Origin of the sequence: Buchnera aphidicola (Therioaphis trifolii) (genome assembly GCF_005080705.1) — a bacterium.
Classification (GTDB): domain Bacteria; phylum Pseudomonadota; class Gammaproteobacteria; order Enterobacterales; family Enterobacteriaceae; genus Buchnera_L; species Buchnera_L aphidicola_X.
In genome coordinates this window covers 288,357-346,027 of record NZ_CP032996.1, presented here as the reverse complement: position 1 = coordinate 346,027, position 57,671 = coordinate 288,357, and the positions used below count along the sequence as shown (strand labels likewise).

The following is a 57,671-nucleotide window of genomic DNA, read 5'->3' as shown; positions in this document are numbered from 1 at the left end:
ATATTTTTTTTAAATATTATATTGATATTTTTCTTGATATGCTTCTAATGTATTTTTTAATAAAGTAGCAACAGTCATAGGTCCTACTCCTCCTGGAACTGGAGTAATATAAGATACTTTTGGTAATACTTTTTTAAAGTTTACATCTCCTATTATTTTATTTTTATATGGTAATCTGTTTATTCCTACATCTATAATAATAGGTTTTGATTTAATATATTTATCATCTAAAAAATTAGGTTTTCCAACTGCAACAATAATTAAATTAGATTTTTTAATATGTTCTTTTATATTAATAGTAAATCTATGAGTAATAGTTGTTGTGCAACCCGATAATAATAATTCTAATCCCATAGGTCTTCCAACAATATTAGATGCTCCTATTATTGTAGCATTTATTCCATATAAATTAATATTATATTGTTTTAATAATGTAATAATTCCCCGAGGTGTACAAGGTCTTAGTTTTGGTTTTTTTTGACATAAGCATCCTATATTATATGGATGAAATCCATCTACATCTTTTTTAGGATTAATTGATTCAATAATTTTCATGGTATTAATATTTTTTGGTAATGGAAGTTGTACTAAAATTCCATCAATTTTATGATTTAAATTTAATTTTTTAATTAAATTAATAATTTCTATTTCTGTAATATTATTTTTTAAATTCCATTCTTCAGAAAAAAATCCTACTTGATTACAAGCAATTTTTTTTTTTTGTACATATAGTTTTGAAGATAAATTATTTGAAGTCCAAATTACTGCTAATCCTGGTGGTCTTTTTCTAAATCTTGTTTCATGTTGAACTGTTTTTTTAATTTTTTGAATTATTGTCTCTGCAATTTCTTTTCCATTAATAATTTTATTTGATATATTCATATTTTTTTATTATTTAAAATATAGATTTTAATATATTATTATAGTATAATAATATTAATTATATGTTTTAAATATTTTTATTTTTAAGCGCTCTTAGCTCAGTTGGATAGAGCAACGGCCTTCTAAGCCGTAGGTCATAGGTTCGAATCCTATAGAGCGTAATATTTAAAATATAATATTTTAAGTTTTGAAATATTTATTTATTTAATATTTTTTTTATTTTTATAAAAATATCTTTAATATTATTTTGAGAATTAATTTTAATATATTTTATATATTTATTTTTTATTTTTTTTTGATAAAATTGTAAAATTTTATTTTTTATTTTTTTATATTCTAATAATCTTTTATTTATAGTATTTATATTATCATCTTTTCTAATAATTAATTTTTCTTGCGTTAAATCATCTTTTTCTGGAATTTTTGGAGGATTATATTTAATATGATAAATTCTTCCAGAATTAAGATGAATTCTTCTTCCTAAAATACGATCATAAATAATTTCTTTTGAAGCTTTTAATTCAATAATATAATTAATAAAAATATTATTTTTTTCCATTTCTTTAGCTTGTAAAATAGTTCTTGGGAATCCATCTAATATAAAACCATTTATACAATTTTTATTTTTAATTTCTTTTTTTATTAAGTTAATAATAATATGATCGTCAATTAATATTCCATTGTCTATTTTTTTTTTAATTATATTACTAAATTTATTTTTTTTTGAAATAATATTTCTTAATATGTCTCCAACAGATATTTTAGGTATATGGTATGTATTCATAATTAAATTAGCTTGAGTTCCTTTTCCTGATCCTGGAGGTCCAAATAATATAATTTTCATATTAATATTTTATTAATAATTTATTGATTATTTTTATAAAATCATTTGGATTTTCTAATGTTCCATGTTCAGAAAGTAATGCTTGATTAAATAACATGTGAATCCAATCATTAATTGTATTATCTTGAATATTCATTATTTTAATAATTAACGGATGATTAATATTAATTTCAAAAGTATATTTTGTTGGAGGAATTTTTTGTCCTGCTGCTATAAATAATTTTGACATTTGTGGACTAATATTATTTTTATCTGCAATTAATATTGTTGGACTTTTAATTAATCTTGTACTTAATTGTACTGATTGAACTTTTTCTTTTAAAATTGTTTTAATTTTATTTAAAAATTTTTCAATTTCTGGAGTAATTATAATATTTTTATTAGAATTATTAAATAAATTTTCAGAATTTTGATCTATTTTATTTATAGATTGAAATTTTTTTCCTTTAAATTCAATTAAATAATTCATCATCCAATCATCAATTTTATCTGATAATAGTAAAACATCTATATTATTTTTATAAAATATCTCTAAATGAGGACTAGTAATTGCTGTATTATAATTATCTGCAATAAGAAAATATATTTTATTTTGTTTTTCATGCATATTATTAATATATTGATCTAAAGATAATGTTTGCTCTTTAGAATTATTTTTAATAGAAGTAAATCTCAATAAACTAGCAATTCTTTCTTGATTTTTTATATCTTCTACGATTCCCTCTTTAAAAATTAATCCAAATTCCTTCCAAAAAATTTTATATTTTTCATTTTTTTCTAAAGATAATAAATGAATTAATTTTAATACTTTTTTTGTTAATGATGTTTTTAAAACTGTAGTAATATGGTTTTCTTGTAAAATTTCTCTAGAAATATTTAATGGTAAATTATCTGTATCTAAAATACCTTTTATAAATCTTAAATAATTAGGTAAAAATTGATTAGCATCATCCATAATATAAATTTTTTTAACATACAATTTTAATCCATTTTTTTTATTTTCCTGATCAAGAATATTCCATGTTAATTTACTTGGAATATATAATAAACTAATATACTCATGTATTCCTTCAACTTTATTATGTATCCAAGTTAATGGTTCATTTATATCTTTTGTAATATTTTGATAAAATTCTTTATATTCATGTTCTTTAATTTCAGATTTATTTAATGTCCATAATGCTTTTGCTTTATTAATTTGTTTCCAAGATTGATTTTTTTTAATTTTATCATATTCTTGAATTTCAATTGGAATAGAAATATGATCCGAATATTTATTAATAATTTCACGTAATTTCCATTCTTCTAAAAATTGATTTTCTTCTTTTTTTAAATATAATTCAACATCTGTTCCATTTTTAATTTTATTAATTTTTTTAATAAAATAATTACCTTTACCTGAAGATTCCCACATAATTCCATTATTTTCATTAATTTCATCAATATGCTTTGTTTTTACAATTACTTTATCAGATACAATGAATGCAGAATAAAATCCAACACCAAATTTTCCAATTAATTGATTATTATTAATGTTATTATTAGGTAATGATTCTAAAAAACGTCTTGTTCCAGAACTTGCAATAACTCCTAAATTATTAATTATTTCATTTTTTTTCATTCCAATACCATTATCAGAAATAATAATTTTTCTTTCCTCTTTATTTATAATTATTCTAATTCTCATTTTATAGTTTTTGTTATTTATTTTTTGTGATAATAGTTTAAATCTCATTTTATCAATTGCATCAGAAGCATTAGAAATTAATTCTCTAATAAATATTTCTTTATTAGAATATAAAGAATGTATCATTAAATTTAATAATTGTTTTGTTTCAGATTGAAATTCGTATTTTTCTTTTTTATTTATATTCATATATAATTTCCATTATAAAATATTTTATTATTTAAATTATAGTTTCTTTTTTATTAATAAAATTAAATTTATACTAATGAGTTAATATTATTAGAAAAAGGCATTCCAGGAGTAATATTAGATATTTTATTTTTTTTTTCTTCATCAATTTTTCTATTTGCATCATTAAATGCTGCTACTATTAAATCTTCAAGTATTTCTTTTTCTTTTTTTTTTATTAAACTTGTATCAATATGTATTTTAATACAATTATGTTTTCCATTCATTATAATTTTTACTAATCCTGCTCCTGATTCTCCTTGAACTTGTAAATTATCTAATGATTTTTGTATTTTATTAATTTTTTCTTGCATTTTTTGTGCATGTTGCATTAAATTTCCAATATTATTTTTATCAAACATAATTAATAATCCTTTTAAAAAATTATTTTAATATAAATATAAATAATGATATTAATTTTATTAAAAATTTTTTAATTATTTTATTATATTTTAATTATAAAATAAATTTATTTTTTATAGAATGTAACATATCTAATAAAATAAGATCAATTCCTATTCTTGTATTAGGAAAAAAATATAAATTTTTTTTTCCATTTAATATAATTTTATAAAATATTTGTAATTCTTGATAATGTATTAATTTTGATAATTTTAATATTTTTTTTTGATATTTTGATAATTTTTTAATATTATTATAAGGTATTTTTTTAAATATAATAATATTATGAAATATTTTTAACATTTCAATTAATATTTGTTCTAATTCTATATTAGAATTATAAATTAATTTTAAATGATCAATTAATTCAATAGTGTTTTTTTTTAAAATTAATATTATTATTTTTAATATATGATTTTTATTAATCATTCCAAACATTTTTAATACATATTTTTTTTTTATATTTGAATTACTTAATAATATTGCCTGTTCAGTTAAATTTAATGCATCTCTTATACTACCATTAGCATATTCAGCAATAATCTGTAATGCTTTTTCTTCAAAATTAATTTTTTCTAATTTTAAGATATTTTTTAAATAATTTTGAATTTTTGAATAATTTATGGATTGTAAATTAAAAAATATACATCTTGAAATAATACTATCAGGTAATTTGTTAATTTCTGTAGTAATTAAAATAAATTTTACATATTGTGGTGGTTCTTCTAAAATTTTTAATAATGCATTAAAACTATGTTTAGATAACATGTGTACTTCATCAATAAGATATATTTTATATTTTCCTCTTATTGGAGCGTATTTTATTGTATCTAGTAAATCTTTAATTTCTTCTACTTTTGTTTTTGATGCAGCATCTATTTCTAATAAATCTGGAAAACATAATTTTTCAATATCTTTACAATTATTGCAATTATTACATGATAATCCTAAATTTTGATTTTTACAATTTAACGATTTTGCTAATAATCTAGCAATTGTTGTTTTTCCTATTCCTCTAGTTCCAGAAAAAATCCAAGCTTGATGAATTTTATTTAATTTAAAGCTATTTATTATTGCCTTTACTATATATTTTTGACCAATAATATCTAAAAAAGATTTTGGTCTCCATTTTCTTGCTAAAATTTTATAATTCATAAATATTATTTTTTTATATTTATATATAATATTAAATTAATATTTGTAATTTTTATTATTTTTGTGTATTATTATATTGTTATATGAATTTATATTTATTTTTTCTAGCTCCAATACTGTAATAACTTAAATAACTAGTCAGGTCTGGAAAGAAGCAGCTAAATTAAGTGAATACAGGTATTGCGAGCTAGAATATAATTTTATTTTTTATTTCATATTATACATTTTATAATATGTTTTTTTATTTTTAATAAGTGTTTTATGATTTCCAATTTCAACAATATTTCCGTTTTTTAATACAACGATTTTATCAGATTTAATAATTGTTGATAATCGATGAGCTATTATAATTAAAGTTGATTTTTTTCTAATTGAAATTAATGTTTTTTGAATTAATTGTTCTGTTTCTGAATCAATACTTGCTGTAGCTTCATCTAATATTAATATTTTTGGTTTTAGTATTAAAATTCTTGCTATAGATAATAATTGTTTTTGTCCAATTGATAAGTTATTTCCCTTTTCTTTTAATATAAAATCCATTTGATTTGGTAATGATTTAACAAAAGAATATAATTGAACAGTTTTTAAAACTTTCCATATTTCTTTTTTAGAAATATTTTTTCCTAAAGTAATATTAGATTTAATTGTTCCAGTGAAAATAATTGGTTCTTGTTGTACCATACATATTCCATGACGTAATACTTTATAACTTAATGATGATATTGGTCGATTATCAAGATAAATTATGCCATTTGTTACAGGATAATATCCCATTAATAAATTAATTAATGTACTTTTCCCACTTCCTGTTTTTCCAACAATAGAAATAAAATTTTTAGAATTAATTTTTAAATTAATATTATTTAATATCATAGGTGATTTTTTATTATATTGAAAATTAACATTTGAAATATTAATTGATCCTGTATTTAATTGAATTGAATCATTACCATATTCTTGTTTTTTAGAATCAATAATATTAAATATTCTTTCTCCAGCAACTATAGCTTGTTGTAATATTGATTGTTGTGTTGTTATAGTAATTAAAGGTTCATTTAAACGATTTAAATAACTAATAAATGCATATAATGTACCAATACCTAATTTTCCATTAGGTGATAAAATAAATAATACCATTAATCCACATAATATTAATGAAGAAAAAAAACTAATTAATGGTCTTAATAAAAAACCTTCTAATTTTAAAACTTTTATTTTTGACTCATAATGTAACTTACTAGTATACTTAATAGATTTTTCAAATTTTTTTTCTTGAGAAAATTCTTGAATAAGAAACATTCCATTAATAACTTCATTAAATTCATGATTAATTTTACCTAAATATATTCTTATTTTTCGTAATATTGGTGCACTATAATATTGATATATAAATATAATAATTACAACTAATGGAAATAATATTGTTGAAATTATTGCCATTTTCCAATTTAAAATATACATTGTAAATAATGTTACTGATATTAAAGATATATTTTTAAATATATTAGTTAATACAGTATCATATAATTCTTTAATTACTTCTGTATCGTTTGTAATAATAGAAACGATTTTTCCAATAGGTTGTTCATTAAAAAAAAATAATGGTTGATATAATGTTGATGATATAATTTCTATTCTTAATTTTTGTATAATTTTAATTGCTATTTTATTAAAAAATACAGTTTGAAAATAATTCAAAATCATAGAAGTTATTTGTGTAATTAGATATAAAAAAAAGAATATTAAAATTATTTTTTTTTTTAATATTTTTTTGGTAAGAATATTATTAATAAAATAACTAATTAATACTGGTCCTAATATTTCAGAACAAGATGCAATAAATAATATTGAAAATGCTATAATAATTATTTTTTTATGATCTTTTCCATATCTTAATAATCTTTTTAATGTTGGCCAACCTCTAATTAAATTAGCCATATTTATCCTCTTTTAAAAATATATTATTATATAATTTTATTTAACTTTTGTATTTTATACATTTTACTATACCAATTTTCATATTTCATTAGTTCATAATGTGTACCCTGATTTTTAATAGTTCCATTTTGTATAATAAATATATTATCTAATTCTTTTAATATGCCTAATTCATGTGTTGAAATAATAATTGTATGATTATTTTTTTTCCATTTTTTTATATTTTTTAAAATACTATATTGTGTTGGTCGATCTATTGCAGAAAGCGCATTATCTAATATTAAAATTTCTGAATTTAATAATAATGATCTTGCAATTGCAATTCTTTTTTTTTGTCCTCCAGATAACATAATACCTTGTTCACCAATTTTAGTTTTATAATTATCAGGAAATTTCATAATATCATTATGAATTTTTGTTAATTTTGAAATATATTTTATTTTTTTATTTGCATTTTTAATATTTCCTAAATTAATATTATTTTTTATAGTATCAGAAAATAAAAATGTAAATTGATGAACAAATGATATTTTTTTTCTCCATTGTAATGTATTATATTTATTTATTGGAGTATTATCATAAAAAATATTTCCTTTATTAATATGAAAATTTTTTTGAATTAAATTTAAAAGTGTACTTTTTCCACTTCCAGTTGGTCCACAAATTCCAATAATTTGATTAAAATTCATTTTTATAAAAATATCTTTTAAAACATAACTATTAGTTTGAGGATATTTAAATTTTTTAATTTTAATTATGATATTTTTTTGATCATTAATTATATTTTTTGATCCAGATTGAATAAATAAATCTTTCTGAAGAATTATTTGTATTCGATTCCATGCTGCACTTCCTCTTTCAACTATATTAAACATCCATGCTAATGCTAACATTGGCCAAACCATTAATCCTAAATACATCATAAAACTAGTTAATTGTCCAATAGTAATATAATTATTCCAAATAAAATAACTTCCTGAAGATATAGTTAATACATTAGAAAATGCAATAGAAGAATAAATAATTGGATCAAATTTAGCATCAATTTTAGAAACAATAATATTTTTTTTATTAACATCATCAGTTATTTTTTTAAATTTATTAATTTCATAGTTTTCTAATCCAAATCCTTTAATTGTATAAATATTTGTTAAACTTTCTTGAGTTTGATTATTTAAATTAGAAAATGTTTTTTGTGATTTTTGAAAAGCAAAAAATAATTTTTTTCCGTATTTAGTAATAATGAACGTCATAATTGGCATTGGAAGTAATGATAAAAAAGTTAATTTCCAATTAATTTGTGTAATCATGATTGTTAATACTAACATTCCTGTTATCATTGAATCAATTAATGTTAATACACCTTCACCTGCAGCAAATACTACTTTATCGATATCATTTGTTGCTCGTGCCATTAAATCTCCTGTTCTATATTGGAGATAAAATGTTTTATTTTTTTTACTAAGATATTGATATATTTTTATTCTTAATATCATAGCTAATTTATATGCTGCACCAAATAATAATATCCTCCATATATATCGTAAAAAATATATTATTAAAGAAATTAAAAATATTAATCCAATCCAATAAAATAATAAATTTTCATATTTTTTTTTTATTATTATATTATCTATTAATATACCCACTATTTTGGGAGGTATGAGTTGTAAAATTGCTATTATAATTAATAAAATAATAGATCCTAAATATTGTTTCCATTCTTTTAAAAAATACCAAGAAATTTTATTAAATAATTGCACAAAATATCCTATTATTTTTTTTAAATATTTATATTTAAATTTTAAAATTAAAAATATATATATTTTTTAAATATATTAATAATTATATTTTTTTAATATTATATTTATATATTTTTATATGGGCTGGATTTAAAAATTAATATTTCCAGCCAAGTATTATGTAAATTTTATATGATATATGGTTTATTATTTAAAGACAGTAATAATACTTCTTTAATTTTTTTTACTGGATGTATAATTAAATTAGATAAAATATTTTTAGGTATTTCTTCTAAATTATATCTATTTTGATATGGAATAATAATATTTTTTATTTTTCCTCTATGAGCTGCTAATAATTTTTCTTTTAATCCTCCAATAATTAATACATTACCATTTAATGTAATTTCTCCAGTCATAGCAATATTATATTTTACGGGATTATTTGTTAATGCAGATACAATAGCAGTACAAATAGCAATTCCTGCACTTGGTCCATCTTTAGGTGTCGCTCCTTCAGGAATATGTACATGTATGTCATATTTTTCATAAAAATCAGTTTGAATTTTTAATTTTTTTGCTTGTGATCTTACAACTGTTAGTGCTGTTTGTATAGATTCTTTCATAACATCACCTAAAGATCCTGTATAAATTAATTTTCCTTTTCCAGGAACACAAGCAGTTTCAATAGTTAATAAATCTCCTCCTACTTCCGTCCAAGCTAATCCATTTACTTGTCCAATTTGATTTTTATGATTTATTTTTCCATATTGAAATTTTTTAATTCCTAAATATTTTTTTAAATTTTTTTCATCTATAGTAATACTTGTAATATTTATATTTGTAAGTAAATTTTTTACTACTTTTCTACATATTTTAGCAATTGATTTTTCTAATCCTCTAACTCCTGCTTCTCGTGTATAATAATAAATAATATTTCTTATAGCATTATCTGAAATTTTTATTTCATTTTGTTTTAATGCGTGTCTTATAATTTGTTTTGGTTTTAAATAATTTTTTGCAATATTAAATTTTTCTTCTTCAGTATAACTGGAAACATGAATTATTTCCATTCTATCAAGTAAAGGAGCTGGAATATTTGTTGAATTTGCAGTAGCAATAAACATTACATTTGATAAATCATAATCTAATTCTAAATAATGATCATTAAAATTAGAATTTTGTTCTGGATCTAATACTTCTAATAATGCTGAAATAGGATCAAATCTTATATCATTTGATATTTTATCAATTTCATCTAATAAAAATAATGGATTTTTTACACCAACTTTAACTATATTTTGTATAATTTTTCCTGGAAGTGATCCAATATAAGTTCTTCTATGACCTCTAATTTCTGCTTCATCTCGTATACCTCCTAAAGCCATACGAACATATTTTCTACCTGTAGCTTTTGCAATAGATTTTCCTAAAGATGTTTTTCCAACTCCTGGAGGTCCAACTAAACATAAAATAGGTCCTTTTATTTTATTAGTTCGAGATTGTACTGCTAAATATTCTAAAATTCTATTTTTTACTTTTTTTAATCCAAAATGATCTTTATCTAATATTTTTTTTGCTGTATTTATGTTTCTTTTAGTTTTACTTTTATAAGACCATGGTACTTTTATAATCCAATCAATATAACCTCTTATAACAGATGCTTCAGCTGATATTGAAGACATCATTTTTAATCTTTTTAATTCTAATAATGCTTTATTTTTTACTATTTTAGGTATTTTTAATTTATTAATTTTATTTTTTAATATATCACATTCATTAGTAATACCTTCTATTTCACCTAATTCTTTTTGAATAGCTTTTATTTGTTCATTTAAATAATATTCTTTTTGATTTTTTTCTATATTATTTTGTATACGATTTTTTATTTTTTTTTCTATTTTAAATAATTCAATTTCTGATTCCATTGTTGATATTAAATATTCTAACCTTTTATTAATATTAAGCATTTCTAAAATTTTTTGTTGATCTTCTAATTTTAATGATATATGTGATGATATTATATTAGATAGTTTTGATGCATTTTGAATTTTATATAATGATTGTAATATTTCAATTGGAATATTTTTATTAAATTGTAAATATTTTTCAAATTTTTCAATTACAATTTTCATAAATATTGTAATTTTTTTTTTATCAGTTTCATAAGAATTAATTTTTTCAATTTCTGCAGTAAAAAAATGCTCATTTTCATATATTTTTTTTAATTTTCCACGTTTTATACCTTTTATTAAAATTTTTATTGTTCCATCAGGTAATGTAAATATTTGTAATATTTTTGATATTGTTCCAATACTAAATAATTCATTAATTTTAGGATCATCTACTTTTGATTTTTTTTGTGTTACTAACATAATTTTTTTATTATCTTTTAATGCAAATTTAATACACTCAATTGATTTTTTACGTCCTACAAATAATGGTATTATTACATTAGGATATATTACTATATCTCTCAGTGGTAATATTGGAATTACAATATTTTTCGAACATTCAGAATTCATATAATTCTCTTAATTTAATGATAATATTTGTATAATTTTAATAAATAATAATTATTTCAGTTATTTTTATTTATTTTGTAATAAATATTTTTATAATTTAATATATAGTTAATTTAAAAAAAATATTTTTATTTTTAATTATTTTTGATGAAAAATAATTATTGGGTTTATTTTTTTTTGTACTACGAATTTATTAATGAGTATTTTTTTAACATTATTCATAGAAGGTAAATTATACATTGTATCTAATAATAAATCTTCTATAATTGATCTTAATCCTCGTGCTCCAATTTTATTTTTTAATGTTTGTTTTGCAATTTCTATAATTGCATTTTCTTCAAATTCTAATATAGTATTGTCCATTAAAAATAATTTTTTATATTGTTTAATTATTGAATTTTTAGGTTTACATAAAATTTGACATAACATATTTTGATTCATATGATTTAAAGTAACAATAATTGGTAAACGTCCAATAAATTCTGGAATTAATCCAAATCGAATTAAATCTTTTGATGTAATATCATTTAAATTAGTATTTTTTTTTTTATTAATATTATTATTAATAAAATTATTAAATCCAATTTTTATATTTTTTTTATAATGTTTATTTATATTTTTTTTTAATCCATCAAATGTTCCTCCGCAAATAAAAAGTATATTTGATGTATTAAGTTGTAAGCATGGTTGATTAGGATGTTTTCTACCTCCTTGAGGTGGAACAGATGCTATTGTACCTTCCATAATTTTTAATAAAGCTTGTTGTACTCCTTCACCAGAAACATCTCTTGTAATAGATACATTTTCAGATTTTTTACATATTTTATCAATTTCGTCTATATATATAATTCCTTTTTCAGCTTTAGATATATTATATTGACAATTTTGTAATAATTTTTGTAAAATACTTTCAACATCATCTCCTACATATCCTGCTTCTGTTAAAGAAGTAGCATCAGCAATAACAAATGGAATTTGTAATATTTTTGCCATAGTTTCTGCTAATAATGTTTTTCCACAACCCGTAGGACCAATAAGTAATATATTACTTTTTTTTATTTCAATATTATTATCTTGATTATTATTTAAATATATAATTCTTTTATAATGATTATATACTGATACTGATAATATTTTTTTTGCTTTTTCTTGTCCAATTATATACTCATCTAATTTTTTTTTTATTTTTTTTGGAGTTAATAAAATATTAAAATTTTCATTTAAATTCATATTGAATGTATTTTTCCGATTATTATTTATATAATGAAAAGATTTTTATATTATTTATTTTTATTTAAAATAATAATTAATATTTTATAATATTTTAAATAAATATACTTAAAAATTATATATTTTTATTTTTTCTAGATTTTAATATTGAATCTACTAATCCATATTTAATTGATTCTTTTGCATTAAAAAAATGATCTCGTTCTGTATCTTGTTCTATTTTAGAAATATTTTGTCCAGTATGAAATGCAAGAATTTTATTAATAACATTTTTTGTTTTTATAATTTCTTGTGTATGTATCATAATATCAGATGCCTGTCCTTTACAACCTCCAATAGGTTGATGTATCATAATTCTTGAATTTTTTAAACAGAATCTTTTTCCAGGAGTACCAGAACATAATAGTATTGCAGCCATTGAACAGGCCTGTCCTATACAAATAGTATTAATATCTGGTTTAATAAATTGCATAGTATCATAAATAGACATTCCAGAAGTAACTACTCCTCCTGGAGAATTTATATATAAAAAAATATCTTTTTTAGGATTTTTTGATTCTAAAAATAACATTTGTGCAATAATTGTATTACACATATTATCTTCAATTGTTCCTGAAATAAAAATAATTCTTTCTTTTAATAATCGAGAATAAATATCATATGATCGTTCTCCATTCTTAGTTTTTTCAATTACCATTGGTATTAATTGAGATTGTAATATATTTTTTTTTATATATTTTAACATGCATTATCCTATTTAAATATTTATTATTTTAATGTATTAAAATGAATATTTTTATTGATTGAAATTTTTTATAACCTTTTTTAAATTATATGTTTTATTTTGAATAAAAAATAAATTTAATAAATAATTAATAATTTTTTTTTCTAAAATAATATTATATAAATTATTATAAATATGATTTTTATTTTTTTGAATTTGAATTTCTTTTATAAAATTTTCATTTATTTGTGATGTATTTTTTATATAATTTTTTATTTCTTCTTTTGTTACATTAATTTTATTTTTTTTGATTATTAATTGCATAAATAGATCAATTTGAATTTCTTTTAATATATTTTTTTTTAAATTATTATAATATTTTAATTCAATAATATTTCCTTTATTTTGAATATATTCTTTATTAATTTTTTTTTCTATTTTTTTTAATTTTTTATATAAAAATTCTTTTGGAATTTTAATAATTTTAGATTTTATTATTTTTTTTATAATTTGATTTTTTAAATATTTATATTCTAAATTATCAATTTCTTTTTTTAATTGATTTTTAATAATTATTTTTAAATCTGAAAAATGATTTATATTAAATATATTTTGTAAATGTTTTATAATTTTTTTTTTTGAATATATTTTTTTAGGAGATAATACTTTATTAATATGAATTTTTAATATTATTTTTTTTCCTTGATATTTTATATCTGGATGTTTAATTGGAACATTTATTTCTACTAGAAAAGTATCTCCGGATTTTTTATTTAATAATTGTTGTTGTATTTGAGGAAGAATTTTATTTTGATTCATTAATAATGTTATTTTATTATTTTTTAATTGATGAAAAATATTTTTTTTTTTAATATTATAATTAATAATTACTTTATCATTTTTTTGAATTTGATTTATATTTTTTTTCCAAGATATTTCATGATTAATTACATGATGAATATAATATTCAATATCTAAATCATTAATAATAATTTTTATTTTTTTAATGTTAATTTTTTTTAATATATTAAGATCAATATCTGGAATAGATTGAATAAATATTGAATAAATAAAATCAGAATTATTATTATATTGATGAATAATAATTTTTGGTTCATTAATAATATTTAATTTCTCTATTTTAATAATTTTTTTTAAATTATCATAAATAATATTTTTTATTATATTTTTTTTAATTTTTTCATGATATTTATTTTCAATAATATGAATTGGAATTTTATTTTTTCTAAATCCATTAATATTTGTCGTTTTTCTTATTTTAATTATTTCTTTTTTTTTTAATTCTTGTATATTTTTTAATGGAATAGTAATATTAATTTCTTTTTCAAAATTATTTTTATTTTTTAAAATAAATTTCATTATACATCCTATATTTATATTATAATATTTATTATATTATAATTTTTAATATTATAATTTATTTTATGTAAATTTTATTTGTTTTTTTAAATATTTGAAAATTTACAATTAATATTATATTTTTTTTGAATTTTATTATTTTTCCATTCATTAATAGTGTATGTATATATAGAGATTGCATGAATTTTATTTTTCATTTCTGAATATAATAATTTATAAACTTTTTGATGTCTATGTAACATTTTTATTTTTAAGAAATAATCACTAATAATAATTAATGTGAAATGTTTTTTATTATTATTATTTTTGTGTTTTTTAGTATTGTCATATATCATTACAAGATTAGTATTAAAATATTTTTGTATTTTTTTTAACATAAATATTAAATTTATTTTTTTTAATTATATAATTATTTTATATTGAATAATATTTAATAATAAAATTTTAAATTTTTTATTAATATTAAATATTTTATTATTAATAAAAAATATTAATAATACAATATGTAATATTAATAATAAAAAATATTTTTTTTGAGGTTAAATAATTATATGAATAAGAAAAATATTTTTGAAAAAATAATATTATTTTGTGGAATATTTTTATTATTTGGTTTTCGTAATTCTATTTTTCATCCTACAGGAGAAATAGCAATAAAACAATATAGATTAATTTTTATGTCTTTTATTGCAATGTTAACATTAGTAATACCAGTAATTTTAATGACATTATTTTTTGTTTATAAATATCGTGATTTTAAAATGAGTACTTATAAACCAAATTGGTCTCATTCTAGAAAAGTTGAATTAATGATATGGTTTTTTCCTGTTATGATTGTTTGTTTTCTTGGAACTTTAGCATGGACTTCATCGCATGAATTAGATCCTAGGAAAAAAATTATATCTATAAATAAACCTATTATAATAAATGTAGTAGCATTAGATTGGAATTGGTTATTTATATATCCATTACAACATATTGCTACTTTAAATGAAATTTTTATACCTAATAATACTCCTATTATTTTTAATATTACTTCAAATTCTGTAATGAGTGCTTTTTTTATTCCTAAATTAGGTAGTCAAATTTATGCTATGAATAAAATGAAAAGTGTATTAAATTTAATAGCAAAATTTCCAGGACAATATAAAGGAATTTCATCTAATTATAATGGTTCTGAATTTTCTAATATGAAATTTAATGTTATTGTTGTTCCAAATCAAAAAATTTTTTATAAGTGGGTAAAAAGAGTTCAACATGTTCCATATAAATTAGATACTCTCTATAAATTTAATTTAATATCTAAACCAAATTCATTACATCCTATAAGATATTTTTCTTCTGTTTGTCCTGATTTATTTAATAAAATTCTTTATTATTCATCACGATAATTTTTGTAAATAAATTATTTATATTTATAAAGGAAATATTATGTTTGGAAAATTAAAAATAACAGATATTCCATATAATGAACCAATTATTATGATTACGTGTATTATTATTTTTTTAATTTTATCTTTTATTTTTTTTAAAATTACATACTTAAAAAAATGGAAATATTTATGGTGTGAATGGTTTACTTCAGTTGATCATAAAAAAATATCAATTATGTATCTTATATTAGCTATTGTTATGTTATTTAGAGGTTTTATTGATGCTTTAATGATGAGATTGCAACAATTTTATGCTTCCATGGGATATAAAGGATTTTTACCTTCTCATCATTATGATCAAATTTTTACTGTTCATGGTGTAATTATGATTTTTTTTGTTGCTATGCCTTTAATTATATCATTAATGAATTTAATTATACCATTACAAATTGGTGCTAGAGATGTAGCATTTCCTTTTTTAAATAATTTAAGTTTTTGGTTAACTTTTAGCGGAGCTTTATTAATTAATTGTTCATTAGCAATTGGTGAATTTGCTAAAACTGGATGGTTAGCCTATCCTCCACTTTCAGAAATTCAATATAGTCCTGGAGTAGGTGTAGATTATTGGATTTGGAGTTTACAAATATCTGGAATTGGTACTACTTTAAGTGGAATAAATTTTATTGTCACAATTTTAAAAATGCGTGCACCAGGAATGAATTTATTTAAAATGCCAGTATTTATTTGGACTGCTCTTTGTTCAAATATTTTAATTATTTCTGCTTTTCCAGTTTTAACTATAACGTTAATATTATTAAGTTTAGATCGTTATTGTGGATTTCATTTTTTTACTAATAATTTAGGTGGAAATCCCATGATTTATATTAATTTAATTTGGATTTGGGGGCATCCTGAAGTATATATTTTAATATTACCAGCATTTGGTATTTTTTCTGAAATTGTATCTACATTTTCTAAAAAAACTTTATTTGGTTATACTTCTCTTATTTGGGCTACAATTTCTATTACCATATTATCTTTTATAGTTTGGTTACATCATTTTTTTACTATGGGTTCTGGATCAAATGTAAATGCTTTTTTTGGAATTACTACTATGATTATTGCAATTCCTACAGGAGTAAAAATATTTAATTGGTTATTTACTATGTATCAAGGTCGTATTCATATGCATTCAGCTATGCTTTGGACTATTGGATTTTTAATAACATTTACTATAGGTGGTATGGCAGGAGTTATTTTATCAATTCCAGCTATTGATTTTATTTTACATAATAGTGTATTTTTAGTCGCACATTTTCATACTGTAATTATTGGAGGAGTTGTTTTTGGTTGTTTTGCAGGAATTACATATTGGTTTCCAAAATTATTTGGATTTAAATTAGATGAATTTTGGGGAAAATTAGCTTTTTATTTTTGGATATTAGGATTTTTTCTTGCTTTTATGCCATTATATTATTTAGGATTAATGGGAATGACTCGTAGACTTAGTCAAAATATTGATCATAAATTTCATTTTATGTTATCTATTTCTATAATTGGAGCAGTATTAATATTAATTGGAATTCTATGTCAAATAATTCAATTTTATATTTCTATTAAATATAAAAATATAAATTCTGATAATAATGGAGATCCATGGGATGGAAGAACATTAGAATGGAGTACTTCTTCTCCACCTCCAATTTATAATTTTGCACATATTCCAAATGTTTTAAGTATAGATGATTTTTGGTATAAAAAAACTAATAAATTATTAAAAGATAAAAAAATTTATTATGATATTCACATGCCTAAAAATACTGCTTTAGGAATTATTTTAGGTATTTTTTCATTTTTTATAGGTTTTTCTATGGTATGGCATATTTGGTTAATATGTATTTTTTCTTTTATTTTTAGTATGTTAATTTTCTTTATTTATTCTTTTTATCAAGATAGTTATTATATTTTAAGTTCAGAAGTAAAAAAAATAGAAAATAAAAAATTTATTTTTAAAAAGGAAAAAAAATGATTCAAAATATTATTAAAAAACATACTAATCATATTTCACATTATTTAAATGAAGTAAAAATTAATAATATGCTTGGATTATGGTTATATTTAATGAGTGATTGCATATTATTTGCTACTATGTTTGCAGTTTATTGTATAATGTATGTTCATAAATTAGAATATCAACATATTTTTAATTTAAAAATTGTTTTTTTTGAAACAATAATATTATTATTAAGTTCTATTTTTTGTGGATTTTTAGTTATTAGTGCAAAATATAAAAAAATATTTTTTTTATATTTTTCTTTAATATTAACTTTTTTATTAGGATTATTTTTTATTTTTTTAGAAATATATGAATTTTATAATTTAAAAAAAATAGGTTATACTCCACAAAAAAATGGATTTTTATCTTCTTTTTTTACTTTAATTGGTATGCATGGTATACATATTATTATTGGTTTATTATGGTTATTAGGAATTTTTTTTCAAATAAATAAATTACATTCTAATAATATTATTTATATTCGAATTTTATGTTTTAGTTTATTTTGGCATTTTTTAGATATTATTTGGGTTTGTATTTTTACTATAGTATATTTATTTGGGAATATATCATGAATAATTTGACATTAAAAAATAAAAACTTTTATAAAGAAATTAAATTATATATTTTAGGATTTTTATTTTCTTTATTTTTAACATTAATACCATTTTTTTTAGTTTTTAAAAATTATTTTAGTTCAAATATTACTATAAAATTAATAATAATATTTTCATGTATTCAGATTTTTGTTCATTTAAAATATTTTTTACATTTAAATTTTTCTAAAAAAAATTATTGGAATATTATATTTTTAATTTTTTCAATATTAGTGATTTTTATTATTATTTTTGGTTCAATTTGGATTATGTATCATTTAAATAATCATATGAAATGTTAAATATATTATTAATAATGAATAATTATATTAAATTAATTAAACCAAGAATTATTTTTGTGAATTTAATTGCAGTATTAGGTGGATTTTATTTTTCTAAATTTGAAAAATGTAATTTTTCATTATTATTTTTTACATTGCTTGGAACTTTTTTTATTATTTCTTCTGGATGTATTTTTAATAATATTATTGATATTGATATTGATAAAAAAATGTATCGAACAAAAAAAAGACTTCTAATAATATCTAATCATTTAATTTTTTATTCTAAATTTTTTGGATGTTTATTTTTTGTATTGAGTATATTTATTTTTTTAAATAAAGTAAATTTATTATCATGTTTATTATCTATTATAGGATTTTTTTTTTATGTCATTATATATAGTTATTATTTAAAACGTACTTCAATTTATGATATTTTTTTTGGTAGTATTTCAGGTGCTATACCTCCATTAATTGGATATTGTGCTATATCAAATTATATAGATTTAAAATGTATTCTTTTATTTTTATTATTTATTTTTTGGCAGATTGCTCATTCATATTCAATATTAATTATTAATAATACAGATTATCAAATTGCTAATATACCAACTATTGTTATTAAAAAAGGAAAATTAATAACAATCAAAAATATTATTTTTTATATTTTTTTATTTATAATAATAATTATTTTATTTTATATTTTTCATTATATTAATATAATATATTTTTTAATTTTATTGTTTTTTAGTTTTATATGGTTATTTATATCTTATATATATTTTTTATTATTAAATTATTATAATTTTTCAAGATTATTATTTTATTGGTCTATTATTATTATGATAATTTTTAATATTATATTAATTATAAATCATTAAATTATAAGCATATATTTGATTTTGGTAATCCTGCAATTTTATTTGCTTGTTTATTAATTCCTTTAGGAAAAAGTGATAATATATATATATTATTACATTTTTTTTTTTCAAATTTTTTTTTCATTAATTTTAATAACATTCTATTTGGTGGAATAATTTTATATTTATTATAAATATCTCTAATAAAATAAATAATCTCTAAATGTTCAATTGTTAATATAATAGATTCTTTTTTTGCAATTTGTTTTGCTAATTTTATATTCCATATTTTTGTATTTTTTTTTTTTTTATTCATAATATTATTTATATAATTTAGATATTATTTTGTATGATTTAATTATTTATATTTTTATTAAAAATATAAGAAATAAATAAAATATTGATTTAAATAATTTTTATTTATGTTTTTATATTTTTAATATTATCTTTTGCATTTTGTAATACTCCATTAATAAATTTATAACTATTATTTGAACCAAATAATTTAGCTAATTCAATACTTTCATTTATTGATACTTTATAAGGGATATCTTTTCTATTATATAATTCATAAAAAGATAATCTTAATATTGCTTTTTCTATTTGTCCAATTTTTTGCATTTTTATATGTAAACATTTTTTTATTTTTTGATCTAATTTTTCATGATTATTTATTACTTTTGTCATTAATTCATGAAAATATTTTATATCTACTATTTTTTTATTCATTTTTTTTAAATATTGATTTTTTATATCTAAAATATTATTTTTAGATATTTCCCATGTATATAGTGCTTGTATTATATATTTTCTTGCATTTCTTCTTGTTTGATGATACATTATTTCTCCTATGATATTTTTTTATATTGATATTTTGGTTGTAATATAATTTTAATATCTGATCCTATTTTTTTTATACTTTTAAAAATAAATTGTTCTGCTTGATTTAAATAAATATTATTAATATCATGATATAGTGATATTGTTTTATTACCTAACATTTTTGGTGCAATATATAAAATTAATTCATCAATTAAATGCATTCTTAACATATTACTAAATAAATTTGATCCACATTCTATCCATAATGTATTAATTTTTTTATTTCCTAAAAATTTCAATAATATATGTAAATTAATTTGATTAATATTATTTGGTAATATGATTTGTTTTACATGTTTTGGCCAAAAAATTTTATCTTTAAATAATCTTATTAACCATACCTCACTTTTATTTTCTTGAATAATTTTATGATGAAGTTGAATACGATTTTTACTATCTATAATAATTCTAATTGGTTGTATATATTTTTTATTTTTAGTTTGATATCTTGCGGTGAATTTTGAATTATCTTTTAATATAGTATTGCTAGTACTTAAAATTGCTGAACTTAATGCTCTATGTTTATGTACATTTTGTATTGATTTTTTTTCAGTAATCCATTTACTTTCTCCATTTTTCATAGCTATTTTTCCATCAATAGAAATAGCCATTTTTATTTGTATCCATGGTATTCCAGTTAACATTCTTTTAAAAAAACCCTTATTAATATTTTTAGCTTTTTGAGATAAAATTCCAATTTCTACTTGAATTCCTGATTTTTTTAAATATTCAATACTTTTACCTGAAACTTTAGGATTAGGATCTAAAATAGCTATTACTACTCTTTTAATTCCAGATTTAATGATTAAATCACAACATGGAGGTGTTTTTCCAAAATAATTACATGGTTCTAATGAAATATATGCTGTTGCATTTTTTGATAATTTTCCAGCCATATTAATAGCATTTACTTCTGCATGATTTTCTCCTGATTTTTTATGCCATCCTATTCCTACAATTTTATCTTTTAAAACAATTATACAACCAACATTAGGATTTGGATCAGTTGTATATTTTCCTTTTTTAGCTAATTGAATTGCTTTTTGCATATAAAATTTATCTTTTGATTTTTTTATATTATTTTTTTTAATTAAAATGTTCATTTTTTTTTATATTTTAATTAATATATTTTAATTTTAAAATTAATTTTTATTTTTAATTTTTTTTATAATATTAATCATTTCTAATACTACTAATGCTGCCTCACTTCCTTTATTTCCAAATTTTAATCCTGATCGATTTATTGCTTGTTCAATAGTATCAGTCATTAAAATTCCTAATGAAATAGGTATATTATTTTTTAAACTTATTTCAGATATTTTAGAAGTAATATTTGAAGAAAGTACTTTAAAATGTTCAGTTTCTCCTTTTATAATTGTTCCTAATGTTATAATTCCATCATAATTTAAAAAAGAAGAAATATTATTTAAAATAATAGGTATTTCATATGAACCAGGAATTTTTATGATAGTAATATTTTTATTTTTTATTTTTCCTATTCTAATAAGAATATCAATAGCACCATTTAATAAATTTTGATTAATAAAATTATTAAAACGTGGTATAACAATTGCTATCTTAGAATTTTCAGAAATTAAATCACCTTCAATTATTTGAATTTCATGTTTATTTAATATTATTTTATTCATATTGATTATTTTTATATTTTATTAATTATAATTTAATTATATTACATGAATTTTTTTATTTTTAAATATTGATTTTTATATTATTATAGTATATAATTTTAATTATCGCGGGATGGAGCAGTATGGTAGCTCGTCGGGCTCATAACCCGAAGGTCGCTGGTTCAAATCCAGCTCCCGCAACCAAAAAAAATATAAAAAATAATTAATAATTTATTTTTTATTATATTTTTTTTTATTAATATATACATTTAATTTTTTATATGGAAGAATAATATTATTATCATCTAGTGCTTGTTTAAATTTTATCATTAAATCCCAATATACAGTATTTAAAATATTTGTATTACTCCAACATCGTGCAATAAAATTCATTGAATAAAATTCTAATTTATTTAATCCTACTATTATATCTTTATCTTTTAATACTCTTGGTTCATTATACATCACATCTTTTAATATTTTTATTACTAAATCTACGTTTGCATCATATGAAACATTAATAATAAATTCATTTCTACGACATGGTTCTCTAGAATAATTGATAATATTATTAGATGTAATTTTATTATTAGGAATAATAATTATTTTTCCATCCAATGTTTTTAAAGTAGTATAAAATACATGTATTTTTAATACAGTTCCAGCAATATTTTTAAAAACCACATATTCTCCAATTCTTAATGGACTAAAAATTATTAATAAAACTCCAGCTGCAACATTAGATAAAGAACCTTGTAATGCTAATCCCACTGCCATTCCAGCAGCTCCTAAAATGGCTATAATAGATGTTGTTTGTATTCCTAAACTACCTAAAGTTATAATAATAGTTGTAGTAATAATTATATATTTTGAAATCATGATAAGAAAATCAGATATTGTATTATCAATTTTTCTATTATGTAGTATTGTATGAAATATTTTAGAAATGATTCTAGAAGAAAAAATACCAGTAATTATAATGATAATAGCTGATATTATATGTATAATATATTTTAATAATATTTTTTGGTGATTTTCTACCCAATTTCTAACATAATTAATATTATTAATTACGTTAAATTCTTGCATTTTTTACTCCTAATGATTATAAATTATATTTTATAACATAATTTTTTACCATAAATTATATGAATTAAGTATTTTAAATATTTTAGTTAATTTTTTTGATATAGAAATTTGTGATTTTGTTGTCCATATTCTTGGATCGTAATATTTTTTATTAGGTGAATGAATTCCTTCTGGATTACCTAATTGTGTTTTTAAATATTGTTTTTTATTTTGATAATAATTTAAAATTCCCTTCCAAGATGCCCATTGTATATCAGTATCAATATTCATTTTTACTACACCATAATTAATCGATTCATGAATATCTTTTATTGAAGAACCAGATCCTCCATGAAAGACAAAATTTATTGGTTTTGAAGATTTTAAATTATTTATTTTACAAATATATTTTTGTGTTTCATATAATATTTTTGGTTTTAAAATTATATTACCTGGTTTATATACTCCATGAACATTTCCAAAAGATGCAGCAATGATAAAATAAGGACTGATATTAATTAATTTTTTATAAGCATAATTAACATCTTCTGGTTTAGTATATAATAAATTAGTATTTATATTACTATTATCAATTCCATCTTCTTCTCCTCCTGTACATCCTAATTCAATTTCTAAAAACATATTAATTTTTTGCATTTTTTTTAAATATTGACTACATATTTTTATGTTTTTTTCTATTTTTTCTTTTGATAAATCTAACATATGTGAAGAAAATAGAGGATATCCTTTTTGATTAAAATTTTTTTCACTAATTTTAATTAAATTTTCTATCCATGGTAAAATTTTTATATGACAATGATCAGTATTTAATATTACTGGAACATTATAATATTTTGCAACTAAATGTACATGATTTGCTGCAGAAATAGCTCCTAATGTTGCTTTTTTAATATCTGAAATATTTCTTATATTATTACCCCCAATAAATATGGAACCTCCATAAGAAAATTGTATGATTACTGGAGATCTCATTTTATTAGCAGTTTCTAATACTGTATTTATAGTATCTAAATTTGTACAATTAATTGCTGGTATTGCAAAATTTTTTTTTTTTGCTAATTTAAAAATTGTATTTATATCATTACCAAAAATTACACCTGATTTAATATTATTTAATTTTTTAGACATATTTTTCCTATTTATTTTGATTTATATTTATAAAATATAATTTAATTATATATTTTTTTTTTTACTGATTCTAACATTTTAATTGCAGGTAATTTTTTTCCTTCTACAAATTCTAAAAAAGCACCTCCTCCTGTTGAAATATAAGATATTTTATTACTAATTTTAAACATTTCAATAACATTTATAGTTTCTCCTCCTCCTGCAATTGAAAATGCTTTACTTTTAGCAATACTTTCTGCTAATGCCCTAGTTCCTAAAGAAAAATTTGGAAATTCAAAAACTCCAATTGGTCCATTCCAAAGTATGGTTTTTGCCTTTTTAATTATTGTAATTATTTTTTTTATACTCAAATCCCCTATATCCATAATTTCTTCATTTTTTTTAATTTCATGTGGTTTTTTTATATAAGCAGGTGTTAATTTTGAAAATTCTATCCCAACTCTTGAATCTACTGGTATTAATATATTATTTTTATTTTTTAATTTTTTTGCTAATGGTATAAATTTTGGTTCATATAATGAATTACCAATATTATGATCAATTGCTAAAAATGTATTTGCAATACCTCCTCCAACAATTACAGTATCGGAAATTTTAGATAATTTTTCTAATAATTTAAATTTTGTAGATATTTTTGCTCCTCCTACAATAGAAATCATAGGACGTTTTGGGTTTTTTAAAGCTTTTTCTAAATTATTAATTTCAGATATTAATAATGGTCCAGCACATGCTATTTTAGAAAATATACCAACTCCATATGTTGAAGATTCTTTTCTATGGGAACTTCCAAAAGCATCCATAACAAAAATATCACATAAATTAGCATATTTTTGAGATAATATCTCATTATTATCTTTTTCTCCAATATTAAATCTTACATTTTCTAATATTAATAATTCTTTTTTTTTAATTTTAATATTATTCAAATTATTATTAAATTGAACATTATTTTTAGGAAATATTTTTTTTAAATATTGAAAAATTGGAAATAATGATAATTTTTTATCATATTGACCTTCTTTTGGTCTACCTAAGTGTGACATTAAAATAACTTTTGCATTTTTTTTTAAAGCAAAAGAAATAGTTGGAAGACTTGCTTTAATACGATTATCACATAATATTTTATTATTTTTTATAGGAACATTAAAATCTACACGAATTAATACTATTTTATTATTTAAATTTAAATCTTTCATGTGAATAATTTTTTTATTAATATTTAAAGATGTATTTTTTTTATTCATAATATTTTTTAAATTTTAAAATTAATATTTTATATTATGTATTATATTTAAAAATATTTTTATATTTAAATTTTTTATTTGTATTATAATATAATTAATTATAATTTATAATTTACACCATGTTGTAATTCCATCAAGAAACATTTGTGTAGATAACATAATTAATATTAATCCCATTAATCTTTCTAAAGCAATTATTCCTTTTGGTCCTAAAAATTTTAAAAATGTTCCTGATAATAAAAGAATAAATACAGTAATACTCCATGCAATAAATAAAGATATTGATAATGATATAATTTGATTTGAAAATTGATGAGATAATAACATTAATGTTGCTAATAATGATGGTCCAGCTACTAAGGGTATTGCAAGAGGTACTAAAAATGGTTCTGTTAAATCAATTTTTTTATCATTTATTTTATCATCTGGAAAAATCATTTTTATTGCTATTAAAAATAATATAATTCCTCCAGCTATTGAAACTGTCTCAGGTTTTAAATCTAATATTGATAATGTTTTTTCTCCAGCTAATAAAAAAAAAAACATTATTCCTAATGCAATAATCATTTCTCTTAATAGAACAATAAATTTTCTTTTTGGTGTTAAATGTTTTAAAATAGACATTACAATTGGTAAATTTCCAAGTGGATCCATTATTAATATTAATAATATAGTAGTAGAAATCATTTCATTCATTTTAATTATTCCATTTTGAATAATGTTAATATAAAATATTTTAATTATTATAAACAATAATATTATAAAAATATATATTTAATATTAAATAAATTATATTATATTTATAATAAATATAAATATTTAAAATATATAAAATAAAATTATATATTAAAAAATACAATATAATAAGTGTATTATTATATTTATATATTATTAATGGAGAATATATTTTATGAAAAAAACTATTGGATTTATTGGTTGGAGAGGAATGGTAGGTTCTGTATTAATACAAAGAATGATTGAAGAAAATGATTTTGAAAACATTAATCCTATATTTTTTTCAACATCCCAACCTGGTAATTTAGGTCCAAATATTATAGGTAAAAATAAATTACAAGATGCTTATAATTTAGAATTATTAAATACCATGGATATTATTATATCATGTCAAGGAGGAGAATATACTAATTTTATTTATAAAAAATTAAGAAAATTAGGTTGGTTAGGATATTGGGTGGATGCTGCTTCTTCGTTAAGAATGAAGGATGATTCTATTATTGTTTTAGATCCAATTAATTTACAATCTATTTATTCTGGTATTAATAATGGAAAAAAAACTTTTGTAGGTGGTAATTGTACTGTTAGTTTAATGTTATTGGCATTAGGTGGATTATTTTTTAATAATTTAGTTGATTGGATTACTTTTTCTACATATCAAGCAGCTTCTGGTGCTGGATCTAAAAATATTTTAGAATTAATAAAACAAATGGGATATTTATATAATTCTGTTTCAGACGATTTAAATTCTGTAAATATTTCTATTTTAGAAATTGAAAAAAAAATCTCAAAATCTATTAAAGAAAAAAATTTTCCAATAAAAGAATTTTGTGCTCCTCTTGCAGGAAATGTATTACCCTGGATTGATTATGCTTTAAAAAATAATCAAACTAAAGAAGAATGGAAAGTTCAAGCTGAAGCAAATAAAATACTTGATACAAATAAACTTATTCCAATTGATGGAACATGTGTTCGTGTTGGAACATTTCGTTGTCATAGTCAATCATTTATTATAAAATTAAAAAAAGATTTATCATATTCTAATATTATACAAATTCTTCAAGAACAAAATCATTGGGTTAGAATTGTTCCTAATAATTTTCAATCAACAATTAATTTATTAACACCTATGGCTATAACAGGAACATTAAATATTTCTGTAGGTAGAATTAGAAAATTGAATGTACATTCTAAATTATTATCTATTTTTACTGTTGGTGATCAATTATTATGGGGAGCAGCAGAACCAATACGTAGAGTATTAATGATTTTAATTAATACTTAATTTATAAATTTTATATTTTATTTTTTTTGAATAAAAAATTGATATGGTTTATTATTTATTTTTTTTTTAATTAATTTATATTTCATAAATTTACAAAATAAAGGTATATCCCATTTTGTAGAAATATCATTTGAAAGAATTAGTATTATATTTTTTTTATGGATATTTCTTATTATTTTCCTTACCATAATAATAGTATCTGGACATTTAAATTTGGTTAAATTAAATATTTTTAGTAACATATATTTTTTATTAAATATAATTTTTTTTAAAATAATAAAATTAATGTTTTTAAATATTGCCATATTAATGGATTATTTTTATTTTTTTTATTATTTATTTCTATTTTAGTTAAAATATTAAAAATTTTATATATTTTTATATTATGATTTTTATAAATATAATTTTTATTTATATGTAAATAATATATTAAATTATTTTGTATAGCTCTTAATAAATAAGATATTTTATAATTTGTATTTTTTAATAAATTTAATGTTTTTATTGCTTTAATTTTTTGTTTGGAAAATAATAAGAAAATCCAATTTTTAATATTCGATGTAATATTTTTATTTAAAATTGTTTTAACATGTTTCATAGTAATAATTTGATCATAACTATTTAGACTTAATACTTCTAATATTTTAAATAAAAATAATAAATTATTTTTATATATTTTTGATAAAAAAATAATGATTTTAGATGTTAAATTTAAATTCATTTTTTTTATTTTTTCTTGAATCCATATTTGAGTTTCTAGTTCTGTAAGATATGGACAATCAATTATTAAAAATTTATTTAATTGAATAATTTTTTTAAAAAATATAATATTATTTTTATATTGTATTTTTATAAAATTCAATAATAATATTATATTTTTATTTTTATATTTTAAAATATTTTTTAATGTATATAAAATATAATTATTTATTTTTTTTATATATATATTAATTAACAATAATTTTTTTTTTTTAAATATATCTTTTTGTTGATATTCCCGATATATTTTATTCCAATCAATATTAGATGTAATTTTAATTTTAATTAAATGATATAATTTTTTTTTTAAAAAAAAATTTAATATTTTTTTTTTGATTTCATAAGCAATAAAAAAATTATTTTCTAAAATACAATAATAATGTATTTTATTTAATGATATCTTATTTAATATATTATACTTTATATAAGAATTCATAATTTATATGATTAGATTAATTAATTTATTAGGTATGTATATTATTTTTTTAATTTCTTGGATTTTTAAAATACTTGATATTTTTGATTTTTTATATAATATATTTAATATTGTTTGTTGTGTAGTATTATTTTTAATTATTAAAATATCTTTTTTTTTCCCATTCACCTGAATTATAAAATTAATATTATTTTTAATAATATATTTTTTATCATATTTTGGCCACTTTTCATAATCAATAATTGTATTATTATTCATTTTTTTCCATAATATAAAACTAAAATGTGGAGTAAATGGATATAATAATTTTAAAATGATATTGATTGTTTTTTTTATAAAATTATCATCATTTTGTATAATTTGACTAAAAATATTAATGAATTTCATAATTTCAGATATTGCTGTATTAAAAGATTGTCTATTTTCTATATCTTGTGAAACTTTTAATATTGTTTGATTTAAAATATATTTAATTTCTTCTATTTGGTATTTTTTTTTATTATTATTTAAATTAGTAACATTATGAATATAATTATAAACAATAGTCCATATTTTTTGTAAAAATCTATACATACCTTTTACACCAGATTCATTCCATTCTATATTTGATGTTACTGGGGCAGAAAACATAATAAATAATCTTATAGTATCAGCTCCATATTTTTTAATCATTAATTCAGGATCTATACCATTATTTTTTGATTTTGACATTTTTATCATTCCAGCATGAATAATTTTATAAATATTATTTGATATAATATTTTTTATTTTTCCATGCTTATTTTTTATAATTTTTATATTTTCTTTTGAAATCCATATTTTTTTTCCTGTATTATCAATATAATAAAAAGCATCAGACAATACCATACCTTGACATAATAATTTTTTTGCTGGTTCTGGATAATTTACTAAATTTAATTCATATAATAATTTGTGAAAAAATCTAAAATATATTAAATGCATAGTAGCATGTTCAATACCACCTATATATTGATCAATTGGTAACCAATAATTTGCTGCTTTTTTATTTATCATACCATTATATTTTGGAGCAGTATATCTAATATAATACCATGAAGATTCTATAAAAGTATCAAATGTATCTGTTTCTTTAATCATTGAAATATTATTAATTGTAATTTTTGACCAATTTTTATAAATTTCTTTGATATTTTTAAAATCACTCATATTTTTAATTTTTGGCGGTAATATTGGTAATTTTTTATTTGGTATTAAAATAGTATTATTTTTATGATATGCTACAGGAATTGGAGTTCCCCAATATCTTTGTCGTGATATGCCCCAATCTTGTAATTTATATTTATTTTTTTTTTTAATAATATTTTTTTTATTTAATAAATTGAAAATTTTTTTTTGAGCAACAGTACTATTTAATCCATTAAATTCATATGAATTAAATAAAATTCCAGTATTTTCTATAGGATAATCATCAATATTAGGTATAATATTATTGTCTTTTAAAATAACAAATTTATTTTTTATGTTATATTTTTTTGAAAATTCCCAATCATATTTATTATGTCCAGAAAAAGATATTTTACTATTTACATCATATTCTAAATTAATATAATTTGTAATCCATATTGGAATTTTTTTTTTTGTAATAGGATGAATAGCATATCTTGAAATTTTTTTTCCTAAATATTGTATTTTTGAATATTCATAATTTTGATTTACATTATAGGTATTTTTAATAATATTTTGTACTTCATTTGAATTTAATTCTTTTTTTGCTAAATCATGTAATGGAGATATTGATATATATGTTATTCCAAATAATAAGTCTAATCGTGTAGTATATGTTTTTATTTTTTTATTAGTATTAGTAAGTTCAAATTGAATTTCGAATCCTTTAAATTTTCCAATCCAATTTTTTTGCATTTTAATAACTTTTTTAGGCCATTGATTTAATAAATTTAAATCTTTAAGTAATTTTTCGGCATATTTTTTTATTTTAATAAACCACTGAGGTATTATTTTTGTAATAATTTTACTTTGACATCTCCAACATGTTCCATTAATTACTTGTTCATTTGCTAATACTGTTTTATCTTTTGGACACCAATTAATAAGCGAAGTTTTTTTATATATTAAATTTAATTTATATAATTTTTTAAAAAACCACTGCTCCCATTTATAATATTCTGAATCACAAGTAGTAATTTCTCTATCCCAATCATAACTAAAACCTAATTTTTTTAACTGTTGCTTCATATATTTAATATTAGTATTTGTCCATTTAGATGGAATAATATTATGTTTAATTGCAGCTTCTTCAGCAGGTAAACCAAAAGCATCCCATCCAATAGGATGTAATACATTTTTTCCAATCATTCTTTGATAACGAGCAATAACATCACTAATAGTATAATTTCTAACATGTCCCATATGGAGTTTTCCAGACGGGTATGGTAACATAGCTAAACAATAATATTTTATTTTGTTTTTATTTTCAAAAACTTTAAATGTTTTATTTTTTTCCCAATATTCTTGAACAATAAATTCTAATGTATTTGGATCATATGTTTTTTGCATTTGTGATATTATTTTAATTTTATAAAGTTACAATTTATATTTAATATATTAATTTTTAAAAAAACTATTTATATTTTATTTAATATAATATTTTTTATGTTAAAAAAATATTTTTTAATTTATAAAATATGGATTTTTATATCCTATTTTTTTCATTATTTTAATTTCTATTTTTTCCATAATATTTTTTTGAAATTGATTATTATGATGATACCCTATTAAATGTAATGTTCCATGAATAATAATATGAGCCCAATGTGATTCTATATTTTTATTTTGTATTATTGATTCTTGTTTTATTATTTTTGGACAAATAATTAAATCTCCAAGTAATAAATAATTATTTTTTTTAAAATCTTTGTATTCAAAAGATAATATATTAGTTGGTTTATTACAATTTCTATATTTAAAATTTATCTTTTTTATTTCTGATTCATTTACTATTCTTATAGTAATTTCAGAGTTTTCTTTTAAAATATTTTGTATCCAATTTTTTATTTTTTTTTTTTTTGGAATAAAAAATTTTAATTTAGTATTTATTTGTATATGTAATTTTAATTTTTTCATATTATATAATTATATTATATTATATGCATTGTCCTTCTAAAAATTTTTTATTTTTATTAATAATTTTTACTTTAATAATTTTTCCAATCACATTTTTTTGACTATAAAAAATAACTGTTCTATTATTTTCTGTTTTTCCTAAAAATTGATTATTTTTTTTATCAAAAATATTTTCTACTAATATTTTTTGAGTACTATTAATCATTTTTTTACTCCAATTTAATGTTTGTATTTTTATTTGTTTTTGTAATATTTTTAATCTATTTTTTTTTTCAAATATACTAATATTATCCTTTAATTTAGATGCAGGTGTCCCAGGTCTAGAAGAATATATAAAGCTAAAACTCATATCAAAATTAATTTCAGAAATAATTTTCATTGTTTTTTCAAAATCTAATTGTGTTTCTCCAGGAAAACCAACTATAAAATCAGAACTAATTTGTATATTTGGACGAGCAATTCTTAATTTTTGAATTATATTTTTATATTTTTGAATTGAATATGGTCTTTTCATTAATTTAAGAATTTTATTTGAACCACTTTGTATTGGTAAATGTAAAAAACTTACTATTTTTGGTATTTTAGAATACATTTCAATTATATCATCAGTAAAATCCATAGGATTACTAGTTATAAATTTTATTCTTTTAATTTTAGGAATAAGAGCAATATCATTTAATAATTTTGCAAATGTATATTTTATATTATTTTTATCAATATATTTATAAGAATTTACATTTTGTCCTAATAATTGTATTTCTCTTATTCCATTTTCTGATAATAATGAAATTTCTTTTATTATATCATAAAATGGTCTACTAATTTCTTTACCTCTAGTATAAGGTACAATACAAAATGAACAATATTTATTACATCCTTCCATAATAGAAATAGATGCTGAATAATTTTTATACATAGGTTGTATTATATTTTTAAATTTTTCTATTTTAGGAAAGCTAATATCTATAATAAATTTATTTTTTTTGATTTTTTTTTCAATCATTTCTGGTAATCGATGTAATGTTTGTGTTCCAAAAATAACATCTATAAATTTAGCTCTTTTCAGAATTTTTTTTCCTTCTTGATTTGCAACACATCCCCCAACAGCTATAATGATATTTTTATTTTTATTTTTTATTTCTTTCCATCTTCCTAATTGATGAAATAATTTTTCTTGTGCTTTTTCTCTTATAGAGCAAGTATTTAAAATTAAAATATCTGCTTCATAAAATATTTTTGTAAAAATATATTTTTTTTTTTTTAACATATTAGAGATGATTAATGAATCATATTCATTCATTTGACATCCCCATGTTTTAATATAAAATTTTTTTTTATTATTATTCATTTTTTTATTTTCTTAATTTTAGTAAATAATAATATTATATTAATATTTTTTTTATTAAATATAAATTTTTTAAAATAAAATATTTTTTTTATTTGCCTCAATTTCTAATTTTAATAATTCTTGTATTGTTTGTTTTTTTCGGATTATTTTTGGAATTCCATTTTCAAATAAAATTTCTGGTATTAATGGTCTACTATTATAATTTGAAGACATAGAAGATCCATAAGCTCCAGTATCATGAAAAATAAGATAATCTCCGATTTTTACATTTGGTAACTTTCTTTCTATTAATTCTCCATTTTGATCTTGGGTAAATACATCTCCTGATTCACATAGAGGTCCTCCTATTACTACTTTAATTGTATTCTTATAATTTATAATTCTTTTATCTTTTGGTATAATTGATATATAATGATAACTTCCATATAACACTGGTCTCATTAAATCATTAAATCCTACATCAATTAAAATAAATATCTTTTTTCCAACTTTTTTTATTTCATATATTTCAGAAATTAAAATTCCACAATTCCCTACTAAAAATCGTCCTGGTTCAATTTCTAATTTAATTGCGTTTTGAAAATGTTTAGATATATTATTTCTGGCATTATTCCATAATTCAAAATAATTATCAATATTAATTGGTATGTCATTTTTTTTGTATGGTATAGATAGTCCTCCGCCTGCAGAAATATATTGAATATTTTGATCTAATTTAATTGCTTCTTTAACCATAGCATTGCATACATTTTTTAAATGTTTATAATTTACTCCTGATCCTATATGCATATGTAATCCTACTAAATTTAATTTATATTTTTTTATTATTGATATTGCTAATTTTGAATTCCAAATTCCATGTTTACTATTTTCACCTCCTGTATTAGTTTTTTTATTATGTCCATGACCAAATTTTGGATTAATTCTAATCCATACTCGATGTCCTGGAGAGTGTTTTCCTAATTTTTTTAACATATGTAAAGATCCAGCATTAACTGTAATTTTGAAATCAATAATTTTATTTAATGTTTCATGATCAATAAGATCAGAGGTAAATATAATTTCATCATTTTTTGTTTGAAATCCTGACGTTAATGCTCGTTCTATTTCTCCTAATGATACTGCATCAACATGAACTTTATATTTTTTCATAATTCTTAATATATGAATATTTGAACAAGCTTTTTGTGCAAAACGAATAATGTCAAATTTTTTTAATTTTTTAATTTGTTCTTTTATAATATCTGCATCATAAATCCAAGTTGGTCCATATATTTTTTTTAATTTAGGTAATATAGTTTTAATATTTAGTAATTTTGTTTTTTTAAAAAAATTCATTATATTTATCCATAAAATGATTAAATTATTGGTTTTAATGTTGGAAATAATATGACATCTTTAATATTTTTTTGATTAGTCATAATCATAATTAATCTATCAATTCCAATTCCTAAACCTGCTGTAGGTGGCATACCATACTCTAATGCTTCTATATATTCTGAATCATAGAATGATATTTTATTTTTTAATTGATTTTTATTATTAGTTTGTTTTAAAAAACGTTTTTTTTGATCTTTAGGATCATTTAATTCTGAAAATCCGTTCCCTATTTCCATACCTCCTATAAAAAATTCAAATCTTTCAACAATTTTTTTATTATTATTTTTTTTTCTAGCTAATGGAGATACTTCAGTTGGAAATTCTGTAATAAAAGTTGGTTGAATTAATTTATTTTCTGTAGTTTCTTTAAATATTTTTACTATAATTTTTTCAATTGTCCATTTTTTTTTAATTGGAATATTATATAATTGAGTAATTTTTTTTATCTTATTTATATTATTTAATTCATTTTTTTTAATATTTTTATTATAATATAAAATAGCATTTTTCATAGTTAATATTTTAAATGGTTTATTAATGTCAAAAATATATTCTTGATACTTAATTTGATAATTTTTATTAATTTTTTTTGTTATATTTTTTATTAATTTAATTATAAATTTCATTAAATCTTTATAATTTGCATAAGCAATATAAAGTTCCATCATAGTAAATTCAGGATTGTGTTTTTTAGAAATACCCTCATTTCTAAAATTTCTATTAATTTCATATATTTTTGTAAATCCACCAATAATTAATCGTTTAAGATATAATTCTGGAGAAATTCTTAAATACATATTAATATTTAAACTATTATGATGTGTTATAAATGGTTTTGCATTTGCTCCTCCTGGAATATTTTGCATCATAGGTGTTTCAACTTCAATAAATTTATTATGATTCATAAAATTTCTAATGATATTTAAAATTTTTGATCTTATTATAAAATTTTTCATAATATTTTTATTAGATAATAAATCTAAATATCTTTTTCTATATCTAATTTCTTGATTATGTAACCCATGAAATTTTTCTGGTAATGGACGTAATGATTTTGATAAAAGTATAATTACTGAGCAATAAATGGATAATTGTTCTGTTTTTGTTTTAAAAATTTTTCCTTGAACTGCTACAATATCTCCAATATCCCATTTTTTAAATTCATTATTGTAAAATTCAGAAGATATTTTTTTTTCTGTAACATAAATTTGAATTTCTTCAAGTAATTCTCGTATTATAATAAATGAGGCTTTCCCCATAATTCTTTGTTTTATAATACGACCTGTAATATTAAAATTAATGTTTATTTTAAGTAATTCTTCTTTTGTATAATTAATATATTTTTTATTAATTTTTTTAATTGTAATATTTGATTTAAAATTATTTGGAAAATTAAATTTATTTTTATATATTTTTAAAAATTTTTTTTTTCGAATTTCAAATTCATTACTTTCATTAATTTTTTTTTTATATAACATAATTTTATTTTTTATAATCCTATTTTTAAACTTGATTCAACAAAAATATCTAAATTACCATTTAAAACTGATTGAATATCTCTTGTTTCAATTCCTGTTCTTATATCTTTTATACGAGAATGATCTAAAATATATGATCTAATTTGATTACCCCATCTAATAGATGATTTATTATTTTCAATATTTTTTTTTTCTTGATTTTTTTTTTTTAATTCTAAATTATATAATTTATATTTCATTTGTTTTAAAGCATGTTCTTTATTTTTATGTTGAGAACGTTCATTTTGACATTGAGTAACTGTAGATGTTGGTAAATGTGTAATTCTTACTGCTGATTCTGTTCTATTAACATGTTGCCCTCCTGCCCCCGAAGAGCGATATACATCAATTCTAAGATCAGATGGATTAATTTTTATTTTTATTGCATTATCAATTTCTGGATACACAAAAGCAGAACTAAAAGATGTATGACGTCGATGTCCTGAATCAAATGGACTTTTTCTAATTAATCTATGAATTCCAGTTTCAGTTCTTAACCATCCAAATGCATATTTTCCAATAACATGAACAGTAGCTGATTTAATACCTGCTATTTCTCCAGATAATTTTTGAATAATTATTGTTTTAAATCCTTTTTTTTCTAACCATTTTAAATACATTCGTAATAACATTTTTGACCAATCTTGTGCATCTATTCCTCCAGAACCAGATTGTATATCAATATAACAATTACAATTATCATATTTTTTTTTAAAATGATTATTATTTATTATTTTTTTAATATTTTTTTTTATGTTTTTTAATTCTATTTTGATATCATTTAAAATACTATGATCATTTTCTATAATAGATAATTTTAATAATTCTTGAATTTCATATATTTTATTTTTTATAATATTTATTTTTTCTATAATTTTTTTTATTTTAAATATTTTTTTTTTATTTTTTTGAATATTAATATTATTATTTATATTATTTTTTAAAAAATTTTTTTTATTATAATATTTTTTATGTTGAAGATTTATTTTATTTTTTATTTTTTTTATTTTTTTTATTATTTTATTAATTTTTTCATTATATATATTAATTATCATAAATATTTAACCCTATTTTTTTTAAAAATTTTAATTTAAAATAATAATTTATTAATATTTTATATTATTAAAATAATAAATTTTATATAATAATTATTAAATAAAATTTAATTTTTTAAAAAATTTTAGTATTATTTATTATGAAAAAAATATATTTTGATAAATTGTTAAAAAATAAATGTTTTTTTGAAATTTTAAAAAAATGGTCTTTAATAAAAGTTTTTGGATTGGATAGTACTCAATATCTTCAATCTCATATTACTATCGATATTTTGAATTTAAATAATAAAAAACATATGTTATGTGCAAATTGTAATTCTCATGGTAAAGTTCAAAGTGTATTACAATTATTTAATTATAAAAATGGATATGCATATATTCAAAGAAAAAGTATTTGTAAAATTCAAATGAATGCATTAAAAAAATATTCAGTTTTTTCAAATGTTACAATTGAAGAAGATAATAATTATTTTTTATTGGGAATATTTGGAAAATATGTTAGAACAATATTATCTTTATATTTTTGTAATCTTCCACATAGTAAAGAATCAATTATTTTTGATAAAAATATAATTATATTATGGTTTGGTGGTTCTAATGAACGATTTTTATTAATATTAAAAAAAAAAAAATTAGAAGAAATAAAATTATTTTTATTAAAAAAAAATATTTTAAATTTAAAAAATGCCTGGTCATATTTACATATAAAATCAGGAATACCAATATTAGAATATGAAGTATTTAATAAATTTTTTCCTCAAGAAATAAATTTAGATTTATTGGAAGGTATTAATTTTAAAAAAGGATGTTATTGTGGTCAAGAAATGATTTCTAAAATACATTTTAGAAATTTAATTCATAAAAGATTATATTGTTTAATTGGTACTACAAATTTTAAAATTAATATTTTTTCTTTTATAGAAATTTATGATGGTTATTTTTGGAAAAAAGTTGGTAATATTATATATTCATTACATATTAAAGATAATTTATTTTTAATACAATGTGTTTTATATAAAAAAAAACTTAATGGTAATTCATTTCGTATTACTACTGATATAAATAGTAAATTTTCTATGTTTAAATATAATTATTAATTTTTTAAAAAAATATATTTTACTATATGAATAAAAATTATTGTTTGTATTTTTTTTCTAATTTTCGATATGCTACTCTTCTATCATTTTCATTTAAAAATTTTTTTCTTATACGGATACTTTTTGGAGTGACTTCAACTAATTCATCATCATTAATAAATCCTAATGATTTTTCTAAAGTCATATTGATTGGAGGAGTCAAATTAATTGCTTCATCAGTTCCTGATGCTCTCATATTAGTTAATTTTTTTCCTGTTAAACAATTAACGGTTAAATCATTTAAACGGTTATGTATGCCAATAATTTGTCCTTTATACACTTTTTGAGCATGCCCAAAAAATAATTTCCCTCTTTCTTGTAAATTAAATAATGCAAATCCTGTTGTTAATCCTGTTGCATTTGATATTAAAACTCCATTATTTCTTTGATTAATTTTAATTGTTTTTACTTTTGAATATTTAACAAAGGAAGAATAAAATATTCCCGTTCCTGATGTTATATTCATAAATTGATTTCGAAATCCAATAAGAGATCGACTTGATGTAATATATTCTAATTGTAATCTTTCATTAGAATTTTGAATCATATTAATCATTTTAGCTTTTTTTTCTCCCATACATTCCATAATTATACCCTGATGACGATTTTCAATATCAATAATTACATTTTCAAATGGTTCAGTTTTAATATTATTTTTTTCTTTAAAAATTACTTTAGGACGAGATAATTCTAATTCGAATCCTTCTCTTCTCATATTTTCAATTAATATAGATAAATGCAATTCTCCTCGACCTGATACAGAAAAAGTATTAGAATCTTTAGTTTCTTGGATTTTTAATGCAACATCATGCATAGTTTCTTTTTTTAATCTATTATAAATTTGATTAGATGTTAAATATTGTCCTTCTTGACCACAAAATGGAGAAGTATTAACTGAAAATAACATATTTACTGTTGGAGGTTCAATATAAACTGGAGGTAATGGTTGAATATGTTTAGTATCACAAATTGTATCAGAAATTTTTAAATTATTTAATCCTGTAATTGCAATAATTTCACCTGCAGATGCATTTTGTATTTCAATTTTTTTTAAACCAAGATATTTTAAAATTTTTCCTATTTTACCATTTTTAATTTTTCCTTTTTTATTAATAATAGATACTTTTTGATTTATTTTAATAGATCCTGATTGAATTTTTCCAATTCCTATAATTCCTAAATAATTATCATAATCTAATTGTGAAATTTGTATTTGCAAATTTCCCATTAAATTAACTTTAGGTATGGGTGTATATTTAATAATTGCTTTAAATAATTCAGACATGTCATTTTTAATTTTATTTAAATGTAATCCTGATTTTCCAAATATTGCTGATGTATAAATAATTGGAAAATCTAATTGTTTATCTGTAGCATTTAAATTAATAAATAAATCAAAAATTTTTTCTATTACCCAATCAGGACGAGAATATTTTCGATCAATTTTATTAATAACAATAATTGGATTAATATTATATTCAAATGCTTTTTTTGTTACAAATCTCGTTTGAGGCATCGGACCATCTACTGCATCTACTACTAATAATACAGAATCAACCATAGATAATATACGTTCAACTTCTCCTCCAAAATCTGCATGTCCAGGAGTATCAATAATATTGATTCTATAATTATTCCATTCAATAGCTGTATTTTTAGAAAAAATTGTTATTCCTCTTTCTTTTTCTAAAGTATTTGAATCCATTATTCTATTACATTGTTCTTTATATTGTTTTAAAGATCCTGATTGTTCTAATAATTTATCTAATAAAGTAGTTTTACCATGATCGATATGTGCAATAATGGCTATATTTCTAAGATTTTTAATCATTTTTATCCTATTTTAAATGAAAAATATTATATAAATAAATAATATAATAATATATTATATTGTAATATTATTTTAATTTTTTTATATTATATTAATAATATAATAATTATTATGAGATAATTTATGAATTTAAATTACAATAATATGACATTTTTAACTAGTTCAACTAATTTTAAATGTATGCATATTGAACAATATGGTATAGAAATTGCATTATTTGGTTATTCTAATTGTGGAAAATCTACATTAATAAATTGTTTAGGTAATAATAAAAAATTATCTAGATTTAGTAGATTACCTGGTCGTACTAATATGATTAATTTTTTTAAAATTCATGAAAAATTAAGATTAGTTGATTTACCTGGTTATGGATATTCTAAAATATATAATAATAAAACAAAAAATCATACTTTAATTTTTAATTATTTAAAATTTCGTATTTGTTTAAAACGTATATTATTATTAATAGATATTAGAAGATTATTAAGATTAGAAGATATAAAAATATTAAATTATGCTAAAAAAAAATGTATTAATATTACTATTTTATTAACAAAATGTGATAAATTAAAATTTTCAAATCGAATAAAACAATTAAATTTTTTAAAAAAAAATATATTATATAATTTTAAAAATATTAATATTATTTTAATTTCTTCTATTAAAAATATTGGAATAAAAAATGTTTTAGATATTATTAATTGTGATTATCATCAATATGTATAAAATATTTTATTTTTTTAAATATTATTAAAAATAATATTTTTAATATCATATATAATATTAATATATTTATAATTATCATATGTACAAGGATAAAATAATGAATGTAAATTTAATGTTTTATATTTTACATTTAATTTTACATCAATTTTAATTTTTGCTAATTTATATGATAAAAATGCCATTTTTTTTCCATAATATAATTTTTTAATAACATTTTTACGACCTTTCATTTTAATAGACAGTATTTTATAAATATTGTTATATATATTTTTAATACATCCAATGTTATTTAGTAATATTGATGCAGTTTTTTTACCAATTCCTAAAACACCTGGAATATTGTCAGATTGATCTCCAATTAAAGATAAAAAATCAATCATTAAATTAGGATTAACGCCATATTTTTTATAAATATCTTGAGAATTTAAAATAGTATTACTTATATTATTTAATATGTAAATATTTTTATTAACTAATTGTGTTAAATCTTTATCACATGTTCCAATTAATACATAATCTCCATTTTTTTCTGCTAATTTTGAAATTGTTCCTATAATATCATCTGCTTCAAATTTAGGTATAATTATAACTGGTATGCCAATATTTAATAATATATTTTTTATTTTTAATGATATTTTTTTTAATATATCAGGCATTTTAGGTCTATTATTTTTATAATTTTTAAAAATTTTATTTCTAAAATTTTTTTTTTTACTATCAAATATAATGATAAATTTTTTTGGTTTATATTGAATTAAAATTTTTTTAAATATATAAAGTATATTATATATTACTTGAAAACATAATATATTTTTATTTGTATTTTTTAATCTTGCATAATATACTCTATATAAATAAGAATTTCCATCTATTAAAATAATTACTTTTTTTTTCATAAAAATTTATTATGAATATTTAATATAAATATTTAAAAAGTATTTTTATATTTTTTTAATTCTTGTATACCATTAAATGGTGCAATTATATTACCTAATTTTTCTTCTATTCTAATTAATTGATTATATTTTGATAAACGTTCTGAACGACTCATTGATCCAGTTTTTATTTGTCCTGCTTGTGTTCCAACAGCTAAATCAGCAATAGAATTATCTTCAGTTTCTCCAGAACGATGTGATATGATTGTAGAATATCCTGCATTTTTAGCCATTTTAATTGTATTTAATGTTTCTGTTAACGTTCCAATTTGATTTAATTTAATTAAAATAGAATTTGCTATTTTTTTTTTAATTCCTTTTATTAATTTATTAGTATTTGTAACGAATAAATCATCACCTACAATTTGAATTTTATTTCCTAATAAATTAGTTTGATATAAAAAACCATCCCAATCTAATTCACTCTGTCCATCTTCAATAGATGTAATTGGATATTTTAATGTTAAATTTTTTAAAAAATAACTAAATTCTTGAGAAGTAAATGTTTTATTTTCTCCTTTTAGATAATATTTTTTAGTATTTATATTATATAATTCAGATGCAGCACAATCTAAAGCTATTGTAATATCCTTTCCTAAAATATAATTTGATTTTTTAATTGCTTTTTTTATTAATATAATTGCAGATTCATTATTTTTTAAATTTGGTGCATATCCACCTTCATCTCCAACAGAAGTATTTAATTTTTTATTTTTTATTATTTTTCCTAAATTATGGAAAATTTCACAACCTATCCTAATTGCTTCTTTTATAGATTTTGCTCCTATAGGTTGTATCATAAATTCCTGTATATCAATATTATTATTTGAATGACTACCCCCATTTAAAATATTTATCATAGGAAGAGGCATGGAAAATTGTTTTGGTGTATTATTTAATTTTGAAATATATTCATAAAATGGAATATTTTGAGATTTTGAAGATGCTTTTGCTGTAGCCATAGATACTGATAAAATAGAATTTGCACCTAAATTCTTTTTATTTTTTGTACCATCTAACATTAACATAATATTATCAATATTATTTTGATCATATGCATCTTGATTTTTTAAAGAATTAAAAATTAATGTATTAACAAATTTTACAGCTTTAGTAACACCCTTTCCTAAAAATCTTTTTTTATCATTATCTCGTAATTCTAACGCTTCTTCTGAACCTGTAGAAGCTCCTGATGGACAAGAAAATATACCAGTAGAATTATCTTCTAATGTTACTTCAGTTTCAATAGTTGGATTTCCTCTAGAATCAATAATTTCTCTAGAAAAAATTTTTTTTATTTTAGACATATTTTTAATTTCCTATAAAATATTTATTATAATAAATATTATAATATTTTAAAATATAATATATTATTATTTTATTATAAATAATAAAATATAATTTTATATTATAAAAAATTTTTATTTATTCCAATTTTCTTTTAATGTTACTATTTGATTGAATATAATTTTATTATTAGATAATTTTTTATCAATAATAAAATATCCTATTCTTTCAAATTGATATGTATTTATTTTAAGATTATTTTTTATTTGTTTTTCAATAAATCCATATTTTTTAATTTTAGATTTATTATTAATATGAGATAATAAATTTTTTTCAATATTTGGATTTTTAATTTTAAATATTGGATTATATATTCTAAATTCAGATTTTATTGCATTCTTTTTAGAGATCCAGTGAATTATAGAATATTTTTTTTTATTTTTTTTTGATTCACATGTACAAAAAATTTTAATAATATTATTATTTTTATCTTTTTTTATTGCATGTGCTGTAATTAAATAAGAATATTTTAATTTTATTGTTTTTCCTAAAGTTAATCTATAATATTTTTTTAATGGATTTTCTTGAAAATCTGTTTTTTCTATATATAAAACATTAGTAAAAATAATATTTCGAAATCCCATTTTTTCGTTTTTTGGATGATTTAAAATATTTATATTTTCTATATATTCATTCGAAATATTACATATAATGATTTTTATTGGTTCTAATACAGCCATATTTCTATAAGCATAATTATTTAATTCTTTTCGAATACATGATTCTAATGATTTTATTTCGATTAAATTTTCCTGTTTAGTAATTCCTATATTTTTACAAAAATTTCGTATTGATGATGCTGTATATCCTCTTCTTCTTAAACCAGAAATAGTATGTAATCTTGGATCATCCCAATGATTAATAATTTTATTATCAATTAATAATTTTAATTTTCTTTTTGAAAGTATACAATATTCTAAATTTAATCTTGAATATTCATATTGTTTAGAAGCATTTTTTATATTAATGTTTTTTAATATCCAATTATATAATTTTTTGTTATTCTCAAATTCTAAAGTACATAAAGAATGAGTAATTTTTTCTAAAGTATCAGATATACAATGTGAAAAATCATATGTAGGGTAAATACACCATTTATTTTTTGTTTTATGATGTGTTATAAATTTTATTCTATATAATACAGGATCTCTCATAACAATAAATGAAGATTTCATATTTATTTTAGCTCTTAAACATACTGTTCCTTCTGGAAAATTTCCTAATCTCATATTTTCAAATAATATAAGATTTTCTTCAATACTTTGATTTCTATAAGGACTATTTATTCCTGGTTTATTTAATGTTCCTCGATATTTACGAATTTCATGTTTTTTTAATTTATCTACATATGCTAATTTTTTTTTAATTAATATTAATGCATATTGATAAATTTTATTAAAATACATAGAAGTATATTTGATACTTTTATTCCATTTAAAACCCAACCATATTATGTCTTTTTTTATAGCATTAATATATTTAATATGATTTTTATTTGGATTAGTATCATCAAATCTTAAATTACATATTCCATGATATTTTTTAGCAATAGAAAAATTAATATATAATGATTTTGCATGTCCAATATGTAAATATCCATTAGGATCTGGAGGAAAACGAGTACGTAATTTTTGATTGTTATTTTTTTTTAAAAATTTTTCAACTTTTTTATGTATAAAACTAGTATTTTCTTTATTATTTTCTTTCATTTTAACCTTATTTATTTTAAAAATATTTTTTTATATTTTATTAAAATTTTTTTATTAATATTTTATTTTTTAATTTAACAATTTGTTGACAAAATCATATTAAATAGTATAATTCCAAATAAGGCTATATAGCTCAATTGGTTAGAGCACAGCATTCATAACGCTGAGGTTATGGGTTCAATTCCCATTGTAGCCATTTTACGGGAGTGGCGAAATAGGTAGACGCACCAGATTTAGGATCTGACGCCTTTTAGAGGTTTGCGAGTTCAAATCTCGCCTCCCGTATTTTCATTTTGGGGTATAGCCAAGTGGCAAGGCACCGGTTTTTGATACCGGCATCCCTGGTTCGAATCCAGGTACCCCAGTTTTTTATAAAATATTAAAAAAAATAATAAATTTTTTATTTTTTATTATATTATTTAAATTTATATAATTTAAATTTAAAATATTTTTTGAATCATTATATTATATATGAATTATAATCAGTTAAAAAAAAAAGTTGCTTTAGCTGTATTAGATTATATTCCTGATAATGTTATTATTGGATTTGGTACTGGTTCAACTATTTCATATTTTATTAAAGCTTTTTATAAATCTAAAAAAAAAATTCTTGGTGCAGTATCTAGTTCATATCATACTACAATAATATTAAAAAATTATGGAATCAAAGTTTTTGAAATTAATACTATTTCTGATCCAATTATTTATATAGATAGTGCAGATGAAATTAACTATAATATGCAAATGATTAAAGGTGGTGGTGGAGCATTAACTAAAGAAAAAATTATAGCTTCAATATCTAAAAAATTTATTTGTATTATTGATGAATCTAAATTAGTTAATCAACTTGGATTATTTCCATTACCTATTGAAATTATACCTATTGCATATACTTATATATTTCAAAAAATAATACAATTAGGTGGTTTTCCTAAATATCGAAAAGGTTTTATTACAGATCAAGGTAATATTATTATTGATATTTATAATTTAAATTTAAAAAATCCAGTTAAAATGGAAAATATTCTTAATTCTTTTCCTGGAATTGTTACAGTAGGATTGTTTGCAATTAAAAAACCTGATTTAATTTTAATTAGTACCAATAATGGTATTAAAAAAATAAATAATATTACATAATAAATTATTTTTATTAATTATTTTAATTTAAAAAAAATAAAAATATGTCTATTTAAAAATATTATTGCATCCGAAAGGATTCGAACCTCTGACCTCTCAGTTCGTAGCTGAGTGCTCTATCCAACTGAGCTACGGATGCGAAATTTTTGAATTCGGTGAAAGAGGGATTCGAACCCTCGATACAGAAAAACTGTATATTCCCTTAGCAGGGGAACGCCTTCAACCACTCGGCCATCTCACCAGATTATTTTTAATATAAATATAATTTATATTACGTTTTTTTTAATATTTAGTCAAATGTATTTTTTAATATATTTTTTATAAAATAATTAAATTAAATATTTTAATATAACTTTAATAATTTATAATTATGATTAATATTTTTTGATTGTATTTTTTGATAAATTTCCTCACGATGTATTGAAATTTTTTTTGGTGCATTAATGCCTATTCTAACTTGATTTCCTTTTACTCCTAATACTGTTATAGTAATTTCATCACCAATAATAAGTGTTTCTCCAACTCTACGAGTTAAAATAAGCATTTTTCTAATTCCTGAAAATGTAATTTTTAATACTGTAGATTATTAACATTAATTCCATAACTTATTTTTTAATATAAATATCTTAATTTTTTTATAAAATATTAAAATTTATAATTTTAAATTAATCCATTTTTTAATATTTTGTATTATTTTTGAAATATTTTTAATATTTTTTCCAATACATTGTGCTAATTCTGATTTTCCTCCTCCTGTACCTTGTGTATTATTTTTGATAATTTCAATAATTTTATTAGCTTGGATATTTTTAATTAAATTTTTTGTAATACTTACAATAAAAATATATTTTTTATTTTTTTTATAAAATAAAATTATAATTCCATAATGTATGTATATTTTTAATTGATCTATAAGTATTTTTAATAATTGTATATTTTTTTCTTTTATTTCATATGATAGAAAATTAATATTTTTTATTTTTATTATTTTTTTTCTTATTGTTTGTATTTGATATGTAATAATTTCTCGATTTAAATAATAATTTTCTTTTTTTATGTCATTATTTTCATTAATTAATGTTTTTATTTTAGAAATTATTGAAGTATTATCAGATTTTAAAATTATTTTTATTTCATTTATTTTCTTTTCGTGATTTTGTATTTTTTTTAATGCAATAATATTAGTTATTGCTTCAATACGACGTATTCCAGAAGAAATACTTTTATTTAAAATAATTTTAAATATTCCTATATTTCCTGTACTGTGAGTATGTGTACCTTTACAAATTTCCTTTGAGATATTTCCAATAGATACAGTTCGTACTATTTTTTGATATATTTTATTTTTTAAAAAAATATAATTATTAGATTTTGCTTGTTCAAAATTAATTTTTTTATTATAAATAATAATATTTTTTTGAATATATTGATTAATTTTTTTTTCTATTTTAAATATTTCATCTATATTAATTTTATTAGGATAAGTAAAATCAAATCTCAAATATTGATCATTAATAAATGATCCTTTTTGTTCAATAGAATATTTTAATATTTTTTTAAGTGTTGTTTGTAATAAATGTGTTGCAGTATGATTATTTTGAATTAATAATCTTTTTTTTTTATTAATTTCTGCAACAATTATATCATTAATATGCATTTTACCTGAACATAATGTTCCAATATGTCCTATTGCATTAATAAAATTTTGAGTATCTTTAACTTGAAAGATAACATTTTCTTTATAAATAATTCCACTATCACCTATTTGTCCACCTGATTCACCAAAAAATGGTGTAATATCAAGAATAATAATTCCTGTTTCATGTTTTAAAATTTTTTTTTTTTCTTTACCATTAATAAAAATTTTTTTTATAGTTGCAGTAATTTTATTTTTTTTGTATCCACAAAATATAGTTTTAATATCAGTATGAATTGTATTTTGAATAAATTTTTTAATTTTATTTTTTGTGTTTTTTTTATGTTGTAATATAATATTATTAAGTTTTTCTTGATTAATATAAATTTTTTGTTCTCGACATATATCTTTAGTTAAATCAATTGGAAAACCTAGTGTATCATAAAGATAAAATACTATTTTACTATTGATTTCTGGTTTTTTTAATTTTTTTATTTCTTGATTTAAAAATTTAATACCTTTATTTAAAGTTTCATGAAATTGTAATTCTTCTTCTTTTAATATATTAATAATATATTTTTTTTTATTTTCTAAATCTTTTTCATTATTATTAAATAATGAAATAATAATTTTAGTTAATTTATAAAAAAAAATATTTTTAATACCTATTTTATTTCCATGACATAATGCTCTTCTAATAATTCTTCTTAAAATATATCCCCGATGTTCATTTGATGGTATTATATTTTCATTAATAATAAAAATAGCAGCTCTAATATGATCAGCAATTACATTTAAAGATTGATGATTTGAAATATTTAAATTATTTATTTTGGAAATATAAGTAATAATTTTTTTAAATGTATCTATTTGATAATTTGAATTAACATTTTGTAAAACAGATGCAATTCTTTCTAACCCCATTCCTGTATCTACACATGTAATTTTTAATGGAATAATTTCATTTTTATTAATTCTATTAAATTGAATGAATACAATATTCCATATTTCTATGCATTGACTTTTATCTTCTAAATTATATTCTTGATTATTATTATTTTTTTTTTTAAAAAAAATTTCTGTACATGGTCCACATGGACCTGTATCTCCCATTTGCCAAAAATTATCAGATTCATATTTTTTATTTTTTTTATTATATATTTTAATAATATTTTTTTTTGATAATTTGATAATTTTATTCCATATATTATATGTTTCTTTATCTTTATAATATACAGTAACAAATAATTTTTTTTTTGGTATATTAAACCATGATTTATCTGTTAATAAATTCCAAGCATATAAAATTGCTTCTTTTTTAAAATATGTTCCAAAACTAAAATTTCCTAACATTTCGAAAAAAGTATTATGATATTCACTATATCCAACTTCATCAAGATCATTGTGTTTTCCACCTGTTCGTAAACATTTTTGTATTGTTACTACTTGTGAAAAAGGGTATTTTTTTTTTCCTAAAAAAACATCTTGAAATTGATTCATTCCTGCATTAGTAAATAATAAATTAGATTTTTTTTTAGGAATTAATGAACTACTAGGAATTATTTTATGATTATTTTCTTTAAAAAACATTAAAAACATTTTTCGAATTGTATTTGTTGTATATTTCATTTATTTCTCATTTAATAATAAATTTTTTATTTTTTATAAGTATATTTTTTACTATATTTTAAAAATATTTTTTATTTAATATTTTTGAATAAAATTTATATTATTAAAATATATTTTGGGAAAAATATTATGATTTTAAATCAAAAAATATTTTCTATAAAAGATAATTTTTTTTTAAATATTTTATATGAAGATCAATATATATTTATAATTAATAAACCTGCTGGTTTAGTTGTACATCCTGGATGTGGTAATGAAAATGGTACTTTATTAGATATTTTATTGCATGAAAGATATTATTTAAAAAATGTACCACGATCAGGAATTATACATCGTTTAGATAAAAATACTACTGGTTTAATGATTATTGCTAAGGATAATGTTACTTATTATAAATTAATTGATTTAATGAAAAATAGAAAAATTATTCGTGAATATGATGCATTTGTATTGGGGAAATTAATATCTGGAGGGACAGTTTCAATTCCAATTATGAGAAATATAAAAAAAAGAATTTCTATGATAACACATAAATTTGGAAAAAAAGCAATTACTCATTATAAAATAATACAAAAATTTCAATTTTATACTCATATACATTTAAAATTAGAAACTGGTCGTACGCATCAAATTCGAGTACATATGTTATATTTAAAACATCCTATTTTAGGTGATCCATTATATAAATTAGGAAATAATATTCCTAAAAATATTTTAAAAAAAAATATTAAAAAAATTACTTCATTTAATCGACAAGCATTACATGCAAGTCATATTAAATTTTTTCATCCAATAACAAATATTTTAGTAGATTGTTATTCAACATTACCTGATGATATGGTAAATATTATAAAATATCTTTAATAATATTTTTTAAATTTAACATATATATTATTAATAAAATTAATATTTTATAATTTTTTTTTTTTATTATTTAATCTTTTTATAATAGTATATAAAGCACAATAATATCCTTCTATTCCTAATCCAGAAATAATTCCATTAGAAATATCTGATAACCAAGAATGTGATCTAAATTTTTCTCTAGCAAAAATATTTGAAATATGCACTTCAATAAATGGTGTTTTTATAGCAAGTAACGCATCTCTTAAAGCAATACTAGTATGTGTAAAAGCACCTGGATTAATTATAATATAATCATATTTTTTTGATTGATGTATTTCATTAATTAAAATATATTCTGCATTAGATTGAATATGTTTAATTTTTGTTTTTAATTTAATAGCTTTTTTATTTAATTTATTAAGTACTTTTTCTAAAGTAATATTACCATATATATTAGATTCTCGATTTCCTAATAAATTTAAATTAGGACCATTTAATAATAAAATTTTATAATTTATCATTATATTTTTTATAATATAAATTTATATTATTTTTTATCATAAATAATATGAAATATTTTGTAAAGATTTTTTAATATTAAATATTTTTAATATTATTATTTTTAATTTTTTAATTAATATATTAAAATTTTTATATAATATTTTTGCAGTCAATAAATTATGACTGCATGTTTATGAAAATAAAATTATTTATTATATTTTTGATTTTATTTTAGCAGATTTACCAACTTTTTTTCTTAAATAATATAATTTAGATTTTCTAACTAATCCTTTTTTTTTAATAATAATATTTTCAATAACATGAGAATGTGTTTGAAAAACACGCTCTATTCCTTCTCCATGAGATATTTTTCGTATAGTAAATGAAGATTGTAATTGTCTATTTTTGATTGCAATAACAATTCCTTCAAAAGATTGTAAGCGTTTTTTAGATGATTCGATTACCCATACTTTTACTTCTAATGTGTCTCCACTTCGAAAATTTGGTATATTTTTTTTCATTTGTTTTTTTTCAATTTCTTTAATAATGTTTGATTTCATTAAATATATTTCCTTAATGAATAAATATAAATTAATTATTTTTTTTAATTTTTTTTAAAATATTTTCTTGTTCTTTAGATAAATTTATTTTTTTAAATAAATCTGGTCTTTTTAAAAAAGTATTTTTTAATGCTTGTTTTAGTTTCCATTTTTGAATATATTTATGATTTCCAGATAATAATATTTTAGGTACATGATTTCCATTTAAATCTTTTGGTCTTGTATAATGCGGATAATCTAATAATCCAGAATAAAATGATTCTTTTTGTATAGAATATTTTTTTAATATTCCTGGTAATAATCTAGAAATACTATCAATAATAATCATAGCAGGTAATTCTCCTCCTGATACAATATAATCACCAATTGACCATTCTTCATCTACATAATTATTTATAATTCGTTCATCTATTCCTTCATATCTTCCGCATATTAATATTATGCTTTTTTTTTTAGATATTTTATTAATAATATTTTGATTTATTTTTTTTCCCTGAGGTGATAAATATATTACAATAGTATTTTTTGGAGAAAAAATTTTTATTGTTTTTATTGCATATTGTAATGGTTTTGGAGTCATAACCATACCTGGTCCTCCTCCATAAGGATGATCATCTATTTTTCCATATATATTATTTGAAAAATGTCTTAAATTCCATATATTGATAGAAATAATTTTTTTTTTAATAGCTTTTTTAATTATTCCATAATTTATTACAGAATGAAATATTTTAGGAAATATACTAATAATTCCAATCCACATTTTTAACCTTTATATATTTATAATATTTTATTTTTGAAATTTATATATTTAAATATATAAATTTCATTTTTAAATCAACTTTATTAATAAAAATATTTATAATAAATGGAATTAAATATTCTTTATTTGTTTTTTGTATTTTAATGACTAAAATATCATTTGCTTTTGTTCTGATAATTTTATTTACTTTTCCTAAATATTGTTTTTTAGTATTAAATACTTTACAATTAATTAAATTATACCAATAATATTCAAATTTTTTTAATTTTGGTAGTTGTTTTTTTTTAATAAAAATAACATGATTGGTTAATAATTGTGCATTATTTCTATTGTTGATATTTATAAATTTTACAATAATAATCTTTTTATTTATTTTTTTATTTTCAATGAAAAATTTTTTCCATTTTTTATTGTAATGTATTAACCATGGTGTATATTCAAAAATATTTTTTTTTTTTTCAGTATAAGAAAAAATTTTATTCCAACCTAAAATTCCATATGCAGCACCAATTTTACCTATAATTAATAAATTTTTCATATTTTAATAAATATATTATGAATAATAAATAAATTTATATATTTTGTTTTATTATTCTTTTTATTAAATGTTTTGTTTTTTTTGTTAATAAAGCACCATTATTAATCCAATAATTCATTCTTTCAATATTTAAATACATTTTTTGATTTGAATGATTAATTTTTGGATTAAAAAAACCAATTTGTTCTATAAATTTTCCATCTCTAGGAGATCTACTATCTGCTACAATAATTTTATAAAATGGATTTTTTTTTGATCCCTTTAATGATAATCTAATCTTTACCATAATTCCTCTTTAATATTATAAAATACATTTTTTATTATTATAAATTATATAAATAAATATTAAAATATATTTGGAAAAATATTTTTAATATTTTGAAATATATTTTTTATTCCTTTATTTTTTATTTTATTCATCATTTTTTTTAATTCATAAAATTGTTTTAATAATATATTAATATTTTGTATAGTTGTTCCTGATCCTTTTGAAATTCGTTTTTTTCTTGATCTTTTAATAATCTTTGGATTCATTCTTTCTAATGGTGTCATAGAATCAATGATAGCAATCATTATATTTAATTTTTTATCATTTGTTTTATTTTGATATTTTTGTAAATTTAAATAATTTAATGGTATTTTAGAAATAAAATTATTTATTCCTCCAAATTTTTTTATTTTTTGTATTTGTAATTTAAAATCATTTAAATTAAATTTATTATTTTTTTTAATTAATTCTATTTTTTGTTTTTTATCAATTTTTTGATTAATTTTTTCTATTATTGATAATATATCACCCATACCTAAAATCTTTGAAACAATTCTTTTTGGTTCAAATATAGAAATAGATTCTATTTTTTCTCCAGTTCCAATAAATTTAATAGGTTTTTTAGTAATATAACTTGCAGATAATGCAGCACCACCTCTAGTATCACTATCCACTTTAGTTAATATTAATCCAGAAATATTTATAAATTGTGTAAATTGTTTAGCAATATTAATTGCATCTTGACCCATCATTGAATCAATAACAAATAATGTTTCATTTGGTTGAATAATTTTTTGTATTTTATTAATTTGATTCATCATCACATTATTAGTATGTAATCTTCCTGCAGTATCTAATATTAATATATCATATAGTTTTTTTTTTGCATATTTTATAGCATTTTTACTAATCGTAATAGGATCATTTATATTATTATCTTTAAAAAAATTTATTTGTGCTTTTTTTGCTATATATTCTAATTGTTCTATTGCTGCTGGACGATATATATCTGTAGAAGAAACTAAAATATTTTTTTTATATTTTTTAGATATAAAATGTCCTAATTTTCCTATTGTAGTGGTTTTACCTGATCCCTGTATGCCAATAATTAAAAAAATATTTAATTTTTTTTTAGATATTTTTAAATCATGATCTTTATGACTCATGATAAATATTAATTCTTCTTTAAGAATTTTTATAAATTCTTGCCCTGGAGTAAGATGTAAATTAATATCTTTTCCAATAATTGATTTTTTAATTTTATTAATAATTTCTTTAATTACTGGCAATGCAACATCTGCTTCTAATAATGTTATTTTAATTTTTTTTAAACAATTTTTTAATTTTTTTTCTGTAATTCTTCCATATCCAGAAATATCTTTAATTATTGATATAAATTTATTTGAAATATTATTAAACATAACTATTTACTCAAAGTATTATTTTAATATATTAAAAAAAGTAAATTTTTTTAATTTTATAATATTAAAATTAATTTTTATTTAGATATATTTAATCTAGAATAAGAACCTAAATTTTTTATTATAATATCTTTCTCTTCAAGAATTTTTAATATTTTTTTAATTTTTTTTTCTTTTTTTATTTCAATTTCTAAATAAATAATTTCTTTTATTTGGTTTTTATGATATGAATTTAATTTTAATTTAATTATTTCAATTTTATTAGTATAAAGTATTTGAATAATATAAAATAATAATATTTGTTTTGTTTTTAAAATTAATGTTATATTTTTTTTTTGACTATTTATTTTATTTATATCATAATTATTTAAAATTAAGAAACGTGTTTTATTATTTATTTGATTTGATATATTTTCTAAAATAACATTTAATTTATAAAATTTTGAATTATTTTTATCGCCTATTGCAGCAATATTATTTTTATTTGATGTAGAAATAATTTTCATCGCTTCAGAAGTACTATTTGTATATTTTATTTTTAAATAATGAAATTTTTTAATAAAATTACTACATTGTTTAAATGCTTGATTATGACTATAAATTTTTTTTATATCTTTAAATATTATATTTGGTTTTGTTAATACACAATGTTGAATAGGTAAATAAAAATCACCAATAATTTTTATATTTTTTTTTATAAGTAGTTTATATACTTCAGGAATAAAACCAGAATAATTATTTTCGATAGGAATAATTGCATAATTAAATTTATTTTTTTTTATAGAATTAAAAATATCTTCAAAATTATTATATTTTTTTATAAAATAATTTTTTTTATATTTTTTCATATATTTTATTGCTGCAATATATGAATATGATCCTTTTGGTCCAATACATGCTATTTCTAATTGATTATTATCATTATTATTTTTTTTTTCTATTTTTATTTTTTTTTGTATTTCAATAGAATCATGAATAATAATATTAAATATTTCTTGAATATATTTTTTAGATAATTTTAATTTTTTTCCAAAGTTAATTAATTTTTTTAATAATTCTTGTTCTCTATTTTTGTCTTTTATTGGAAATTTATTTATTATTTTTTTTTTTGCAATTTTTATTGCTATTTTTCGTCGTTTAAATAATAATTCTAATATTAATTCATCAATTTTATTAATCTTATTACGTAATTTCTGTAATATTGTTTTTAATTCCATAATTTTTATACTCATTTATTAAATATAATAATATATAAAATATTTTTTTAAAATTATATTATATTATTTTCAATTTTTAAAATTATTATTACAATATATTTCATTTTTATTTAAAATTTTTTATATTATATATTTTTATTAAAATTATTTATTAAGGATTTTATATGAAAACTTTTGTTACAAATATTAAGAATATAAAAAAAAAATGGTATTATATAGATGCTACTAATAAAATTTTAGGAAGATTATCTACAAAAATATCTCATTACTTAAAAGGAAAACATAAAATTGAATATACTCCTTATATAGATGTTGGAGATTTTATTATTGTAATAAATGCTAATAAAATTATTGTTACTGGAAATAAAATTAAAAATAAAATTTATTATAAACATAGCGGATATATTGGTGGTATGAAAAAAATTTCTTTTCAGGATATGATTTTAAAATTTCCAGAAAAAATTATTAAAATTGCTGTAAAAGGTATGTTACCAAAAGGACCATTAGGTCGTATTATGTTAAAAAAATTAAAAATTTATCCTTCTGAATGTCATAATCATAAAGCACAAAATCCACAACTTTTAAATATTTAATTTGGAATATTATATGAATAATTATCAAAATTATGCTACTGGACGTCGTAAAAGTTCTTCTGCGCGAGTTTTTTTAAAAATAGGTACTGGTAATATTATTATTAATAAAAGAGATTTATTAAAATATTTTCCTGTTGAAACAGCTCGTATGATAATCTTACAACCTTTAAAAATAACAAATATGTTAAATAAATTTAATTTTTATATTACTGTTAAAGGTGGAGGAATTTCAGGACAAGCAGGAGCTATTAGACAAGGTATTACAAGAGTATTAATTAATTATGATTCAAATTTTCGAAATATTTTACGAAAATTTGGTTTTGTTACTCGAGATTCTAGACAAGTTGAAAGGAAAAAAGTTGGATTAAGAAAAGCAAGAAAAAAACCACAATTTTCTAAAAGATAATAAAAATATATTATTTTTTTTATAATATTTTAAATCCGGAATAAATAACTATCCGGATTTTATATTTTTTTTAAATTTATAAATTCCAAATTTTATTTTTATTATTTATTTTTTATATTCATTTAAATAATTTAATAAAAAATTACATAATTTTTTTGTTCCAATATTATTTATTGCTGAAATAAAAAAAATTTTTTTTGTAGTATTAATTTTGTTATTTATAGAATAAATTTTTTTTATTAACTTTTTATGATCATAATAATCTATTTTATTAAATACTAAACATGTTGGTTTATTATATAAATTTTTATTATATTTTTTTAATTCTATTTCAATAATTTTAATGTTACTAATAATAATATTAGTTTTTTCAAAAATATCAATTAAATGTAATAAGATTTGACATCGTTTAATATGTTGTAAAAAATTAATTCCTAATCCTAATCCTTTGGATGCTCCCTTAATTAAACCAGGAATATCAGCTATAATAAAATTATTTTTATTATTTATTTTTACAATACCTAAATTAGGTATTAAAGTTGTAAATGGATAATTTGAAATTTTAGGTTTAGCTTCAGAAATAGATTTTAATAATGTTGATTTTCCTGAATTTGGTAATCCTATTATTCCAACATCAGCAATTAATATTAATTCTAATGTAATATCAAATACTTCTCCTTTTTTTCCTAAAGTATTTTTATATGGTGTTCTATTAATTGATGATTTAAATTTTGTATTTCCAATGCCTTTTTTTCCACCTTTTGCAATTAATATTTTTGAATTATAATTTATTAAATCAGCAATAATTTCATTAGTATTATTATTAATAATTCGGGTTCCTATTGGAACTTCTATAATTATATCAGATCCTTTTTTTCCAGTTCGATTTTTAGATTTTCCTGGATAACCATTTTCTGCAATAATATTTTTTTTAAATTTATAATCAATTAATGTATTTAA

Annotated in this window: 54 protein-coding genes, 7 tRNA genes and 1 other RNA gene (1 of these 62 only partly in view); 18 read left to right on the top strand and 44 right to left on the bottom strand. The window is 18.7% G+C overall.

Going from position 1 to position 57,671, the window contains the following annotated elements; translation table 11 throughout:
• Nucleotides 1–9 precede the first annotated feature (9 nt).
• Nucleotides 10–882, bottom strand: a complete 873-nt coding sequence (gene folD, locus D9V81_RS01645) for a bifunctional methylenetetrahydrofolate dehydrogenase/methenyltetrahydrofolate cyclohydrolase FolD (RefSeq protein WP_410051735.1) — start codon at nucleotides 880–882, stop codon at nucleotides 10–12.
• Nucleotides 883–969: 87 nt separating this feature from the next.
• Between folD and D9V81_RS01640 the strand changes: the two genes are divergently transcribed.
• A tRNA-Arg gene (locus D9V81_RS01640) sits at nucleotides 970–1,043 on the top strand.
• A gap of 35 nt (nucleotides 1,044–1,078) precedes the next feature.
• Here the strand turns inward: D9V81_RS01640 and D9V81_RS01635 are convergent.
• From D9V81_RS01635 to dnaX, 4 genes are all read right to left on the bottom strand, one after another.
• Complete coding sequence (locus D9V81_RS01635) at nucleotides 1,079–1,726, bottom strand: adenylate kinase family protein (protein WP_158349569.1); 648 nt, start codon at nucleotides 1,724–1,726, stop codon at nucleotides 1,079–1,081.
• A gap of 1 nt (nucleotide 1,727) precedes the next feature.
• Nucleotides 1,728–3,596, bottom strand: a complete 1,869-nt coding sequence (gene htpG / locus D9V81_RS01630) for a molecular chaperone HtpG (RefSeq protein WP_410051739.1) — start codon at nucleotides 3,594–3,596, stop codon at nucleotides 1,728–1,730.
• 74 nt (nucleotides 3,597–3,670) lie between these two features.
• Entirely contained in the window at nucleotides 3,671–4,003 is a 333-nt protein-coding gene (locus tag D9V81_RS01625; protein WP_158349567.1) for a YbaB/EbfC family nucleoid-associated protein, read from the bottom strand.
• Nucleotides 4,004–4,097: 94 nt separating this feature from the next.
• The gene (gene dnaX, locus D9V81_RS01620; RefSeq protein ID WP_158349566.1) at nucleotides 4,098–5,198 is read right to left on the bottom strand and encodes a DNA polymerase III subunit gamma/tau; all 1,101 of its coding nucleotides are present in this window, start codon (nucleotides 5,196–5,198) and stop codon (nucleotides 4,098–4,100) included.
• Nucleotides 5,199–5,299: 101 nt separating this feature from the next.
• Here dnaX and ffs point away from each other — a divergent pair.
• Nucleotides 5,300–5,395, top strand: an RNA gene (gene ffs / locus D9V81_RS01615) — signal recognition particle sRNA small type.
• Between the two features lie 10 nt (nucleotides 5,396–5,405).
• On the opposite strand, the gene D9V81_RS01610 is transcribed toward ffs, so the two are convergent.
• The 7 genes from D9V81_RS01610 to D9V81_RS01580 form a co-directional block, all read right to left on the bottom strand.
• Nucleotides 5,406–7,136 (bottom strand): SmdB family multidrug efflux ABC transporter permease/ATP-binding protein, encoded by a 1,731-nt coding sequence (locus tag D9V81_RS01610; protein ID WP_158349565.1) that lies wholly within the window; start codon nucleotides 7,134–7,136, stop codon nucleotides 5,406–5,408.
• A gap of 26 nt (nucleotides 7,137–7,162) precedes the next feature.
• Nucleotides 7,163–8,899, bottom strand: coding sequence for an ABC transporter transmembrane domain-containing protein (locus D9V81_RS01605; protein ID WP_158349564.1), 1,737 nt, complete (start codon nucleotides 8,897–8,899; stop codon nucleotides 7,163–7,165).
• A gap of 167 nt (nucleotides 8,900–9,066) precedes the next feature.
• Nucleotides 9,067–11,403: an endopeptidase La gene (lon, locus tag D9V81_RS01600; protein ID WP_158349563.1), complete on the bottom strand. Its 2,337-nt coding sequence runs from the start codon at nucleotides 11,401–11,403 to the stop codon at nucleotides 9,067–9,069.
• Between the two features lie 138 nt (nucleotides 11,404–11,541).
• Complete coding sequence (clpX, locus tag D9V81_RS01595) at nucleotides 11,542–12,633, bottom strand: ATP-dependent Clp protease ATP-binding subunit ClpX (RefSeq protein WP_158349562.1); 1,092 nt, start codon at nucleotides 12,631–12,633, stop codon at nucleotides 11,542–11,544.
• 115 nt (nucleotides 12,634–12,748) lie between these two features.
• Nucleotides 12,749–13,378 (bottom strand): ATP-dependent Clp endopeptidase proteolytic subunit ClpP, encoded by a 630-nt coding sequence (gene clpP, locus D9V81_RS01590; protein WP_158349561.1) that lies wholly within the window; start codon nucleotides 13,376–13,378, stop codon nucleotides 12,749–12,751.
• 51 nt (nucleotides 13,379–13,429) lie between these two features.
• Nucleotides 13,430–14,737, bottom strand: a complete 1,308-nt coding sequence (gene tig, locus D9V81_RS01585; protein ID WP_158349560.1) for a trigger factor — start codon at nucleotides 14,735–14,737, stop codon at nucleotides 13,430–13,432.
• An 86-nt stretch (nucleotides 14,738–14,823) separates the two neighbouring features.
• Complete coding sequence (locus tag D9V81_RS01580; RefSeq protein WP_158349559.1) at nucleotides 14,824–15,114, bottom strand: BolA family protein; 291 nt, start codon at nucleotides 15,112–15,114, stop codon at nucleotides 14,824–14,826.
• Nucleotides 15,115–15,288: 174 nt separating this feature from the next.
• Between D9V81_RS01580 and cyoA the strand changes: the two genes are divergently transcribed.
• Genes cyoA through cyoE form a run of 5 tightly spaced genes read left to right on the top strand, consistent with a single transcriptional unit; the run spans nucleotide 15,289 to nucleotide 19,924 of the window.
• A complete protein-coding gene (cyoA, locus tag D9V81_RS01575) occupies nucleotides 15,289–16,128 on the top strand; it encodes a ubiquinol oxidase subunit II (protein ID WP_261978185.1) in 840 nt (279 codons plus the stop codon).
• Between the two features lie 40 nt (nucleotides 16,129–16,168).
• Nucleotides 16,169–18,139 carry a cytochrome o ubiquinol oxidase subunit I gene (cyoB, locus tag D9V81_RS01570; protein ID WP_158349557.1) on the top strand — a complete coding sequence of 657 codons (1,971 nt, stop codon included), beginning with the start codon at nucleotides 16,169–16,171 and terminating at the stop codon, nucleotides 18,137–18,139.
• Entirely contained in the window at nucleotides 18,136–18,741 is a 606-nt protein-coding gene (locus tag D9V81_RS01565) for a cytochrome c oxidase subunit 3 (RefSeq protein ID WP_158349556.1), read from the top strand. Before cyoB ends, D9V81_RS01565 begins: the two co-directional genes overlap by 4 nt.
• Nucleotides 18,738–19,064, top strand: coding sequence for a cytochrome o ubiquinol oxidase subunit IV (gene cyoD, locus D9V81_RS01560; RefSeq protein WP_158349555.1), 327 nt, complete (start codon nucleotides 18,738–18,740; stop codon nucleotides 19,062–19,064). Before D9V81_RS01565 ends, cyoD begins: the two co-directional genes overlap by 4 nt.
• A 14-nt stretch (nucleotides 19,065–19,078) precedes the next feature.
• A complete protein-coding gene (gene cyoE, locus D9V81_RS01555) occupies nucleotides 19,079–19,924 on the top strand; it encodes a heme o synthase (RefSeq protein ID WP_187306084.1) in 846 nt (281 codons plus the stop codon).
• Between the two features lies 1 nt (nucleotide 19,925).
• On the opposite strand, the gene D9V81_RS01550 is transcribed toward cyoE, so the two are convergent.
• The 4 genes from D9V81_RS01550 to ribE all read right to left on the bottom strand — a co-directional run bounded on the left by D9V81_RS01550 (nucleotide 19,926) and on the right by ribE (nucleotide 22,434).
• Nucleotides 19,926–20,219 carry a TusE/DsrC/DsvC family sulfur relay protein gene (locus D9V81_RS01550; protein ID WP_158349553.1) on the bottom strand — a complete coding sequence of 98 codons (294 nt, stop codon included), beginning with the start codon at nucleotides 20,217–20,219 and terminating at the stop codon, nucleotides 19,926–19,928.
• Nucleotides 20,220–20,323: 104 nt separating this feature from the next.
• Nucleotides 20,324–20,743, bottom strand: a complete 420-nt coding sequence (gene nusB / locus D9V81_RS01545; RefSeq protein WP_158349552.1) for a transcription antitermination factor NusB — start codon at nucleotides 20,741–20,743, stop codon at nucleotides 20,324–20,326.
• Nucleotides 20,744–20,751: 8 nt separating this feature from the next.
• A complete protein-coding gene (gene ribD / locus D9V81_RS01540; protein ID WP_158349551.1) occupies nucleotides 20,752–21,888 on the bottom strand; it encodes a bifunctional diaminohydroxyphosphoribosylaminopyrimidine deaminase/5-amino-6-(5-phosphoribosylamino)uracil reductase RibD in 1,137 nt (378 codons plus the stop codon).
• 39 nt (nucleotides 21,889–21,927) lie between these two features.
• A complete protein-coding gene (gene ribE / locus D9V81_RS01535) occupies nucleotides 21,928–22,434 on the bottom strand; it encodes a 6,7-dimethyl-8-ribityllumazine synthase (protein ID WP_410051734.1) in 507 nt (168 codons plus the stop codon).
• 106 nt (nucleotides 22,435–22,540) lie between these two features.
• Between ribE and D9V81_RS01530 the strand changes: the two genes are divergently transcribed.
• Nucleotides 22,541–22,617 (top strand) — tRNA-Met (locus D9V81_RS01530).
• A 27-nt stretch (nucleotides 22,618–22,644) separates the two neighbouring features.
• Here D9V81_RS01530 and mscS read toward each other — a convergent pair.
• The 4 genes from mscS to D9V81_RS01510 all read right to left on the bottom strand — a co-directional run bounded on the left by mscS (nucleotide 22,645) and on the right by D9V81_RS01510 (nucleotide 26,570).
• A complete protein-coding gene (mscS, locus tag D9V81_RS01525; RefSeq protein ID WP_158349550.1) occupies nucleotides 22,645–23,502 on the bottom strand; it encodes a small-conductance mechanosensitive channel MscS in 858 nt (285 codons plus the stop codon).
• 45 nt (nucleotides 23,503–23,547) lie between these two features.
• Nucleotides 23,548–24,630 (bottom strand): class II fructose-bisphosphate aldolase, encoded by a 1,083-nt coding sequence (fbaA, locus tag D9V81_RS01520; RefSeq protein WP_158349549.1) that lies wholly within the window; start codon nucleotides 24,628–24,630, stop codon nucleotides 23,548–23,550.
• A 41-nt stretch (nucleotides 24,631–24,671) separates the two neighbouring features.
• Entirely contained in the window at nucleotides 24,672–25,874 is a 1,203-nt protein-coding gene (locus D9V81_RS01515; RefSeq protein ID WP_158349548.1) for a phosphoglycerate kinase, read from the bottom strand.
• Between the two features lie 105 nt (nucleotides 25,875–25,979).
• Nucleotides 25,980–26,570 carry a YhgN family NAAT transporter gene (locus tag D9V81_RS01510; protein ID WP_158349547.1) on the bottom strand — a complete coding sequence of 197 codons (591 nt, stop codon included), beginning with the start codon at nucleotides 26,568–26,570 and terminating at the stop codon, nucleotides 25,980–25,982.
• A gap of 214 nt (nucleotides 26,571–26,784) precedes the next feature.
• Here D9V81_RS01510 and asd point away from each other — a divergent pair, with 214 nt between their 5' ends.
• Nucleotides 26,785–27,894 (top strand): aspartate-semialdehyde dehydrogenase, encoded by a 1,110-nt coding sequence (asd, locus tag D9V81_RS01505; protein ID WP_158349546.1) that lies wholly within the window; start codon nucleotides 26,785–26,787, stop codon nucleotides 27,892–27,894.
• Between the two features lie 17 nt (nucleotides 27,895–27,911).
• Here the strand turns inward: asd and D9V81_RS01500 are convergent, their stop codons facing one another.
• The 8 genes from D9V81_RS01500 to prfB form a co-directional block, all read right to left on the bottom strand.
• The gene (locus D9V81_RS01500) at nucleotides 27,912–28,136 is read right to left on the bottom strand and encodes a sulfurtransferase TusA family protein (protein ID WP_187306083.1); all 225 of its coding nucleotides are present in this window, start codon (nucleotides 28,134–28,136) and stop codon (nucleotides 27,912–27,914) included.
• Between the two features lie 26 nt (nucleotides 28,137–28,162).
• On the bottom strand, nucleotides 28,163–29,089 hold the full coding sequence (locus tag D9V81_RS01495) for a hypothetical protein (protein WP_158349544.1): 927 nt from the start codon (nucleotides 29,087–29,089) through the stop codon (nucleotides 28,163–28,165).
• A 3-nt stretch (nucleotides 29,090–29,092) separates the two neighbouring features.
• The gene (gene leuS / locus D9V81_RS01490; protein WP_158349543.1) at nucleotides 29,093–31,645 is read right to left on the bottom strand and encodes a leucine--tRNA ligase; all 2,553 of its coding nucleotides are present in this window, start codon (nucleotides 31,643–31,645) and stop codon (nucleotides 29,093–29,095) included.
• A 114-nt stretch (nucleotides 31,646–31,759) separates the two neighbouring features.
• Complete coding sequence (ybeY, locus tag D9V81_RS01485; RefSeq protein ID WP_158349542.1) at nucleotides 31,760–32,212, bottom strand: rRNA maturation RNase YbeY; 453 nt, start codon at nucleotides 32,210–32,212, stop codon at nucleotides 31,760–31,762.
• 19 nt (nucleotides 32,213–32,231) lie between these two features.
• A complete protein-coding gene (gene miaB, locus D9V81_RS01480; protein ID WP_158349541.1) occupies nucleotides 32,232–33,560 on the bottom strand; it encodes a tRNA (N6-isopentenyl adenosine(37)-C2)-methylthiotransferase MiaB in 1,329 nt (442 codons plus the stop codon).
• A 69-nt stretch (nucleotides 33,561–33,629) separates the two neighbouring features.
• Entirely contained in the window at nucleotides 33,630–34,898 is a 1,269-nt protein-coding gene (gene lysA, locus D9V81_RS01475; protein WP_158349540.1) for a diaminopimelate decarboxylase, read from the bottom strand.
• 20 nt (nucleotides 34,899–34,918) lie between these two features.
• On the bottom strand, nucleotides 34,919–36,418 hold the full coding sequence (lysS, locus tag D9V81_RS01470) for a lysine--tRNA ligase (RefSeq protein WP_158349539.1): 1,500 nt from the start codon (nucleotides 36,416–36,418) through the stop codon (nucleotides 34,919–34,921).
• Nucleotides 36,419–36,429: 11 nt separating this feature from the next.
• A complete protein-coding gene (gene prfB, locus D9V81_RS01465) occupies nucleotides 36,430–37,512 on the bottom strand; it encodes a peptide chain release factor 2 (protein WP_158349538.1) in 1,083 nt (360 codons plus the stop codon).
• 140 nt (nucleotides 37,513–37,652) lie between these two features.
• Here prfB and ygfZ point away from each other — a divergent pair, with 140 nt between their 5' ends.
• Nucleotides 37,653–38,609, top strand: a complete 957-nt coding sequence (gene ygfZ, locus D9V81_RS01460) for a tRNA-modifying protein YgfZ (protein ID WP_158349537.1) — start codon at nucleotides 37,653–37,655, stop codon at nucleotides 38,607–38,609.
• Nucleotides 38,610–38,646: 37 nt separating this feature from the next.
• Here the strand turns inward: ygfZ and typA are convergent, their stop codons facing one another.
• Complete coding sequence (gene typA, locus D9V81_RS01455; RefSeq protein WP_158349536.1) at nucleotides 38,647–40,479, bottom strand: translational GTPase TypA; 1,833 nt, start codon at nucleotides 40,477–40,479, stop codon at nucleotides 38,647–38,649.
• A gap of 123 nt (nucleotides 40,480–40,602) precedes the next feature.
• On the opposite strand from typA, the gene yihA reads away from it, so the two are divergent.
• The gene (yihA, locus tag D9V81_RS01450; RefSeq protein ID WP_158349535.1) at nucleotides 40,603–41,205 is read left to right on the top strand and encodes a ribosome biogenesis GTP-binding protein YihA/YsxC; all 603 of its coding nucleotides are present in this window, start codon (nucleotides 40,603–40,605) and stop codon (nucleotides 41,203–41,205) included.
• Between the two features lie 14 nt (nucleotides 41,206–41,219).
• Here yihA and D9V81_RS01445 read toward each other — a convergent pair whose 3' ends face one another.
• From D9V81_RS01445 to glnS, 3 genes are all read right to left on the bottom strand, one after another.
• On the bottom strand, nucleotides 41,220–42,101 hold the full coding sequence (locus D9V81_RS01445) for a 5'-3' exonuclease H3TH domain-containing protein (RefSeq protein WP_158349534.1): 882 nt from the start codon (nucleotides 42,099–42,101) through the stop codon (nucleotides 41,220–41,222).
• Nucleotides 42,102–42,133: 32 nt separating this feature from the next.
• Entirely contained in the window at nucleotides 42,134–43,447 is a 1,314-nt protein-coding gene (eno, locus tag D9V81_RS01440; protein WP_158349533.1) for a phosphopyruvate hydratase, read from the bottom strand.
• Nucleotides 43,448–43,561: 114 nt separating this feature from the next.
• Entirely contained in the window at nucleotides 43,562–45,196 is a 1,635-nt protein-coding gene (glnS, locus tag D9V81_RS01435; RefSeq protein ID WP_158349532.1) for a glutamine--tRNA ligase, read from the bottom strand.
• Nucleotides 45,197–45,318: 122 nt separating this feature from the next.
• Between glnS and D9V81_RS01430 the strand changes: the two genes are divergently transcribed.
• The 4 genes from D9V81_RS01430 (at nucleotide 45,319) to rpiA (ending at nucleotide 46,333) form a co-directional block, all read left to right on the top strand.
• A tRNA-Met gene (locus D9V81_RS01430) sits at nucleotides 45,319–45,392 on the top strand.
• A gap of 4 nt (nucleotides 45,393–45,396) precedes the next feature.
• Nucleotides 45,397–45,481 (top strand) — tRNA-Leu (locus D9V81_RS01425).
• A gap of 9 nt (nucleotides 45,482–45,490) precedes the next feature.
• Nucleotides 45,491–45,561 (top strand) — tRNA-Gln (locus D9V81_RS01420).
• A 106-nt stretch (nucleotides 45,562–45,667) separates the two neighbouring features.
• Entirely contained in the window at nucleotides 45,668–46,333 is a 666-nt protein-coding gene (gene rpiA, locus D9V81_RS01415; RefSeq protein WP_158349531.1) for a ribose-5-phosphate isomerase RpiA, read from the top strand.
• A gap of 65 nt (nucleotides 46,334–46,398) precedes the next feature.
• Here the strand turns inward: rpiA and D9V81_RS01410 are convergent.
• The 4 genes from D9V81_RS01410 to alaS all read right to left on the bottom strand — a co-directional run bounded on the left by D9V81_RS01410 (nucleotide 46,399) and on the right by alaS (nucleotide 49,598).
• Nucleotides 46,399–46,472: transfer RNA gene (locus D9V81_RS01410), tRNA-Arg, on the bottom strand.
• Nucleotides 46,473–46,486: 14 nt separating this feature from the next.
• Nucleotides 46,487–46,574, bottom strand: a tRNA-Ser gene (locus D9V81_RS01405).
• A 102-nt stretch (nucleotides 46,575–46,676) separates the two neighbouring features.
• Entirely contained in the window at nucleotides 46,677–46,877 is a 201-nt protein-coding gene (gene csrA, locus D9V81_RS01400; protein WP_158349530.1) for a carbon storage regulator CsrA, read from the bottom strand.
• 108 nt (nucleotides 46,878–46,985) lie between these two features.
• The gene (gene alaS, locus D9V81_RS01395) at nucleotides 46,986–49,598 is read right to left on the bottom strand and encodes an alanine--tRNA ligase (protein ID WP_158349529.1); all 2,613 of its coding nucleotides are present in this window, start codon (nucleotides 49,596–49,598) and stop codon (nucleotides 46,986–46,988) included.
• Nucleotides 49,599–49,727: 129 nt separating this feature from the next.
• Between alaS and D9V81_RS01390 the strand changes: the two genes are divergently transcribed.
• Nucleotides 49,728–50,462, top strand: coding sequence for an RluA family pseudouridine synthase (locus D9V81_RS01390; protein WP_158349528.1), 735 nt, complete (start codon nucleotides 49,728–49,730; stop codon nucleotides 50,460–50,462).
• Between the two features lie 47 nt (nucleotides 50,463–50,509).
• On the opposite strand, the gene aroQ is transcribed toward D9V81_RS01390, so the two are convergent.
• The 7 genes from aroQ to D9V81_RS01355 form a co-directional block, all read right to left on the bottom strand.
• Nucleotides 50,510–50,968, bottom strand: a complete 459-nt coding sequence (aroQ, locus tag D9V81_RS01385) for a type II 3-dehydroquinate dehydratase (RefSeq protein WP_410051738.1) — start codon at nucleotides 50,966–50,968, stop codon at nucleotides 50,510–50,512.
• Between the two features lie 189 nt (nucleotides 50,969–51,157).
• Complete coding sequence (gene rplS / locus D9V81_RS01380; RefSeq protein WP_158349526.1) at nucleotides 51,158–51,505, bottom strand: 50S ribosomal protein L19; 348 nt, start codon at nucleotides 51,503–51,505, stop codon at nucleotides 51,158–51,160.
• Nucleotides 51,506–51,536: 31 nt separating this feature from the next.
• On the bottom strand, nucleotides 51,537–52,268 hold the full coding sequence (trmD, locus tag D9V81_RS01375; protein WP_158349525.1) for a tRNA (guanosine(37)-N1)-methyltransferase TrmD: 732 nt from the start codon (nucleotides 52,266–52,268) through the stop codon (nucleotides 51,537–51,539).
• Nucleotides 52,269–52,308: 40 nt separating this feature from the next.
• On the bottom strand, nucleotides 52,309–52,806 hold the full coding sequence (gene rimM, locus D9V81_RS01370) for a ribosome maturation factor RimM (RefSeq protein ID WP_158349524.1): 498 nt from the start codon (nucleotides 52,804–52,806) through the stop codon (nucleotides 52,309–52,311).
• A 34-nt stretch (nucleotides 52,807–52,840) separates the two neighbouring features.
• Complete coding sequence (gene rpsP, locus D9V81_RS01365) at nucleotides 52,841–53,092, bottom strand: 30S ribosomal protein S16 (RefSeq protein WP_187306082.1); 252 nt, start codon at nucleotides 53,090–53,092, stop codon at nucleotides 52,841–52,843.
• Between the two features lie 59 nt (nucleotides 53,093–53,151).
• Nucleotides 53,152–54,495 (bottom strand): signal recognition particle protein, encoded by a 1,344-nt coding sequence (ffh, locus tag D9V81_RS01360; RefSeq protein WP_158349522.1) that lies wholly within the window; start codon nucleotides 54,493–54,495, stop codon nucleotides 53,152–53,154.
• A gap of 77 nt (nucleotides 54,496–54,572) precedes the next feature.
• On the bottom strand, nucleotides 54,573–55,712 hold the full coding sequence (locus D9V81_RS01355; RefSeq protein ID WP_187306081.1) for a prephenate dehydratase domain-containing protein: 1,140 nt from the start codon (nucleotides 55,710–55,712) through the stop codon (nucleotides 54,573–54,575).
• A gap of 164 nt (nucleotides 55,713–55,876) precedes the next feature.
• Between D9V81_RS01355 and rplM the strand changes: the two genes are divergently transcribed.
• Both rplM and rpsI read left to right on the top strand, forming a co-directional pair.
• A complete protein-coding gene (gene rplM / locus D9V81_RS01350; protein WP_158349520.1) occupies nucleotides 55,877–56,305 on the top strand; it encodes a 50S ribosomal protein L13 in 429 nt (142 codons plus the stop codon).
• A 13-nt stretch (nucleotides 56,306–56,318) separates the two neighbouring features.
• The gene (rpsI, locus tag D9V81_RS01345) at nucleotides 56,319–56,711 is read left to right on the top strand and encodes a 30S ribosomal protein S9 (protein ID WP_158349519.1); all 393 of its coding nucleotides are present in this window, start codon (nucleotides 56,319–56,321) and stop codon (nucleotides 56,709–56,711) included.
• 105 nt (nucleotides 56,712–56,816) lie between these two features.
• Here the strand turns inward: rpsI and obgE are convergent, their stop codons facing one another.
• Nucleotides 56,817–57,671, bottom strand: the 3' portion of a protein-coding gene (gene obgE, locus D9V81_RS01340) for an Obg family GTPase CgtA (RefSeq protein ID WP_158349518.1). It continues 156 nt past the right edge of the window; only the last 855 of its 1,011 coding nucleotides appear in the window; its start codon lies beyond the right edge, outside the window; its stop codon occupies nucleotides 56,817–56,819.

Excerpts from the sequence above, each read along its gene's own strand:
- folD (WP_410051735.1), bottom strand. The coding sequence starts at position 882 with ATGAATATATCAAATAAAATTATTAATGGAAAAGAAATTGCAGAGACA.
- D9V81_RS01635 (WP_158349569.1), bottom strand. The coding sequence starts at position 1,726 with ATGAAAATTATATTATTTGGACCTCCAGGATCAGGAAAAGGAACTCAA.
- D9V81_RS01625 (WP_158349567.1), bottom strand. The coding sequence starts at position 4,003 with ATGTTTGATAAAAATAATATTGGAAATTTAATGCAACATGCACAAAAA.
- dnaX (WP_158349566.1), bottom strand. The coding sequence starts at position 5,198 with ATGAATTATAAAATTTTAGCAAGAAAATGGAGACCAAAATCTTTTTTA.
- D9V81_RS01610 (WP_158349565.1), bottom strand. The coding sequence starts at position 7,136 with ATGGCTAATTTAATTAGAGGTTGGCCAACATTAAAAAGATTATTAAGA.
- lon (WP_158349563.1), bottom strand. The coding sequence starts at position 11,403 with ATGAATTCTGAATGTTCGAAAAATATTGTAATTCCAATATTACCACTG.
- clpX (WP_158349562.1), bottom strand. The coding sequence starts at position 12,633 with ATGAATTTAAATGAAAATTTTAATATTTTATTAACTCCAAAAAAAATA.
- clpP (WP_158349561.1), bottom strand. The coding sequence starts at position 13,378 with ATGTTAAAATATATAAAAAAAAATATATTACAATCTCAATTAATACCA.
- tig (WP_158349560.1), bottom strand. The coding sequence starts at position 14,737 with ATGAAATTTATTTTAAAAAATAAAAATAATTTTGAAAAAGAAATTAAT.
- D9V81_RS01580 (WP_158349559.1), bottom strand. The coding sequence starts at position 15,114 with ATGTTAAAAAAAATACAAAAATATTTTAATACTAATCTTGTAATGATA.
- cyoA (WP_261978185.1), top strand. The coding sequence starts at position 15,289 with ATGAATAAGAAAAATATTTTTGAAAAAATAATATTATTTTGTGGAATA.
- cyoB (WP_158349557.1), top strand. The coding sequence starts at position 16,169 with ATGTTTGGAAAATTAAAAATAACAGATATTCCATATAATGAACCAATT.
- D9V81_RS01565 (WP_158349556.1), top strand. The coding sequence starts at position 18,136 with ATGATTCAAAATATTATTAAAAAACATACTAATCATATTTCACATTAT.
- cyoD (WP_158349555.1), top strand. The coding sequence starts at position 18,738 with ATGAATAATTTGACATTAAAAAATAAAAACTTTTATAAAGAAATTAAA.
- cyoE (WP_187306084.1), top strand. The coding sequence starts at position 19,079 with ATGAATAATTATATTAAATTAATTAAACCAAGAATTATTTTTGTGAAT.
- D9V81_RS01550 (WP_158349553.1), bottom strand. The coding sequence starts at position 20,219 with ATGAATAAAAAAAAAAAAAATACAAAAATATGGAATATAAAATTAGCA.
- nusB (WP_158349552.1), bottom strand. The coding sequence starts at position 20,743 with ATGTATCATCAAACAAGAAGAAATGCAAGAAAATATATAATACAAGCA.
- ribD (WP_158349551.1), bottom strand. The coding sequence starts at position 21,888 with ATGAACATTTTAATTAAAAAAAATAATATAAAAAAATCAAAAGATAAA.
- ribE (WP_410051734.1), bottom strand. The coding sequence starts at position 22,434 with ATGAATAAAATAATATTAAATAAACATGAAATTCAAATAATTGAAGGT.
- mscS (WP_158349550.1), bottom strand. The coding sequence starts at position 23,502 with ATGCAAGAATTTAACGTAATTAATAATATTAATTATGTTAGAAATTGG.
- fbaA (WP_158349549.1), bottom strand. The coding sequence starts at position 24,630 with ATGTCTAAAAAATTAAATAATATTAAATCAGGTGTAATTTTTGGTAAT.
- D9V81_RS01515 (WP_158349548.1), bottom strand. The coding sequence starts at position 25,874 with ATGAATAAAAAAAATACATCTTTAAATATTAATAAAAAAATTATTCAC.
- D9V81_RS01510 (WP_158349547.1), bottom strand. The coding sequence starts at position 26,570 with ATGAATGAAATGATTTCTACTACTATATTATTAATATTAATAATGGAT.
- asd (WP_158349546.1), top strand. The coding sequence starts at position 26,785 with ATGAAAAAAACTATTGGATTTATTGGTTGGAGAGGAATGGTAGGTTCT.
- D9V81_RS01500 (WP_187306083.1), bottom strand. The coding sequence starts at position 28,136 with ATGTTACTAAAAATATTTAATTTAACCAAATTTAAATGTCCAGATACT.
- D9V81_RS01495 (WP_158349544.1), bottom strand. The coding sequence starts at position 29,089 with ATGAATTCTTATATAAAGTATAATATATTAAATAAGATATCATTAAAT.
- leuS (WP_158349543.1), bottom strand. The coding sequence starts at position 31,645 with ATGCAAAAAACATATGATCCAAATACATTAGAATTTATTGTTCAAGAA.
- ybeY (WP_158349542.1), bottom strand. The coding sequence starts at position 32,212 with ATGAAAAAATTAAAATTACATATACAAATAAATACTAAATTAAAATTT.
- miaB (WP_158349541.1), bottom strand. The coding sequence starts at position 33,560 with ATGAATAATAATAAAAAAAAATTTTATATTAAAACATGGGGATGTCAA.
- lysA (WP_158349540.1), bottom strand. The coding sequence starts at position 34,898 with ATGAATTTTTTTAAAAAAACAAAATTACTAAATATTAAAACTATATTA.
- lysS (WP_158349539.1), bottom strand. The coding sequence starts at position 36,418 with ATGTTATATAAAAAAAAAATTAATGAAAGTAATGAATTTGAAATTCGA.
- prfB (WP_158349538.1), bottom strand. The coding sequence starts at position 37,512 with ATGATAATTAATATATATAATGAAAAAATTAATAAAATAATAAAAAAA.
- ygfZ (WP_158349537.1), top strand. The coding sequence starts at position 37,653 with ATGAAAAAAATATATTTTGATAAATTGTTAAAAAATAAATGTTTTTTT.
- typA (WP_158349536.1), bottom strand. The coding sequence starts at position 40,479 with ATGATTAAAAATCTTAGAAATATAGCCATTATTGCACATATCGATCAT.
- yihA (WP_158349535.1), top strand. The coding sequence starts at position 40,603 with ATGAATTTAAATTACAATAATATGACATTTTTAACTAGTTCAACTAAT.
- D9V81_RS01445 (WP_158349534.1), bottom strand. The coding sequence starts at position 42,101 with ATGAAAAAAAAAGTAATTATTTTAATAGATGGAAATTCTTATTTATAT.
- eno (WP_158349533.1), bottom strand. The coding sequence starts at position 43,447 with ATGTCTAAAATAAAAAAAATTTTTTCTAGAGAAATTATTGATTCTAGA.
- glnS (WP_158349532.1), bottom strand. The coding sequence starts at position 45,196 with ATGAAAGAAAATAATAAAGAAAATACTAGTTTTATACATAAAAAAGTT.
- rpiA (WP_158349531.1), top strand. The coding sequence starts at position 45,668 with ATGAATTATAATCAGTTAAAAAAAAAAGTTGCTTTAGCTGTATTAGAT.
- csrA (WP_158349530.1), bottom strand. The coding sequence starts at position 46,877 with ATGCTTATTTTAACTCGTAGAGTTGGAGAAACACTTATTATTGGTGAT.
- alaS (WP_158349529.1), bottom strand. The coding sequence starts at position 49,598 with ATGAAATATACAACAAATACAATTCGAAAAATGTTTTTAATGTTTTTT.
- D9V81_RS01390 (WP_158349528.1), top strand. The coding sequence starts at position 49,728 with ATGATTTTAAATCAAAAAATATTTTCTATAAAAGATAATTTTTTTTTA.
- rplS (WP_158349526.1), bottom strand. The coding sequence starts at position 51,505 with ATGAAATCAAACATTATTAAAGAAATTGAAAAAAAACAAATGAAAAAA.
- trmD (WP_158349525.1), bottom strand. The coding sequence starts at position 52,268 with ATGTGGATTGGAATTATTAGTATATTTCCTAAAATATTTCATTCTGTA.
- rimM (WP_158349524.1), bottom strand. The coding sequence starts at position 52,806 with ATGAAAAATTTATTAATTATAGGTAAAATTGGTGCTGCATATGGAATT.
- rpsP (WP_187306082.1), bottom strand. The coding sequence starts at position 53,092 with ATGGTAAAGATTAGATTATCATTAAAGGGATCAAAAAAAAATCCATTT.
- ffh (WP_158349522.1), bottom strand. The coding sequence starts at position 54,495 with ATGTTTAATAATATTTCAAATAAATTTATATCAATAATTAAAGATATT.
- D9V81_RS01355 (WP_187306081.1), bottom strand. The coding sequence starts at position 55,712 with ATGGAATTAAAAACAATATTACAGAAATTACGTAATAAGATTAATAAA.
- rplM (WP_158349520.1), top strand. The coding sequence starts at position 55,877 with ATGAAAACTTTTGTTACAAATATTAAGAATATAAAAAAAAAATGGTAT.
- rpsI (WP_158349519.1), top strand. The coding sequence starts at position 56,319 with ATGAATAATTATCAAAATTATGCTACTGGACGTCGTAAAAGTTCTTCT.